71 protein-coding genes, 1 rRNA gene and 1 other annotated feature (1 of these 73 cut by a window edge) are annotated in these 56,065 nt (G+C 43.9%); of the genes, 70 read left to right on the forward strand and 2 right to left on the reverse strand.

The genetic code is table 11. The features are described from left to right. The first annotated feature begins 34 nt into the window (after positions 1-34). The 8 genes from rrf to pssA all read left to right on the forward strand — a co-directional run bounded on the left by rrf (position 35) and on the right by pssA (position 8,925). Positions 35-151 (forward strand): 5S ribosomal RNA (rrf, locus tag AC1DLM_RS23400). 640 nt (positions 152-791) lie between these two features. Next, positions 792-1,253 carry a CtsR family transcriptional regulator gene (locus tag AC1DLM_RS23405; RefSeq protein ID WP_056618373.1) on the forward strand — a complete coding sequence of 154 codons (462 nt, stop codon included), beginning with the start codon at positions 792-794 and terminating at the stop codon, positions 1,251-1,253. A 13-nt stretch (positions 1,254-1,266) separates the two neighbouring features. Beyond that, entirely contained in the window at positions 1,267-1,773 is a 507-nt protein-coding gene (locus tag AC1DLM_RS23410) for a UvrB/UvrC motif-containing protein (protein ID WP_056618372.1), read from the forward strand. A gap of 23 nt (positions 1,774-1,796) precedes the next feature. After that, a complete protein-coding gene (locus AC1DLM_RS23415) occupies positions 1,797-2,858 on the forward strand; it encodes a protein arginine kinase (RefSeq protein ID WP_171632703.1) in 1,062 nt (353 codons plus the stop codon). Positions 2,859-2,933: 75 nt separating this feature from the next. Then, entirely contained in the window at positions 2,934-5,378 is a 2,445-nt protein-coding gene (gene clpC, locus AC1DLM_RS23420) for an ATP-dependent protease ATP-binding subunit ClpC (protein WP_056618369.1), read from the forward strand. A gap of 216 nt (positions 5,379-5,594) precedes the next feature. Continuing rightward, positions 5,595-6,962: a DNA repair protein RadA gene (radA, locus tag AC1DLM_RS23425; RefSeq protein ID WP_441991609.1), complete on the forward strand. Its 1,368-nt coding sequence runs from the start codon at positions 5,595-5,597 to the stop codon at positions 6,960-6,962. A 39-nt stretch (positions 6,963-7,001) separates the two neighbouring features. Then, positions 7,002-8,081, forward strand: a complete 1,080-nt coding sequence (gene disA / locus AC1DLM_RS23430) for a DNA integrity scanning diadenylate cyclase DisA (protein WP_082595602.1) — start codon at positions 7,002-7,004, stop codon at positions 8,079-8,081. Positions 8,082-8,166: 85 nt separating this feature from the next. Next, on the forward strand, positions 8,167-8,925 hold the full coding sequence (pssA, locus tag AC1DLM_RS23435) for a CDP-diacylglycerol--serine O-phosphatidyltransferase (RefSeq protein WP_056618353.1): 759 nt from the start codon (positions 8,167-8,169) through the stop codon (positions 8,923-8,925). An 80-nt stretch (positions 8,926-9,005) separates the two neighbouring features. Here the strand turns inward: pssA and AC1DLM_RS23440 are convergent, their stop codons facing one another. Then, on the reverse strand, positions 9,006-9,401 hold the full coding sequence (locus tag AC1DLM_RS23440; RefSeq protein ID WP_056618352.1) for a hypothetical protein: 396 nt from the start codon (positions 9,399-9,401) through the stop codon (positions 9,006-9,008). Between the two features lie 246 nt (positions 9,402-9,647). Between AC1DLM_RS23440 and AC1DLM_RS23445 the strand changes: the two genes are divergently transcribed. The 62 genes from AC1DLM_RS23445 to AC1DLM_RS23750 all read left to right on the forward strand — a co-directional run bounded on the left by AC1DLM_RS23445 (position 9,648) and on the right by AC1DLM_RS23750 (position 55,929). Next, positions 9,648-10,715 carry a PIN/TRAM domain-containing protein gene (locus AC1DLM_RS23445; RefSeq protein ID WP_441991608.1) on the forward strand — a complete coding sequence of 356 codons (1,068 nt, stop codon included), beginning with the start codon at positions 9,648-9,650 and terminating at the stop codon, positions 10,713-10,715. A 100-nt stretch (positions 10,716-10,815) separates the two neighbouring features. Continuing rightward, a complete protein-coding gene (gene ispD, locus AC1DLM_RS23450; RefSeq protein WP_477571346.1) occupies positions 10,816-11,517 on the forward strand; it encodes a 2-C-methyl-D-erythritol 4-phosphate cytidylyltransferase in 702 nt (233 codons plus the stop codon). Positions 11,518-11,519: 2 nt separating this feature from the next. Beyond that, a complete protein-coding gene (gene ispF, locus AC1DLM_RS23455; RefSeq protein ID WP_441991606.1) occupies positions 11,520-12,005 on the forward strand; it encodes a 2-C-methyl-D-erythritol 2,4-cyclodiphosphate synthase in 486 nt (161 codons plus the stop codon). A 39-nt stretch (positions 12,006-12,044) separates the two neighbouring features. Further along, a complete protein-coding gene (gltX, locus tag AC1DLM_RS23460; RefSeq protein WP_477571347.1) occupies positions 12,045-13,502 on the forward strand; it encodes a glutamate--tRNA ligase in 1,458 nt (485 codons plus the stop codon). Positions 13,503-13,845: 343 nt separating this feature from the next. Further along, positions 13,846-14,502, forward strand: coding sequence for a serine O-acetyltransferase (gene cysE, locus AC1DLM_RS23465; RefSeq protein ID WP_056618342.1), 657 nt, complete (start codon positions 13,846-13,848; stop codon positions 14,500-14,502). Beyond that, complete coding sequence (gene cysS, locus AC1DLM_RS23470; RefSeq protein WP_477571348.1) at positions 14,499-15,899, forward strand: cysteine--tRNA ligase; 1,401 nt, start codon at positions 14,499-14,501, stop codon at positions 15,897-15,899. Before cysE ends, cysS begins: the two co-directional genes overlap by 4 nt. Continuing rightward, a complete protein-coding gene (locus AC1DLM_RS23475) occupies positions 15,896-16,330 on the forward strand; it encodes a Mini-ribonuclease 3 (RefSeq protein WP_477571349.1) in 435 nt (144 codons plus the stop codon). Before cysS ends, AC1DLM_RS23475 begins: the two co-directional genes overlap by 4 nt. A gap of 35 nt (positions 16,331-16,365) precedes the next feature. Beyond that, positions 16,366-17,106: a 23S rRNA (guanosine(2251)-2'-O)-methyltransferase RlmB gene (rlmB, locus tag AC1DLM_RS23480; RefSeq protein WP_056618335.1), complete on the forward strand. Its 741-nt coding sequence runs from the start codon at positions 16,366-16,368 to the stop codon at positions 17,104-17,106. A gap of 5 nt (positions 17,107-17,111) precedes the next feature. After that, positions 17,112-17,624, forward strand: a complete 513-nt coding sequence (locus AC1DLM_RS23485) for an NYN domain-containing protein (protein WP_477571350.1) — start codon at positions 17,112-17,114, stop codon at positions 17,622-17,624. A 119-nt stretch (positions 17,625-17,743) separates the two neighbouring features. Continuing rightward, positions 17,744-18,388, forward strand: coding sequence for an RNA polymerase sporulation sigma factor SigH (sigH, locus tag AC1DLM_RS23490; RefSeq protein ID WP_028557511.1), 645 nt, complete (start codon positions 17,744-17,746; stop codon positions 18,386-18,388). Positions 18,389-18,611: 223 nt separating this feature from the next. After that, positions 18,612-18,761, forward strand: a complete 150-nt coding sequence (rpmG, locus tag AC1DLM_RS23495) for a 50S ribosomal protein L33 (protein ID WP_079418041.1) — start codon at positions 18,612-18,614, stop codon at positions 18,759-18,761. Between the two features lie 19 nt (positions 18,762-18,780). Then, the gene (secE, locus tag AC1DLM_RS23500; RefSeq protein ID WP_047683213.1) at positions 18,781-18,993 is read left to right on the forward strand and encodes a preprotein translocase subunit SecE; all 213 of its coding nucleotides are present in this window, start codon (positions 18,781-18,783) and stop codon (positions 18,991-18,993) included. Positions 18,994-19,017: 24 nt separating this feature from the next. After that, a complete protein-coding gene (gene nusG / locus AC1DLM_RS23505) occupies positions 19,018-19,551 on the forward strand; it encodes a transcription termination/antitermination protein NusG (protein WP_028557509.1) in 534 nt (177 codons plus the stop codon). Between the two features lie 135 nt (positions 19,552-19,686). Next, positions 19,687-20,112, forward strand: coding sequence for a 50S ribosomal protein L11 (rplK, locus tag AC1DLM_RS23510; RefSeq protein ID WP_029196472.1), 426 nt, complete (start codon positions 19,687-19,689; stop codon positions 20,110-20,112). A 116-nt stretch (positions 20,113-20,228) separates the two neighbouring features. Then, complete coding sequence (rplA, locus tag AC1DLM_RS23515; protein WP_028557507.1) at positions 20,229-20,921, forward strand: 50S ribosomal protein L1; 693 nt, start codon at positions 20,229-20,231, stop codon at positions 20,919-20,921. Between the two features lie 54 nt (positions 20,922-20,975). Beyond that, positions 20,976-21,129: a sequence feature (ribosomal protein L10 leader region), on the forward strand. 68 nt (positions 21,130-21,197) lie between these two features. Continuing rightward, positions 21,198-21,707, forward strand: a complete 510-nt coding sequence (gene rplJ, locus AC1DLM_RS23520) for a 50S ribosomal protein L10 (RefSeq protein ID WP_068661872.1) — start codon at positions 21,198-21,200, stop codon at positions 21,705-21,707. Between the two features lie 65 nt (positions 21,708-21,772). Then, positions 21,773-22,138: a 50S ribosomal protein L7/L12 gene (rplL, locus tag AC1DLM_RS23525; protein WP_057313458.1), complete on the forward strand. Its 366-nt coding sequence runs from the start codon at positions 21,773-21,775 to the stop codon at positions 22,136-22,138. Positions 22,139-22,327: 189 nt separating this feature from the next. Continuing rightward, positions 22,328-22,924, forward strand: a complete 597-nt coding sequence (locus AC1DLM_RS23530; protein WP_477571351.1) for a class I SAM-dependent methyltransferase — start codon at positions 22,328-22,330, stop codon at positions 22,922-22,924. A gap of 355 nt (positions 22,925-23,279) precedes the next feature. Next, a complete protein-coding gene (gene rpoB / locus AC1DLM_RS23535; protein ID WP_477571352.1) occupies positions 23,280-26,819 on the forward strand; it encodes a DNA-directed RNA polymerase subunit beta in 3,540 nt (1,179 codons plus the stop codon). A 69-nt stretch (positions 26,820-26,888) separates the two neighbouring features. Continuing rightward, positions 26,889-30,509: a DNA-directed RNA polymerase subunit beta' gene (gene rpoC, locus AC1DLM_RS23540; RefSeq protein ID WP_056618310.1), complete on the forward strand. Its 3,621-nt coding sequence runs from the start codon at positions 26,889-26,891 to the stop codon at positions 30,507-30,509. Positions 30,510-30,690: 181 nt separating this feature from the next. Next, positions 30,691-30,942 carry a ribosomal L7Ae/L30e/S12e/Gadd45 family protein gene (locus AC1DLM_RS23545; protein WP_056618306.1) on the forward strand — a complete coding sequence of 84 codons (252 nt, stop codon included), beginning with the start codon at positions 30,691-30,693 and terminating at the stop codon, positions 30,940-30,942. 162 nt (positions 30,943-31,104) lie between these two features. After that, entirely contained in the window at positions 31,105-31,524 is a 420-nt protein-coding gene (gene rpsL, locus AC1DLM_RS23550) for a 30S ribosomal protein S12 (RefSeq protein WP_477571353.1), read from the forward strand. Between the two features lie 44 nt (positions 31,525-31,568). Beyond that, positions 31,569-32,039 (forward strand): 30S ribosomal protein S7, encoded by a 471-nt coding sequence (rpsG, locus tag AC1DLM_RS23555; protein WP_028557499.1) that lies wholly within the window; start codon positions 31,569-31,571, stop codon positions 32,037-32,039. A 39-nt stretch (positions 32,040-32,078) separates the two neighbouring features. Then, positions 32,079-34,154: an elongation factor G gene (gene fusA / locus AC1DLM_RS23560; RefSeq protein ID WP_441991597.1), complete on the forward strand. Its 2,076-nt coding sequence runs from the start codon at positions 32,079-32,081 to the stop codon at positions 34,152-34,154. Between the two features lie 39 nt (positions 34,155-34,193). Further along, a complete protein-coding gene (gene tuf, locus AC1DLM_RS23565; protein ID WP_028557497.1) occupies positions 34,194-35,384 on the forward strand; it encodes an elongation factor Tu in 1,191 nt (396 codons plus the stop codon). Between the two features lie 403 nt (positions 35,385-35,787). Continuing rightward, positions 35,788-36,096, forward strand: coding sequence for a 30S ribosomal protein S10 (gene rpsJ, locus AC1DLM_RS23570; protein ID WP_028557496.1), 309 nt, complete (start codon positions 35,788-35,790; stop codon positions 36,094-36,096). 43 nt (positions 36,097-36,139) lie between these two features. Beyond that, complete coding sequence (gene rplC / locus AC1DLM_RS23575) at positions 36,140-36,763, forward strand: 50S ribosomal protein L3 (RefSeq protein ID WP_056618299.1); 624 nt, start codon at positions 36,140-36,142, stop codon at positions 36,761-36,763. 16 nt (positions 36,764-36,779) lie between these two features. Beyond that, positions 36,780-37,406, forward strand: coding sequence for a 50S ribosomal protein L4 (gene rplD / locus AC1DLM_RS23580; protein WP_056618294.1), 627 nt, complete (start codon positions 36,780-36,782; stop codon positions 37,404-37,406). Next, the gene (gene rplW, locus AC1DLM_RS23585) at positions 37,403-37,693 is read left to right on the forward strand and encodes a 50S ribosomal protein L23 (RefSeq protein WP_056618288.1); all 291 of its coding nucleotides are present in this window, start codon (positions 37,403-37,405) and stop codon (positions 37,691-37,693) included. The genes rplD and rplW overlap by 4 nt, the downstream gene beginning before the upstream one ends. A gap of 29 nt (positions 37,694-37,722) precedes the next feature. Then, positions 37,723-38,553, forward strand: a complete 831-nt coding sequence (rplB, locus tag AC1DLM_RS23590; protein ID WP_056618285.1) for a 50S ribosomal protein L2 — start codon at positions 37,723-37,725, stop codon at positions 38,551-38,553. Positions 38,554-38,637: 84 nt separating this feature from the next. Next, entirely contained in the window at positions 38,638-38,916 is a 279-nt protein-coding gene (gene rpsS / locus AC1DLM_RS23595; protein WP_028557491.1) for a 30S ribosomal protein S19, read from the forward strand. Between the two features lie 29 nt (positions 38,917-38,945). Then, positions 38,946-39,278: a 50S ribosomal protein L22 gene (gene rplV / locus AC1DLM_RS23600; protein WP_028557490.1), complete on the forward strand. Its 333-nt coding sequence runs from the start codon at positions 38,946-38,948 to the stop codon at positions 39,276-39,278. A gap of 13 nt (positions 39,279-39,291) precedes the next feature. Then, positions 39,292-39,954: a 30S ribosomal protein S3 gene (gene rpsC, locus AC1DLM_RS23605; protein WP_028557489.1), complete on the forward strand. Its 663-nt coding sequence runs from the start codon at positions 39,292-39,294 to the stop codon at positions 39,952-39,954. Between the two features lie 3 nt (positions 39,955-39,957). Beyond that, positions 39,958-40,392: a 50S ribosomal protein L16 gene (gene rplP / locus AC1DLM_RS23610; protein ID WP_028557488.1), complete on the forward strand. Its 435-nt coding sequence runs from the start codon at positions 39,958-39,960 to the stop codon at positions 40,390-40,392. After that, a complete protein-coding gene (rpmC, locus tag AC1DLM_RS23615; RefSeq protein ID WP_028557487.1) occupies positions 40,382-40,579 on the forward strand; it encodes a 50S ribosomal protein L29 in 198 nt (65 codons plus the stop codon). The genes rplP and rpmC overlap by 11 nt, the downstream gene beginning before the upstream one ends. Before the next feature lie 27 nt (positions 40,580-40,606). After that, on the forward strand, positions 40,607-40,870 hold the full coding sequence (gene rpsQ / locus AC1DLM_RS23620) for a 30S ribosomal protein S17 (protein ID WP_028557486.1): 264 nt from the start codon (positions 40,607-40,609) through the stop codon (positions 40,868-40,870). Between the two features lie 35 nt (positions 40,871-40,905). Next, positions 40,906-41,274: a 50S ribosomal protein L14 gene (rplN, locus tag AC1DLM_RS23625; RefSeq protein ID WP_028557485.1), complete on the forward strand. Its 369-nt coding sequence runs from the start codon at positions 40,906-40,908 to the stop codon at positions 41,272-41,274. A 55-nt stretch (positions 41,275-41,329) separates the two neighbouring features. Then, on the forward strand, positions 41,330-41,683 hold the full coding sequence (rplX, locus tag AC1DLM_RS23630; protein WP_081787661.1) for a 50S ribosomal protein L24: 354 nt from the start codon (positions 41,330-41,332) through the stop codon (positions 41,681-41,683). Between the two features lie 33 nt (positions 41,684-41,716). Next, a complete protein-coding gene (gene rplE / locus AC1DLM_RS23635) occupies positions 41,717-42,259 on the forward strand; it encodes a 50S ribosomal protein L5 (RefSeq protein WP_056618284.1) in 543 nt (180 codons plus the stop codon). A 36-nt stretch (positions 42,260-42,295) separates the two neighbouring features. Continuing rightward, positions 42,296-42,481 (forward strand): type Z 30S ribosomal protein S14, encoded by a 186-nt coding sequence (locus AC1DLM_RS23640; protein ID WP_028557482.1) that lies wholly within the window; start codon positions 42,296-42,298, stop codon positions 42,479-42,481. A gap of 33 nt (positions 42,482-42,514) precedes the next feature. Beyond that, positions 42,515-42,913 carry a 30S ribosomal protein S8 gene (gene rpsH, locus AC1DLM_RS23645; protein ID WP_028557481.1) on the forward strand — a complete coding sequence of 133 codons (399 nt, stop codon included), beginning with the start codon at positions 42,515-42,517 and terminating at the stop codon, positions 42,911-42,913. 29 nt (positions 42,914-42,942) lie between these two features. Continuing rightward, positions 42,943-43,485, forward strand: a complete 543-nt coding sequence (gene rplF, locus AC1DLM_RS23650; RefSeq protein WP_028557480.1) for a 50S ribosomal protein L6 — start codon at positions 42,943-42,945, stop codon at positions 43,483-43,485. A 101-nt stretch (positions 43,486-43,586) separates the two neighbouring features. Continuing rightward, on the forward strand, positions 43,587-43,955 hold the full coding sequence (gene rplR, locus AC1DLM_RS23655) for a 50S ribosomal protein L18 (protein ID WP_056618280.1): 369 nt from the start codon (positions 43,587-43,589) through the stop codon (positions 43,953-43,955). A gap of 27 nt (positions 43,956-43,982) precedes the next feature. Next, entirely contained in the window at positions 43,983-44,480 is a 498-nt protein-coding gene (rpsE, locus tag AC1DLM_RS23660) for a 30S ribosomal protein S5 (RefSeq protein ID WP_056618277.1), read from the forward strand. Positions 44,481-44,491: 11 nt separating this feature from the next. Further along, complete coding sequence (rpmD, locus tag AC1DLM_RS23665; RefSeq protein ID WP_056618272.1) at positions 44,492-44,680, forward strand: 50S ribosomal protein L30; 189 nt, start codon at positions 44,492-44,494, stop codon at positions 44,678-44,680. A gap of 36 nt (positions 44,681-44,716) precedes the next feature. Continuing rightward, positions 44,717-45,157 carry a 50S ribosomal protein L15 gene (rplO, locus tag AC1DLM_RS23670; RefSeq protein WP_441991594.1) on the forward strand — a complete coding sequence of 147 codons (441 nt, stop codon included), beginning with the start codon at positions 44,717-44,719 and terminating at the stop codon, positions 45,155-45,157. Continuing rightward, complete coding sequence (gene secY / locus AC1DLM_RS23675; protein ID WP_171632727.1) at positions 45,157-46,461, forward strand: preprotein translocase subunit SecY; 1,305 nt, start codon at positions 45,157-45,159, stop codon at positions 46,459-46,461. Before rplO ends, secY begins: the two co-directional genes overlap by 1 nt. Positions 46,462-46,547: 86 nt before the next feature. Beyond that, a complete protein-coding gene (locus AC1DLM_RS23680) occupies positions 46,548-47,198 on the forward strand; it encodes an adenylate kinase (RefSeq protein ID WP_068661885.1) in 651 nt (216 codons plus the stop codon). After that, entirely contained in the window at positions 47,198-47,950 is a 753-nt protein-coding gene (gene map / locus AC1DLM_RS23685) for a type I methionyl aminopeptidase (protein ID WP_436239088.1), read from the forward strand. Before AC1DLM_RS23680 ends, map begins: the two co-directional genes overlap by 1 nt. A gap of 9 nt (positions 47,951-47,959) precedes the next feature. Then, positions 47,960-48,265 carry a KOW motif-containing protein gene (locus AC1DLM_RS23690; protein ID WP_477571354.1) on the forward strand — a complete coding sequence of 102 codons (306 nt, stop codon included), beginning with the start codon at positions 47,960-47,962 and terminating at the stop codon, positions 48,263-48,265. 2 nt (positions 48,266-48,267) lie between these two features. After that, positions 48,268-48,486 carry a translation initiation factor IF-1 gene (infA, locus tag AC1DLM_RS23695; protein WP_009676800.1) on the forward strand — a complete coding sequence of 73 codons (219 nt, stop codon included), beginning with the start codon at positions 48,268-48,270 and terminating at the stop codon, positions 48,484-48,486. 103 nt (positions 48,487-48,589) lie between these two features. Further along, positions 48,590-48,703 carry a 50S ribosomal protein L36 gene (gene rpmJ / locus AC1DLM_RS23700; RefSeq protein WP_003333770.1) on the forward strand — a complete coding sequence of 38 codons (114 nt, stop codon included), beginning with the start codon at positions 48,590-48,592 and terminating at the stop codon, positions 48,701-48,703. 19 nt (positions 48,704-48,722) lie between these two features. Then, the gene (rpsM, locus tag AC1DLM_RS23705) at positions 48,723-49,091 is read left to right on the forward strand and encodes a 30S ribosomal protein S13 (protein ID WP_028557471.1); all 369 of its coding nucleotides are present in this window, start codon (positions 48,723-48,725) and stop codon (positions 49,089-49,091) included. Between the two features lie 18 nt (positions 49,092-49,109). Beyond that, positions 49,110-49,505, forward strand: a complete 396-nt coding sequence (rpsK, locus tag AC1DLM_RS23710) for a 30S ribosomal protein S11 (protein ID WP_028557470.1) — start codon at positions 49,110-49,112, stop codon at positions 49,503-49,505. Positions 49,506-49,630: 125 nt separating this feature from the next. Continuing rightward, complete coding sequence (locus AC1DLM_RS23715; protein WP_477571355.1) at positions 49,631-50,575, forward strand: DNA-directed RNA polymerase subunit alpha; 945 nt, start codon at positions 49,631-49,633, stop codon at positions 50,573-50,575. 24 nt (positions 50,576-50,599) lie between these two features. Continuing rightward, positions 50,600-50,965: a 50S ribosomal protein L17 gene (gene rplQ, locus AC1DLM_RS23720; RefSeq protein ID WP_441991591.1), complete on the forward strand. Its 366-nt coding sequence runs from the start codon at positions 50,600-50,602 to the stop codon at positions 50,963-50,965. A gap of 139 nt (positions 50,966-51,104) precedes the next feature. Next, the gene (gene truA / locus AC1DLM_RS23725; protein ID WP_477571356.1) at positions 51,105-51,866 is read left to right on the forward strand and encodes a tRNA pseudouridine(38-40) synthase TruA; all 762 of its coding nucleotides are present in this window, start codon (positions 51,105-51,107) and stop codon (positions 51,864-51,866) included. A 174-nt stretch (positions 51,867-52,040) separates the two neighbouring features. Beyond that, positions 52,041-52,478 (forward strand): 50S ribosomal protein L13, encoded by a 438-nt coding sequence (rplM, locus tag AC1DLM_RS23730; RefSeq protein ID WP_029196440.1) that lies wholly within the window; start codon positions 52,041-52,043, stop codon positions 52,476-52,478. An 18-nt stretch (positions 52,479-52,496) separates the two neighbouring features. After that, positions 52,497-52,889, forward strand: a complete 393-nt coding sequence (rpsI, locus tag AC1DLM_RS23735; RefSeq protein ID WP_028557465.1) for a 30S ribosomal protein S9 — start codon at positions 52,497-52,499, stop codon at positions 52,887-52,889. Positions 52,890-53,100: 211 nt separating this feature from the next. Further along, complete coding sequence (locus AC1DLM_RS23740) at positions 53,101-53,793, forward strand: phosphoadenylyl-sulfate reductase (RefSeq protein WP_056618250.1); 693 nt, start codon at positions 53,101-53,103, stop codon at positions 53,791-53,793. A 231-nt stretch (positions 53,794-54,024) separates the two neighbouring features. Then, positions 54,025-54,786, forward strand: a complete 762-nt coding sequence (cwlD, locus tag AC1DLM_RS23745) for an N-acetylmuramoyl-L-alanine amidase CwlD (protein ID WP_441991589.1) — start codon at positions 54,025-54,027, stop codon at positions 54,784-54,786. Between the two features lie 54 nt (positions 54,787-54,840). Further along, positions 54,841-55,929 (forward strand): Mrp/NBP35 family ATP-binding protein, encoded by a 1,089-nt coding sequence (locus AC1DLM_RS23750; protein WP_477571357.1) that lies wholly within the window; start codon positions 54,841-54,843, stop codon positions 55,927-55,929. A gap of 50 nt (positions 55,930-55,979) precedes the next feature. On the opposite strand, the gene gerD is transcribed toward AC1DLM_RS23750, so the two are convergent. Further along, positions 55,980-56,065, reverse strand: partial view of a spore germination lipoprotein GerD gene (gerD, locus tag AC1DLM_RS23755; RefSeq protein WP_441991587.1) — the 3' end only. 688 nt of this gene lie beyond the right edge of the window; 86 of the gene's 774 nt are visible here — the last part of the coding sequence; the start codon falls outside the window, past its right edge; its stop codon occupies positions 55,980-55,982.

A 56,065-nucleotide genomic window follows, 5' to 3' on the forward strand; every position in this document is an offset into this window, starting at 1 on the left:
CTMGTTTTCAAGGCGCAAACAAACGCTTTGACTGTTTGGTGATGATGGCGGAAGGGATCCACGCGTTCCCATCTCGAACACGACCGTTAAGCCTTCCAGCGTCGATGGTACTTGAACCGCAGGGTTCTGGGAGAGTAGAACGTTGCCAAACAACTGAAAGAGCCTTACCTTGGATAACTCCAGGTAAGGCTCTTTTTTGCATTTAGCCTATACTACGCCTCGTTACTAAATCATTAGCTGTATTTTCTACAGCTAATTGCTTGAATTTGCCTTGGAAAATTGAATTAAATGGAAAACATCCATCTATTGACATGGGAATTCCCCATTTTCAGCTAGTTCAACCAACATTAACGACATAAAATCCATTAATTTTGATGAAAGTGACCAAAACAGCGAAATTAACTGTACATAATCCATTAAATTGTCCAATCTCATGATTTGTAACTCGAGTTATGATGCTTTAGTTTGACTCGATTCGTGAAGTTGAGAAAGCAGATTGTGTATTGAGTTGAATAGAGGAGTGGAGCGTAGTAAGATCGTGGCGGAGATGCTCAATCGCATTGCCCTCCTTTTTATGTAAATCGCGCCGTATCAACAGCTTTTATTAAAATACTCTCGAATAAATCCCTAGGTAAGGTCAACAATAGTAAGGTTCACATAAGGCTATCGGATTTGTAGGGAGAGACATTTTAGAGCAGGACTTGTCAAAAAGAAAGGAAATGATTATAATTTAGTTAAGGTCAAAGAAAGTCAAAGTCAATTTACTTCTAGAAATCTGGGAGGCCGAATTGATGCGCAATGTATCAGAAATTATTGAACAGTATTTAAAGCATGTCCTGCAGCAGAGTACGGAGGGCGCTATCGAGATTCAACGGAACGATTTGGCTGACCAGTTTCAATGCGTGCCTTCTCAAATCAATTATGTCATTAGTACAAGGTTCACCTTGGAAAAAGGCTATGTGGTGGAGAGCAAACGCGGAGGTGGCGGTTATATTCGGATTCAGAAGATCGAGCTCAAGAGTCATGGATCTATTCTAGATCACATTTTCCGTACGATTCATACCCACATTGATCAAGTCACCTCAGAGGGGCTCATTTATCAATTGCAAGAGGGGCATTATATTTCCACCAGAGAAGCTAACCTGATTCGGGCAGCGATTTCCAGAGATGTATTGACCTTTAAACTCCCGCTGCGCGATGAAATTCGGGCTAAGATTCTTAAAGCAATGCTGATATCCTTGCTTAGCAGATAAGGAGGCAGATGGAATGGTTTGTCAGGAATGCGGGAAACGACCGGCGACTCTTCACTTCACGAAGATTGTGAATGGAGATAAGAACGAGTTCCACATTTGTGAGAATTGTGCCCGCGAGAAGGGCGAGATGATTCCTGGAACATCGAACGGTTTTTCGATTCACAATTTACTTTCAGGTTTACTTGATTTTGAACCATTGTCCGCGGCGAAGTCCCAGGCCATCCGCTGTGATAACTGCGGTCTTACTTACTCGCAATTCAGTAAATTAGGTCGGTTTGGTTGTGGGTCCTGTTATCAAAGCTTTTCGGTCAAACTTGATCCTCTTTTCAAGCGAGTTCATGGGAATATCGTGCATGTAGGGAAAGTTCCCAAGCGCAGTGGTGGTATCATTCAAAGCAAGCGTGAAATCGATCTTTTGAAGAAAGATATGATGACCTGTATCGAGAGCGAAGAGTTCGAGCAGGCTGCCCAGATACGTGACCAGATTCGTGAGATTGAGAAGAAGATTGCGGGTATGTAAGTTTGTAAGGGAGTGTGAATCCAGTGACATTACAGCGGTTTACAGGAGATGCTTTGAGTGAATGGATGAAGGGTGAAGGGCCAGAGTCGGATATTGTCATAAGCAGTCGAATCCGCATTGCTCGTAACCTGAGAGATTATCCATATCCCATGCTCGCGACCAATCAACAATCACAGGAAGTGCTGGAACAGTTATCTGGTGTTCTTGAGAATGAAGAGTTGGAGACGATAAGCAACTTCTCGCTCATTCCACTCGCGGAGCTGAATGAGCTCGAGCGAATGGTGCTAGTGGAGAAACATTTAATTAGTCCTAATTTAGCTAACGAATCCAGGAATGGGGCCGTTATTTTAAGCGATAATGAATCGATCAGTATCATGATCAATGAAGAGGATCATCTTCGCATACAATGTTTATGTCCTGGTTTCCAGATTAAAGAGGTTTGGGATTTGGCGAACCAGATTGATGATATTTTTGAAACACAGATGGATTACGGATACGATGAAAAAAGAGGCTACCTAACGAGCTGCCCGACCAATGTCGGCACAGGAATTCGCGCTTCGGTTATGATGCACCTTCCTGCGCTAGTGCTTAGTCAGCAAATTAATCGTATTTTATCCGCAGTTACACAAGTTGGGTTGACGGTTAGAGGATTATATGGGGAAGGTAGCGAAGCTTTAGGTAATCTATTCCAAATATCTAATCAAATTACGTTAGGTCAATCGGAAGAAGAGATCATTGATAATTTATATAGTGTGGCCAGGCAAATTATAGAGCATGAACGGGCCGCGAGACATAAGCTATTACAAGAGTCTAGAATGCGCATCATTGATCGTGTGAATCGATCCCTTGGCATTCTATCCTATGCGGGGATTATGGACTCTAAGGAAGCGGCACAGCGACTGTCAGATGTACGTCTGGGTATCGATCTAGGTATCATCAACAATGTATCGTCCCATGTGCTTAATGAACTCTTGGTCATGACGCAACCTGGTTTTCTTCAGCAATATGCGGGGGAGAAGCTAAATCCGGAAGAACGAGATATGAGGCGGGCGGAACTGATTCGCGAGAAATTTGGCAGGGTATAAATAAAGTAGTAAGAAGTACGTTAAGATTCATCCTTTAGGAATTCCATAGATATACTACTTTTGGAGGTGTTCGCTATGATGTTTGGCAGATTTACGGAACGTGCGCAGAAGGTGCTTTCTCTTGCTCAAGAGGAGGCTGTTCGATTAGGACATAACAATATTGGAACAGAGCACATTTTACTAGGACTTATTCGTGAAGGTGAAGGCATTGCTGCTAAAGCACTCGTTGCGCTCGGCCTAGGTCTTGAGAAAATTCAAGATGAAGTCGAATCTCTAATTGGCAGAGGGCAAGAACAGCCGACCAACATCGCGTATACACCTAGAGCTAAGAAAGTAATCGAACTTTCGATGGATGAAGCGAGAAAATTAGGTCACACGTATGTGGGGACTGAACATATCCTGCTCGGACTTATCCGTGAGGGTGAGGGCGTAGCTGCAAGAGTTCTTAATAATCTGGGGGTTTCCTTGAATAAGGCACGTCAGCAAGTTCTTCAGCTGCTAGGCAGCAGCGAAACCGTGTCGCCTAGTCATGGTACCAATCCGAATGTGAACACGCCTACATTGGATGGTCTGGCAAGAGATTTGACTGCGTACGCCAAAGAAGGTCATTTGGACCCCGTTATCGGCCGTAGCAAAGAGATTGAGCGTGTGATTCAAGTATTGAGTCGCAGAACCAAAAACAATCCTGTACTCATCGGTGAACCAGGGGTTGGTAAAACAGCGATTGCTGAAGGCCTTGCACAAAAAATCATCAACAATGAAATTCCGGAAACGTTGAAAGATAAACGCGTTATGACGCTGGATATGGGTTCTGTTGTTGCAGGAACGAAGTATCGCGGTGAATTCGAAGATCGTCTCAAAAAAATCATGGATGAAATTCGTCAAGCTGGCAATATCGTCTTGTTCATTGATGAGCTTCACACCTTGATTGGCGCGGGCGGAGCGGAAGGCGCAATTGATGCTTCTAACATCCTGAAGCCGGCACTTGCTAGAGGAGAGCTTCAATGTATTGGTGCTACAACCCTAGATGAGTACCGCAAATACATTGAGAAAGATGCTGCACTTGAGCGTCGTTTCCAACCGATTACGGTAGATCAACCATCACCTGAAGAAGCTGTTCAAATTCTGTATGGCTTGCGTGATCGCTATGAAGCGCATCACCGTGTGAAAATTACAGATGCTGCGATTCAAGAGGCTGTAAAGCTGTCGGATCGTTACATCACGGATCGTTTCTTACCGGATAAAGCGATCGACTTGATCGATGAAGCGAGTTCCAAAGTAAGATTGCGTTCTTACACGACACCACCTTCCTTGAAGCAGCTTGAAAGTAAGTTGGAAAACATCCGTAAAGAGAAGGATGCTGCCGTTCAAAGCCAAGAGTTCGAGAAAGCAGCAGGTCTTCGTGATACGGAGCAAAAGCTTCGCGAAGAGCTAGATTCGACGAAGAACGAGTGGAAAGAAAAACAAGGTCGTCTGGATACAGAAGTAACTCCAGATGACATTGCACAAATTGTAGCGAGCTGGACGGGAATTCCGGTCAGCAAGCTTGCTGAGGAAGAAACCGATCGTTTGCTCAAAATGGAAGATATCCTTCATGAGCGCGTCATTGGACAAGAAGAAGCAGTTAAAGCTGTGAGTCGTGCGATCCGCCGCGCAAGAGCAGGTCTGAAAGATCCGAAGCGTCCGATGGGCTCCTTCATTTTCTTAGGACCAACGGGTGTTGGAAAAACCGAGCTTGCACGTGCACTAGCAGAATCCCTCTTCGGAGATGACAACGCCGTTGTTCGTATCGATATGTCCGAGTACATGGAGAAGCATTCAACTTCCCGTTTGGTAGGAGCGCCTCCAGGGTATGTGGGTTATGAAGAAGGCGGTCAGCTAACTGAGAAAGTTCGCCGCAAACCATACTCCGTTGTCCTGCTCGATGAAATCGAGAAAGCACATCCGGAAGTGTTCAACATCCTGTTGCAAGTGCTAGAGGATGGTCGTTTAACGGATTCCAAAGGTCGTACCGTTGATTTCCGTAATACGCTAATCATTATGACTTCCAATGTAGGCGCGGACATGATTAAGAAAAACTCCTCGCTTGGCTTCACAGCTGCACTTGATGCTGGAAGAGACTATACGAATATGAAAGACAAAGTTATGGGCGAGTTGAAGAAAAGCTTCCGTCCTGAGTTCCTTAACCGAATCGATGAAATCATCGTATTCCACTCTTTGGATGAAGCACACATTGCACAAATCGTTAGCTTAATGGCTGATGATCTGCGCAAGCGTCTGAAAGAGCAAGAGGTTGATTTCTTGTTAACGGATAAAGCGAAGATGTTCTTGGCCAAGGAAGGATTTGATCCAACCTACGGTGCGCGTCCATTACGCAGAGCGATTCAGAAGCATATCGAAGATCGCTTATCGGAAGAATTGCTGAGAGGTAATATTTCCAAAGGTGATTCACTCACGATTGATGAGAATGAAGGCGAACTAGTTGTTCTTAAGGGCGAAGGCGTCTCATTAACGAAATAAGAGAAAGTGAAGAAGCATTTCACTTCATCCGATGAGGGTGGGGTGAGATGCTTTTTATTTAAGTCTGCAGTATTTCTAGATAAACGCTCTCGTTCTAACTGGACGATGTAGTCGTTTATTTTGTTTCAGCACTTTCATGAGATACATAAAAATGGTAAACTTTATTGGTAAGGATAGCCAAAAAGGATATCCCCATGTTAAGGAGCAACTTCTTCTATGAGTAAACAAAAAACCAAATTTAGCTGTCAAGAATGCGGCTATGATTCACCGAAATGGATGGGGAAATGTCCAGGTTGTCAGTCATGGAATACGATGGTGGAAGAAGTTGAAACAGTCGTTCGTACGCAAGGTATGACATCTTCGATCCCCAAAACGAAAGAAAAAGCGATCCCCATCATACATATAGAAAGCAGCTCTGAACCGAGAGTTGTCACAAGCAACAAAGAATTAAACAGGGTCCTGGGTGGAGGTATAGTCCCTGGGTCACTTATCCTCGTTGGTGGAGATCCCGGTATCGGGAAATCAACCTTGCTTCTGCAAACGTCCTTCGAACTCACACAAGCCCAGCAAAAAGTCCTTTATATATCAGGAGAAGAATCCATTAAGCAGACCAAACTTCGTGCCGATCGCTTAAATGCGTCATCTCCGCTGCTATACGTATTATGTGAGACGAACCTTGAATTGATCGAGGAAGCTATACAAGAAACGAATCCTGACTTTCTCGTCATTGACTCGATCCAAACGGTATTTCACCCGGCGATTACTTCGGCGCCTGGAACCGTATCGCAAGTTCGAGAATGCACAGGCCATTTTATGAGAATAGCTAAGGGTAAGGGAATTGCAACGGTCCTTGTCGGGCATGTGACGAAGGAAGGGGCAATAGCGGGGCCTAGAATGCTAGAGCATATGGTCGATTGTGTTCTCTACTTTGAAGGGGAGCGGCACCATTCCTATCGTGTGTTAAGAGCGGTAAAGAACCGTTTTGGCTCAACAAATGAAATTGGTATCTTTGAAATGCAAGAGGTTGGTCTCGTAGAAGTTAACAACCCATCGGAGTTGTTTCTATCGGAAAGGCCACTTGGTGTGGCTGGTTCTGCTGTTGTTGCTAGTATGGAGGGGACACGTCCCGTCTTGGTGGAGATTCAAGCACTCGTCTCCTCAACGAATTTCCCTTCTCCGAGAAGGATGGCGACAGGTGTAGATCACAATCGTCTTTCCTTAATCATCGCAGTATTAGAGAAACGCATGGGCATGTTCTTGCAAAATCAAGATGCTTATCTCAACGTGGCAGGTGGGATCAAGCTGGATGAACCAGCGGTGGATCTGGCGATCGCCATTAGTATCGCATCCAGTTTCCGAGATCAACCGACACAGCCATTTGATGTTGTGTTCGGTGAAATCGGTTTAACAGGAGAAGTCCGCGGCGTATCTCGGATTGATCAACGTGTGAAGGAAGCAGAGAAGCTTGGTTTCCGTAGAGTGATTATGCCAGAGAAAAGTTTGAAGGGGTGGACACATCCGAAAGGCATGGAGATTATTGGGGTAAACACGGTGGCTGAGGCATTGAAAGCGGCGCTGGGTTAGCGTGAGTTCTGCAAGCTATAAGCCTTCAGGAGGAAAATGATGAGTAAAGAAGAGATGAAACGCGATGTGATGAGCCAATTGCTCCAACTGGTAGCACCTGGTACACCATTTCGTGATGGTTTGGAGAATGTCTTACGCGCCAAAACAGGCGGACTGATCGTTGTAGGCTTCAGTTCCGAGGTAACAGAAATCGTGGATGGTGGATTCTCCATCAATTGCGACTTCTCGCCTAACTATTTGTATGAGCTTGCCAAAATGGATGGTGCGATTATCCTCAGCGAGGACATCAAGCGCATCCTTTATGCGAACACCCAATTGATTCCGGATTCTTCTATTTCCTCATCTGAGACGGGGATTAGACACCGAACAGCGGAGCGTGTGGCGAAGCAAACGAATAAATTAGTTGTTTCCATTTCACAGCGGCGGAATGTCATTACGCTATATCAAGGTAATTTAAGATATGCACTGAAGGATATCGGAGTCATCTTGACCAAAGCGAATCAAGCGATTCAAACATTGGAGCGATATAAGGTTGTATTGGATCAATCCCTTACGAATCTGAGTGCATCGGAGTTTGAGGAACTAGTTACCTTGCATGATATTACCAATGTCATTGCCAGATTTGAGATGGTGTTACGCATCAAAGCTGAAATTAATCGTTATATTAACGAACTTGGCAATGAAGGACGATTAATTAGCATGCAATTAGAAGAACTTGTTGGGAATGCGGAACTTGAAGCGCGTTTGCTCGTAAAAGATTATGTAAGAGAATTATCAGAAGAAAGAGTCAAGGAGATGCAGGCTGGTTTGAAGCGTCTGTCATCTGATGAGCTGCTAGAGCCCCAGCAAATTATTCGCTTGCTAGGGTATTCTCATACCAATTCGATTGCTGAAGAGCCAGTCTCCCCACGTGGCTTCCGCATTTTAGGCAAAATTCCGCGGTTACCATCTATCATTATTGGTAATCTAGTGGAGAAATTTGGCTACTTGCCACACATGATGATGGCGACGATAGAGGAATTGGATGAAGTTGACGGAATCGGAGAAGTGAGAGCCCGCGCCATTAAGGAAGGTCTCAAAAGAATTCAGGAACAAGTGTTCATTGACAGACATATTTAAAGTGGATACAATCATAAAGTATCATTGTTAAGGTTTTATGTAGTCAAGTTTAGGGTATAGTAAATCCAGAGGTGGACAAAAACATATGTTAACAAAATCAATTCCCAGTCTCTTTACAGTAGGGAACTTATTCCTAGGCGTACTATCGATTATCCTAGCCTTCAGTGGAGAACATGGCATCGCTGCCGTTCTTGTCATTGTCGCTATGCTATTGGATGGACTCGATGGACGTGTTGCGAGAGCGTTGAACGCTCAAAGTGAGTTCGGTAAAGAATTAGACTCCTTATCCGATGTGATCTCTTTCGGTGTCGCTCCTGCTTTCATCATGTATGTAGTTGCATTTAACGATCCTACCGTCATTAGCCCAGCTTTTGCTTGGATTGTCACAGCGATCTTCCCGATCTGTGGAGCGTTGCGGTTAGCTAGATTCAATGTTGTTGCCGGTACGCCTGGCTATTTCATCGGTTTGCCGATTCCAGCAGCAGGCGGTGTTCTTTGTACGTTAGCTCTTTTCGTGAACGATATTAACGTATATGTGCTTCTCGTAAGTACAGTTTTGTTGTCATACTTAATGGTCAGCACAGTGAAATATCCGAACTTCAAAAAGGCGGGTATTCCTAAAGCAGCGATTTGGATTACGCCAATTATCGTTGCAGCAGCGATTTTGATTGCAATCAAATGGCCTGAGTCCATTTCCAAAATGATTTTCGTACCGCTTTTGATGTACGCGCTTTACGGCCTAAAAAAAAACGTTGATGGATACTTCATTCGTCTCCGTAATCTTCGCAGAAAGAACAAAAGACGTGGCGTAGATGACACGAATTCAGTGAAATCTGACGTGTAAGCACATTGTTCGAAAATAAAAAGCATTTATTTTCTCCTGATCTTCAGGAAGAAAATAAATGCTTTTTTTTGTTTTCATCATCATGACATGTTGAATAGGCCCAGTGTTGTACATTTCTTTGATTCATTCTCAACGACTTGCTCCAAATTAATATCAAGAATGTTACTTAGCGCAGACATGTAGAAGAGATTTCTGCCTAATTCGCTACTAACAACCTCAATGCATTGCTCACATAAGTGACCAGATACATGGGTGCCTAGAACATCCTTAGCCTCATCCAAGGTCATCTCTGGATGATACTCTTGCTTAGCTGCATGAACCTGGATACATCCACATTCAGTAATGGATTTCACCACGGAACGATTGGCAGCTGCGCCTGACTGTTGAAATTTGGATAAGACATCAAGCAGACTGCGGTGACGGAGTAACAATTCAGACACTTGATCTTGAAACTGCTTTAATGTCAAGGAGCTCATTCCATCCACCTCTGGTAGGTTGGTAACTTCCATTTCATTATAATGGATGCCCTCTAATATTTCAATTTTCCGACGAAAGAAGTGATTAACGTTGCATAAATTGGAACATAATTGTAATAAGGCTTACAATAAACGGTTACACCGTCCTCTAAGGACGAGTGCGTTTATCCAAAAATTTAAGCCGAAGTATATGTGACACATATACGGTCTACAATTTCAAAAAAAGTTGATGCAGGAGGTGAATCTGTGATGAAGAAATGGGTACAAATCATTTTAGCCATCATGGGTGGCAGTTTAGGTTATAGGTGGAGCGATTCGTTCCTACAAACGACGGATGTGACAAGTCAAGCAGGACAAGTATTTTGGATTAATAGTTTATGTGCAGTAGGGATGTTTTTGATTTCAGCGTGGGTAGCTAACGTCGGCATGAACTTGCTGATGAGAGGTGAACGCAATGTCACGGATATTCCCGTGTCGGATTTGCTATCTGGTACGCTAGGACTCGTGATTGGGCTATTGGTTTCAGTCATGTTATTTCCTGTGCTGGAACAGGCCAAATGGGCAGGGCCATTCTTACCTTTCCTTGTATCGGCTGTATTAGGCGTTATGGGCTTCCGTATCGGTTACAGCAAGCGGGAAGAACTTGTACAGGTCATTGCGAAGAGCAGATCTGGCGGTCCTGAGAAGCAGACGCATCGCCCGTACGAGGAACATAAGATTTTGGATACGAGCGTCATCATAGATGGCCGGATCGCAGATATTTGCAAGACCGGATTTATCGAGGGAACCCTGGTAATTCCGGAGTTCGTATTGGAAGAGTTGCAGCATATTGCAGACTCATCAGATTTACTGAAGCGAAACCGTGGGCGTCGCGGACTGGACATTTTGAACAAAATCCAAAAAGAACTTGAAGTGAAGGTCCTCATTTATGAAGGGGATTTCGAAGAAATCGCCGAAGTGGACAGTAAACTGGTGCGCTTAGCCAAAGTGCTTCAAGGGAAAGTAATTACGAACGATTTTAACCTTAATAAAGTATGTGAACTTCAAGGTGTATCGGTGCTCAATATCAACGATCTTGCGAATGCGGTGAAGCCAGTTGTCCTACCGGGAGAAGAAATTATTGTTCAAGTCATTAAAGACGGCAAGGAACATGGACAAGGTGTAGCTTATCTCGATGATGGTACGATGATCGTTGTCGAAGGCGGTCGTGATTTCATCGGAATGACGCTGGAAGTGATGGTAACGAGTGTGCTTCAGACGTCGGCGGGTCGAATGATTTTTGCGAAACCAAAACTATTGGAAAAAGCACAGTAAAACCAGTATGATAAGGAGATGTAACATAGCTCTTTCAAGTTGACTTGGGCCTATGATTACGAAGAAAGCTTTCGTTTGGAAGCGCCAAGTTGGAGGACTTATGGGGAAGCTAGGAGTTATCATCGTAGCAGCGGGCAAAGGTTCGCGCATGGGTACAGCAGAAAGCAAACAATACCTGCAACTGGGACAGAAGCCAATTCTGGTACATACCTTGCAATTATTTCAAAACATACATGAAGTGGATGAAATTATTCTCGTTGTGGGTGCTGATGATGTGAATCGCTGTAACGGCTATGTCACGAACTATGCACTTACGAAGGTAACATGTGTGCTGGCGGGTGGCGCAGAGCGGCAAGATTCCGTTAGACAGGGTCTCCAGGCCTTGCAACAGGGCACGCAATGGGTGCTTGTGCATGACGGTGTTCGCCCTTTCGTGAAAAAAGAACATATGTTCGAGTGTCTGGCAAAGGCGCAAGAAATAGGAGCAGCGGTCTTAGCCGTTCCCGTCAAAGATACAATTAAAGTTGTGGATGCTGCAGATAAGCGCATTCAATCGACACCGGATAGACGAAGCTTGTGGGCCATCCAAACGCCGCAGGCTTTTCGTCTTTCTCTCCTACAGGAGGCGCATGAGAAGGCAGAGCAGGATCGGTTCATGGGGACGGATGACGCGAGTTTAGTGGAGCGTTTAGGCGCAGCCGTATACGTAGTAGAAGGGGACTATTATAATATCAAAATAACGACCCCCGAAGATTTACCTTGGGCAGAATGGATTTTACATAACGTGAGGGGAGAGGCTTAGGTATGATTAGAATAGGAAATGGATTCGATGTTCATCAATTGGTAGAAGGACGTAAGTGCATTATTGGAGGGGTAACGATTCCTTATGAAAAAGGGTTGCTGGGACACTCCGACGCGGACGTACTATTGCACGCGATTAGTGACGCGATCCTAGGCGCACTTGGTCTTGGCGATATCGGGAAGCATTTCCCGGATACAGCTGCCGAGTACAAAGATGCGGATAGCTTAGTCTTGTTGAAGCGGGTATGGCAATTGGCGAAGGAGAAGGGCTACAAATTAGGGAATGCAGATTCCACGATTATTGCTCAGAAACCAAAGATGCTGCCGTATATCCCACAAATGGTTGAAATCATTGCTGCCGCACTAGAAGCAGAGACAGATCAAGTGAACGTGAAAGCGACAACGACAGAACAGCTAGGATTTACTGGCCGTGGCGAGGGAATCGCGGCACAATCGGTTGTTTGTTTAATTCGTGATGTGATAAAATAGCAGGTATTCATGCATGGAAGATGAAAAGGGGATACAACGATGAGTCAGCCTTTACGCGTGCGTTATGCACCTAGTCCGACTGGACATTTACATATTGGCGGTGCCCGTACGGCACTGTTTGATTATCTATTAGCTCGTAAGGACGGCGGCGCATTTGTTGTGCGCTTTGAAGATACGGATCAAACGCGTCATAAGGAGTCTGGAATCGAAGACCAGTTGAATGGTCTGAGATGGCTTGGCTTAGAATGGGATGAAAGTGTGGATATCGGAGGCCCTTACGGTCCTTACCGTCAGATGGAGAGACTGGATATCTACAAGATCTATCTAGATAAACTATTACAGAGCGGTCACGCTTATGGTTGCTATTGCTCGGAAGCCGATCTAGAACAAGAGCGCGCAGAGCAAGAGGCAAGCGGGGAAATGGGCGGCTATTCCGGCAAGTGCCGTAACCTGACGCCAGAGCAAATCGCTGCTTACCAATCGGAAGGCCGTGTGCCTTCAACGCGTTTTCGTGTGCCAGCGGATCGTATCATTGCGATCGAAGACAAGGTTCGCGAGCATGTGGAATTCGATTCCAATGGGATTGGCGATTTCATTATTGCGCGTCCAGATGGGATCCCGACTTACAACTTTGCCGTCATTGTGGATGATCATTTGATGAAAATCAACTTGGTTATTCGTGGGGAAGAACATCTATCCAATACACCAAGACAAGTTCTGATGTACGAAGCGCTGGATATGCCGATTCCCGAGTTCGCGCATTTATCTTTGATTTTGAATACGGATCGCAAGAAGATGAGCAAACGGGATGAGTCGATCATCCAGTTTATCGAGCAATACAAAGAGCTTGGTTACTTGCCAGAAGCCGTGCTGAACTTTATTGCCTTGCTAGGTTGGTCACCAGGTGGGGAAGAAGAGATGTTCACGAAGGAAGAATTGATCGCGCAGTTTGATCTGGATCGTGTATCCAAGAGCCCGGCTGTATTTGATATGGATAAATTGAATTGGATGAACAATGCGTATCTGAAAAAAGCTCCGCTATCCCGCATCGTTGATCTGTGCTTACCGCATTTGCGCAAAGCCGGTTACCTTGAACAAGGTGATTTGGATGCTGCTACTGGGGCATGGGTGGAGGCGCTCGTTAGCCTCAATCAAGAAAGAATGCGCTACGCGGCTGAAATCGTGGAATTGTCTGCGATCTTCTTCAAAGAGGAGCTGGTCATCGATGATGAAGCGGCTGCTGTATTGAAAGAAGAGCATGTCCCTGTTGTGCTGACTAGTTTCTTAGCTCAAGTCGAGCAAGCGGAAGCTTTCACGGTTGAAGCAATGCCGGCGCTGCTTAAAGCAGTACAGAAGGAAACAGGCTTCAAAGGGAAGCAGCTGTTCATGTCTGTTCGCTCCGCGTTGACAGGTCAAGTCCATGGACCGGATCTGAATGTGTCCCTTTTCCTACTTGGGAAAGAAAAAGTCGTTTCACGTCTTCAGAGCTTATTGTAAAGCGAGGTTCTTTTCGCTATACTTAACTCAATGGAATACGAAATGCGATGATCAGGAGAGTATGGTTAAGTGAGGATTTGTCAGAGAGGATAATCAAGGCCGTGAGGCTTTGGCTGTGAGTTATCCAATCCTTGTAATCAGAAATGCACCTGGGAGCAGCCGCGCCGAATACTCACCGAGTAGGGTAGGCGCAGCCGGAACACCCACGTTACGGGTTTGAGTTGGGAGACTTCCGAGTCACCAAGCAGAGTGGAACCGCGATAACCACGCCTCTGCAGCCTTAGGGCTGCAGGGGCTTTTTTTATTTTCATACCAACATCATTCTAGGCAAGAAGGTGAGCATATGTGGTCAACGATCAAATCTGATATATCCGCCGTATTCGATAACGACCCTGCAGCGCGCAGTTGGTTTGAGGTTGTTTTTACGTATTCGGGACTTCATGCGATATGGTCGCATCGGATTGGACATTGGTTTTATACAAGAAGGATGTTTACCCTGGCTCGTATCGTTTCTCAAATAAGTCGATTCATGACAGGCATCGAAATCCATCCGGGAGCAACAATTGGCAGAAGGTTGTTTATTGACCACGGGATGGGTGTTGTCATCGGGGAAACCTGCGAGATCGGAGATGATGTGATCTTGTACCAAGGTGTAACTTTAGGCGGAACGGGGAAAGAGAAAGGTAAGAGACATCCAACAATTGGCAATAATGTAGTTATTGGTTCTGGTGCCAAAATTCTCGGATCCTTCCTTGTAGGTGAGAACTCTCGTATTGGCTCTAATGCAGTAGTGATTCAGGAGGTTCCATCCAATAGCACGGTCGTCACGATACCGGCCAAACTTGTGAAGCGAGACGGTGTCCGTGTGAATAGATTAGACCATGGCAATTTGCCCGATCCGATCGTCGATATTTTCCAAGAATTACAGAATCAAATTAATGAGTTGAAATTCCAACTGGAAGAAGAACGGAAGCAGAATGGAGAATTGAGGAGAACATGACACTCAAAGTATATAATACCTTAACGCGCAAGAAGGAAGAGTTTGTTCCGATTGAGCCAGGCAAAGTAAAGATGTACGTATGTGGTCCAACCGTATATAACTATATTCATATTGGCAACGGACGTCCTGTCATATTTTTCGACGTGGTTCGCCGTTATTTGGAATCGCAGCAATATGAAGTAAATTACATTACGAACTTTACCGATGTGGATGATAAAATGATTCGCAAAGCCGAGGAGATGGCGGTTTCTGTACCAGAACTTGCCGAAACGTTCATCGCGGCTTTCTTAGAAGATATCCAATCACTAGGGGTTCATGAAGCGACGATGAATCCACGTGTAACAGAGAATATTCAAGAAATTATCGACTTCATCGCTGCGCTTGTGGAGAAGGATTTTGCATACGAAGCGCGCGGTGATGTGTATTATAGAACGTCGAAATTCGCAGATTACGGCAAGCTCTCTAAGCAAAATTTGGAGGAACTTAAGCACGGTATTCGTGTTGAGGTGGATGAGCGTAAAGAGAATCCTCAGGACTTTGTCCTATGGAAAGCGGCGAAGCCTGGTGAGATTTATTGGGATAGCCCTTGGGGCCAAGGTCGCCCAGGCTGGCATATTGAGTGCTCCGCCATGGTGCGCAAATATTTGGGTGAAACGATTGATATTCACGGAGGCGGGCAAGATTTAACGTTCCCTCACCATGAATGTGAGATTGCTCAAACCGAGGCGGTAACTGGTCATCCCATGGCCAATTATTGGTTGCACAATGCTTTTCTAAATATCGATAATGAAAAAATGTCGAAATCACTCGGAAATGGTATTTTAATTCGAGATCTAGTTAAGCAAATTAAACCTGAAGTGTTCCGTTTCTTCATGTTATCCGCTCATTATCGGAACCCACTTAATTTCAGTGATGAGAGTTTGAAACAAGCGGCGAATGCGTTGGAACGGATTCAGAATGCTTACGATAATATGAAGCATCGTCTTGCTACAGCATCTGCTACTGGCGAAGTTGAAGCGGGAATTACAGATACACTGCAGGCCATTTCGAAACAATTTGTAGATAAAATGAATGATGATTTTAATACGCCAGATGCCATTACCGCGGTATTCGATCTCGTTGCAGAAGCGAACTTATACTTGCAACAGGAGCGGGTACATGCTGGCGCAGTGAAACTATTCATGGAACAGCTAGAAGCATTCGATGCAACGCTGGGCATCCTTTCACAACAAGGGGATGAATTGCTGGATGAGGAGATCGAGCAGTTGATCGTTGAACGCACGGAGTCACGGAAATCGAAGAATTGGGCACGCGCCGATGAAATTCGTGATTTGCTGACGGAGAAAGGGATATTCCTTGAGGACACACCACAAGGCATACGCTGGCGCCGCAAATGAATGAAATAAATCTGGATGCTGCTAACTTGTTTTCCTTCCCGCCATCGAAAAGTCCGCATTTATTAAATCCGCTAGTGCTGGCGTATATTGGGGATGCGGTGTATGAAGTCTATATCCGACAATATGTCATCTCAGGGGCGAATCATCGCCCTAATCATTTGCATAAAGCTTCAACAGGTTTTGTGTCTGCCAAAGCCCAGTCCAAATTATTGACGGCCTTGATGCCCACACTATCGGAAGAAGAAGTAGACATCGTGAAGCGAGGGCGTAATGCCAAATCAGGAACGACAGCCAAAAACGCGGATGTGCTGGAATACCGTCACAGCACCGCGTTTGAGTGCTTAATCGGATACTTATACTACAAGCAATCCTTTGAGCGATTGAAAGAGATATTAGATTTCGCAATCACGTTTAATCATACGCAGAAATAGAGAAGCATTCGCACGTACTTTTAGGAGGAATTAGGATGGATGAAGACATTATCGGCGGGAAGCACTCCGTATTGGAGGCGCTTCGTGCTGGACGGACAATTAATAAAATATGGATTGCCGAAGGTGCTCAGAAGCAATTCGCTGGACCGATTGTGGCAGAAGCGAAAAATCTAGGCATTATTGTCCAATTTACGGACAAGCGTAAGTTGGATCAAATGGCAGAGGGACTCCAACATCAAGGTGTCGTTGCACAAGTTGCAGCGTATGCCTACGTGGAAGTTGAGGATATCTTAGCCAAGGCGAAAGCGCTCGGGCAAGAACCGTTCATTTTGATACTCGATGAAATTGAAGATCCGCATAACCTAGGATCCATTCTACGTACAGCAGATTGTACGGGGGTTCACGGTGTGATTATACCGAAACGACGTTCCGTAGGGTTAACGGCAACAGTTTCCAAAACATCTGCGGGCGCAGTTGAGTATGTTCCGGTCGCACGTGTGACGAATATTTCGCAAACGATTGAGCAATTAAAGGAACAAGGTGTTTGGGTTGCAGGTACGGATGTTACTGCTGCTCAAGATGTCTATAAAGCCAACTTTACGATTCCGATTGCCCTAGTTATTGGAAATGAGGGTAAAGGTGTGGGTCGACTTATTAAAGAAAGATGCGACTTCTTAGTCAAGCTGCCAATGGCCGGACATGTTAATTCATTGAATGCCTCCGTTGCCGCGGGTGTATTGATGTATGAAGTGGTAAGACAGCGCAATAAGAGCTAAATGGGATGGAACAGATCCTAATTGTAGATGGTTACAACATTATCGGCGCCTGGCCTGAGTTAAGTAAATTAAAGGATACTGATCTGGAAGGTGCACGTGACGGTCTGATCCATATGCTTGCAGAATTTCAATCCTTTTCAGGTATGAAGGTCTATCTCGTTTTTGATGCCTACATGGTACCTGGACTGGGTAAGAAATATGTGCAGAATAAACTGGCTGTGCTTTATACCAAGGAGAAGGAAACCGCAGATGAGCGAATCGAGCGATTGGTTACGAATCTGATGGGAAGGCGTAAGGAAATATTCGTAGCAACGTCGGATATGATTGAGCAGCATGTCATATTTGGCAAGGGAGCGCTCCGCATGCCCGCGAAAGAATTGCTAGTGAAAATTAAACAGAATCGTAAAGAGGTTCGTGAACGCATTGTACCGGAGACGACAACCAAACGAAATCCGTTCGGAGCCAAGCTGAGTGACGAGATGAAAGCGAAGTTAGAACGATGGCGAAGAGGGGAGTAAATCCTCCAAATGCTAGAAATGGTGGGGTTCCCCGTTGACGGTGTGAGATTTCATCATGTATACTTAACCTAACTTTTATAGTGAAATCTGGGTAGTCTTGCAGGCCGGAGGGATTGTTGGTGAGTGTCGACCTCAAAGAACTGAGAATGTATGATTATGACCTCAAGCCAGATGAAGACATTGTCGAAGCAGTCCGTGAAGGCAGTAGCGAAGCTTTGGAATATCTTATCAACAAGTATAAGAATTTTGTTCGTGCCAAAGCACGCTCTTATTTTTTGATAGGTGCAGACCGAGAAGATATTGTGCAGGAAGGCATGATAGGTTTATATAAATCTATCCGCGACTTCCGAGGAGACAAGCTTGCTTCATTCAAAGCCTTTGCTGAACTGTGTATCACGCGGCAGATCATCACGGCAATTAAGACAGCAACTCGTCAAAAGCATATACCTCTTAATTCCTACGTATCACTGGATAAGCCCATCTATGATGAAGATTCTGATCGTACACTGCTCGATGTTATTAGCGGCTCCCGGGTAACAGATCCCGAGGAATTGGTTATTAATCAAGAAGAGTTTACGGGACTTGAAGATAAAATGGGAGAGATTCTAAGTGACTTAGAGCGTAGAGTGCTTATGCTCTATCTCGATGGCAGATCCTATCAAGAAATTGCTGTGGATCTCGATCGCCATGTGAAGTCAATTGACAATGCTCTCCAACGTGTTAAGCGCAAGCTTGAGCGGTATTTGGAAGTCAGAGATTTGTAGAAACGCCCGTGCCGCATGAGCTGTACGGGTGTTTTTCTTTCTTAGTATGTTTAGTTCCCCTCGGGAGAGCCTATACTGGTGATACTCTTGCATTTGTGAGACTTCTACCTTGACACTCGGGGGACAGTTGTGATAAAGTGTTTCAGGTAGCCCTAAAAGTCGCTTTCTTTTTGATGCGCTTAGAAGGGCTTTAATTAGAAAGTGTCTGTAGGAGGTGTACATCATGCGGGTCATCATCACATTAGCGTGCACAAATTGCAAACAAAGAAACTATGCATCCACTAAAAATAAGCGCAACAATCCCGACCGTATTGAGTTGAAGAAATATTGCAAATTTTGCAATGAACATACTGCTCATCGCGAGACTAGGTAGTTCTTTGGAGGTGTAGTTTGTGGCGTTCTTGGCTAGAATGAGACAAAGCTTCGGATCCACTTTTTCCTTCTTCACCGACAGTTGGTCAGAACTCAAAAAGGTCAAGTGGCCAAGTCGCAAAGAGATGACTACTTATACGCTTGTCGTTATAGGTACAGTAACTTTTGTTGCTATTTATTTTTTTGTGCTGGATCTAGGAATTTCTGAGTTGCTGCGCCTTGTTTTTAAATAAACAGGACTATAGGTGAATTTATTCATGGAAAAAAGATGGTACGTCGTACATACCTATTCAGGGTATGAGAACAAAGTGAAAGCCAACTTAGAGAAGCGCGTTGAGTCTATGGAAATGACGGACAAGATCTTCCGTGTGCTTGTGCCTATGGAAGAAGAACTGGTAAACAAAGACGGCAAGAAAAAAGTCGTTATGCGTAAAGTTTATCCAGGGTATGTTCTCGTGGAAATGATTCAAACGGACGACTCTTGGTACGTAGTACGTAATACGCCAGGAGTGACTGGATTTGTAGGTTCTACAGGATCCGGCTCTAAACCAACTGCATTGTTACCTGAGGAAGTTGAATCGATTCTGAAGCATATGGGAATGGAAGAACCGAAGGAAGTAATTGACTTCGAACTGAAAGAAACCGTACGCGTCAAGGTGGGTCCATTTGCAAACTTTGTTGGCTCTGTCGAAGAGATTATTGCCGATAAGGGCAAACTGAAGGTACATGTCAACATGTTCGGAAGAGAAACACCGCTTGAGCTCGATTTCGACCAAGTGGAAAAGCTCTAAGAGCATGACAACCAAAAGGCTCTACCAGGTCTATTCCTTGGGATAGACCTACGTTAGTGGGAACGCATTAGTTTCCTGAATAGCGAGGCTTTGATTCGTCGAAGACTCCTATATTACTGCAAGGAGGTGTCTATCATGGCAAAAAAGGTTATTAAAATCGTGAAGCTTCAAGTTCAAGCTGCGAAAGCAAATCCAGCACCACCGATCGGTCCAGCATTGGGTCAAGCAGGTGTGAACATCATGGCTTTCTGTAAAGAGTTTAACGCTCGTACTGCTGATCAAGTTGGTCTAATCATTCCAGTTGAAATCACAGTTTTCGAAGACCGTTCCTTTACATTCATCACTAAAACGCCTCCGGCTGCAGTTCTTCTTCGCGTCGTTGCTGGTATCGAAAAAGGATCAGGTGAACCGAACAAGAAGAAAGTTGCAACTGTGAAACGCGCTAAAGTTCGCGAAATCGCTGAACAAAAAATGCCTGACCTAAATGCTGCATCCGTTGAGGCTGCAATGCGTATGGTTGAAGGTACTGCTCGCAGCATGGGAATCACTATCGAAGATTAATTCCGCAAGGAATGCGACTGTGCAAGCTCGAAGCCTGCAGAAGTGTTTTCTACGAAAACATGGAGGTCGCTCGGTGGGAGGATTATCCGCTAATACCACTAAGGAGGATAAATATTATGCCTAAACACGGTAAAAAATACCGCGAAGTAGCTCAGCTTGTTAATGCTGAAACTTTGTATGATCCGTCAGAAGCAATCGAGCTTGTTAAGAAAACAGCTCCTGCTAAATTCGATGAAACTGTAGATGTTGCAGTTCGTCTGGGTGTAGACCCAAGAAAACAAGATCAGGCTGTTCGTGGTGTTGTTGTACTTCCACACGGTACTGGTAAAACAAAACGCGTTCTCGTATTTGCAAAAGGCGAGAAAGCAAAAGAGGCTGAAGCAGCTGGTGCAGATTTTGTTGGTGATGCAGACATGATCAACAAAATTCAACAAGGTTGGTTCGAATTCGATGTTTGCGTAGCTACTCCGGACATGATGAGCGAAGTTGGTAAACTGGGTCGTATCCTCGGGGGTAAAGGTTTAATGCCAAACCCTAAAGCAGGAACAGTTACTTTCGACGTTACCAAAGCTGTTCAAGAGATCAAAGCTGGTAAAATCGAATACCGTCTTGATAAAGCAGGCCAAATTCATGCTCCACTTGGTAAAGTATCTTTCGATGCAGACAAGTTGAACGAAAACTTCAAAGCATTGGTTGATGCACTAGTTCGTGCGAAACCAGCAGCGGCTAAAGGTGTTTACCTTAAGAACATTGCTGTATCCTCGACAATGGGTCCAAGCGTACGTGTGAACCTGTCATCCTTCAGATAAGTAAAAGCTACCAGTTGACTTCGGTTGCTGGGCGTGATACTCTATCAAAGGTCCTAAAAATGAATATGCAAACCGTAGACAGTAGGTGCTGAAGAGCTTAATTTCCTACCGAGGTGTTATGATATATATAACGATTTCTTTGTACATCAGGGAAAAAGTGAACACATCATGCCTTCGTAGCGTCTACGAAGGCATTTCTTATTCATAGATAAGAAATGCTAATGCTCCTACTGTTTGCGATCTTGAAAGATAAATGCATAAGAAGTGAGGTGTACTATGGCAAACGCGAAAATTCTTGCAGAGAAAGAACAAGCAGTAGCTGAAGTAACTGAGAAGTTTAAAGCTAGCGCTTCTACAATCATAGCGGACTACCGCGGTTTGAACGTAGCTCAAGTAACACAGCTACGCAAAAGCTTGCGCGAAGCTGGTATTGAATTCGTAGTTCTCAAGAACTCGTTGGCTAGACGCGCATCGGCGAATGCTGAACTAAGCGCATTGGATGAGTACCTAACAGGTCCAACTGCTATTGCTTTCAGCAAAGACGATCTAGTTGCTCCAGCGAAAATTTTGACTGAATTTGCGAAAAAGAATGATAAATTGAGCGTAAAAGGTGGCGTGGTCGAAGGCCGCGTAGTTGGATACGATCAAATCAAAGCACTTGCAGAACTTCCATCCAGAGATGGTCTTCTCTCCATGTTGCTTAGCGTTCTTCAAGCTCCAGTTCGTAACTTTGCTCTTGCTGTTAAAGCAGTTGCAGAGAAAAAAGAAGCTGAAGGTCAAGCTTAATTTTAATGCACTACCTGTTTTACAAACAAAAAAACTAATTTATTAATGATAATGGAGGTTTAACCATGAGCACAAATGCAACGATCCTAGAAGCAATCAAAGGCATGACAATCTTGGAATTGAACGACCTGGTTAAAGCAATTGAAGAAGAGTTTGGCGTAACAGCAGCAGCTCCAGTAGCAGCAGGCGGCGGCGCAGCAGTAGCAGTTGAAGAAGCTCAAACTGAGTTTGACGTTATCTTGACAAGCGCTGGCGCTTCCAAAATCAACGTAATTAAAGTAGTTCGTGAAATCACTGGTCTTGGCTTGAAAGAAGCTAAAGACTTGGTTGACGGAGCTCCAAAAGCAGTTAAAGAAAAAGTTAGCCAAGAAGAAGCAGACGCTGTTAAAGCTAAGCTTACTGAAGCTGGCGCTTCCGTAGAAGTTAAGTAATTTCTTTTTCTTAGGAAACCTCTTGAAGCTTGACTTCAAGAGGTTTTTTTCAACATTTAAGCGATATGGTTTCACAGGATATGAGCGGCGTTGCCGTTTATTGTGCCTAAGTTTTTACCCTTAGGAAAGCCTTAGGAACGCACGTGGTTATTGGATTTTCCTATAGGTAGAAAAGGAGGGAATTCAAACGTGTCAGAGCATTACTACACACAAAAGCCGACCGTAAAGAGCGATGTCCATACAACGCAGGAAATTCTTCGTGGTAAGACATATACGTTTTTGACAGATGCGGGTGTGTTTTCTAAAAAAGGTGTCGATTATGGAAGTAAGCATTTAATAGAAACAATGGTACTATCGGAAGATGCTAGTGTTCTCGATGTGGGCTGTGGCTACGGGCCGATGGGGCTGAGTGCAGCAATCATGTGTCCGAAAGGACAGGTGACAATGGTCGACATCAATGAAAGAGCGGTTGAACTTTCGGTAGAAAATGCGCGGCGAAATGGTATTACCAATGTCACCATTCTACAGAGTGATCTGTTGGAAAAGGTGAAGGATAAGAAGTTTGACGCTGTTCTGACCAATCCGCCAATTCGTGCGGGGAAAGAAACGGTTCATAAGATTTTTGTGGATGCTTACGATTGCTTGAAAGATGGGGGCTCACTGTGGGTTGTCATCCAGAAGAAGCAAGGGGCGCCATCGGCAGTGAAGAAGCTGGAAACCATGTATAATGAAGTGGTAGAGGTTTCGAAGGACAAAGGCTACCGCATTCTGAAAGCCACGAAGTAAGTCTCTTGTAAATATACGTGGGAATTTGTTTGACTTGACATTTCAAATGTGATATTATTAAAAAATGTCAGTATTAAGATGGGACACATGTCTTTAGTTAGTAAAAATGTCAAGTCTTTTTTTCAGCCTTTATGCATAGAATTTGAACCTACAACGTATAATGTTTGAATTTTGGGAAATTCTAACAGGATGGGAAGAAAATCTTGAAAAAGTTATTGAATACAGAAAAAACCTTCATCCATACAGTCGCTTAATTCGGACGGGCTCCACTAACGGAGGCGTCCTGAGTGTACGTCGGTCGAAGTTTTTCTTCTTTCTTTTTATTTATTGAGTAGAGTTGAGGGGTGAATGAAAGTTGGCGGGACATCTTGTTCAATTTGGACGACGTAAACGCAGGACTTATGCACGAATTAATGAGGTTCTGGGCATTCCAAACCTGATTGAAATCCAGCAAAAATCCTATGAGTGGTTTTTGGAAGAGGGACTTCGTGAGATGTTTCAGGATATCTCCCCGATTCAGGATTTTACAGGGAACCTAGTACTGGAGTTCATTGACTATAGCTTAGGCGATCCTAAGTATTCCGTTGATGAGTCCAAAGAACGCGACGTAACGTATGCGGCGCCGTTAAGAGTCAAAGTCCGTTTGATTAATAAGGAAACCGGTGAGGTCAAGGAACAAGAAGTGTTCATGGGGGATTTCCCTATTATGACTGATACGGGAACGTTCATTATTAACGGTGCGGAGCGTGTAATCGTCTCCCAGCTCGTTCGTTCTCCCAGTGTTTATTATAGCACGAAAGTGGATAAAAACGGCAAAAAAACTTACACAGCTACAGTGATTCCTAACCGTGGGGCATGGCTGGAACTTGAGACAGATGCGAAAGATATCATCTACGTTCGTATTGATCGCACGCGTAAAATTCCAGTTACCGTATTGCTTCGTTCATTAGGATTTGGTACGGATGCTGAGATTCTAGATTTACTTGGCGATAACGAATATATTCGTAACACGCTAGATAAAGATAACACGGATTCTACGGAAAAAGCGTTAATCGAAATCTATGAGCGTCTTCGTCCAGGTGAGCCGCCTACGCTTGATAATGCAAGAAGCTTGATCGTTGCTCGTTTCTTTGATCCGAAGCGTTATGATTTGGCTAACGTAGGTCGCTACAAAATCAATAAAAAATTACACATCAAAAACCGCTTATTCAATCAACGTTTGGCTGAAACTTTGGTAGATTCCGAAACGGGAGAAATCATTGCTGAAGCTGGTCAGTTATTGGATCGTCGTGTGTTAGATGAAATCCTACCTTTTATTGAAAAAGGTGCAGGATATAAAGAGTTTACAATTCCTAAAGGTGTAACTGGCGCGGATACAATTCCTGTCCAGTGCATTAATGTTTACTCACCAACAGAAGAAGGCAAGGTAGTTAAGGTTATTTCTAACGGTGTTATTGATAAAGCTGTCAAAAACATCACGCCTGCCGATATCATCTCTTCCATTAACTACTTTATTAACTTACTTCATGGTATTGGAAATACAGATGATATTGACCATCTTGGTAACCGTAGACTTCGTTCTGTAGGTGAATTGCTTCAAAACCAATTCCGTATCGGTCTTTCCCGTATGGAACGTGTTGTTCGTGAGCGTATGTCGATTCAAGACGCTAACGTGATCACGCCGCAAGCGTTGATCAATATTCGTCCTGTTATCGCGTCGATTAAAGAGTTCTTTGGTAGTTCCCAGCTTTCTCAGTTTATGGACCAAACGAACCCACTTGCTGAATTGACGCATAAGAGACGTCTGTCTGCACTCGGACCCGGCGGTTTGACGAGAGAGCGCGCAGGGATGGAAGTTCGTGACGTGCATCACTCTCACTATGGCCGTATGTGTCCAATTGAGACGCCTGAGGGACCGAACATTGGTTTGATCAACTCCTTGTCTACATTTGCTCGCATTAATGAGTATGGCTTCATTGAAGCTCCATACCGTTGGGTAGATCCGAAGACTGGTTTGGTTACGGATCAAATCGCTTACCTGACAGCAGATGAAGAAGATAACTACGTTATCGCGCAAGCGAATGCGAAATTGACGGAAGAAAACAAATTCGTCGAAGATGCGATTATCGTTCGTTACAAAGATGACAACTTAACACTTCCGGTTGAACGTGTCGACTACATGGACGTTTCTCCGAAACAGGTTGTTTCTGTCGCAACAGCGTTAATTCCGTTCCTTGAAAACGATGACTCCAACCGTGCGTTAATGGGTTCCAACATGCAGCGTCAAGCTGTTMCGCTTCTTATCCCTAAAGCTCCGCTTGTAGGTACAGGAATGGAGCACAAGGTTGCTAAGGACTCTGGAGTATGTATTGTCTCCAAATTTGATGGAATTATTGAGAAAGCTGCTGCGAATGAAATTTGGTTGCGTCGCCAAGAAATGGTTGATGGCAAGCTAGTTAGTGGCAACATCGTGAAATATAAGCTTCACAAATTTATGCGTTCTAACCAAGGTACTTGCATTAATCAACGTCCGATTGTTAAAAAAGGTCAATTGATTAAAGCCGGCGATATTCTTGCTGATGGACCATCTACTGAACAAGGCGAATTGGCACTTGGACGTAACGTAGTCGTAGCTTTCATGACTTGGGAAGGTTACAACTATGAGGATGCGATTTTGCTTAGCCAAAAGCTTGTTAAGGAAGATGTGTATACCTCCATTCATATTGAGGAATACGAGTCTGAAGCTCGTGATACGAAGCTTGGACCTGAAGAAATTACTCGCGACATCCCGAACGTAGGGGAAGACGCACTTAAGAATCTTGATGAGCGCGGAATCATCCGTGTCGGTGCTGAAATTGGCGCTGGCGATATCCTCGTTGGTAAAGTAACACCGAAGGGTGTAACTGAGTTGACGGCGGAAGAAAGATTGCTGCACGCGATCTTCGGTGAGAAGGCTCGTGAGGTTCGTGACACGTCCCTACGCGTACCGCATGGTACAGATGGTATTGTTGTTGATGTGAAAGTATTTACGCGTGAGAATGGCGATGAGCTGCCTCCAGGTGTAAACCAACTCGTTCGTGTCTATATCGCTCAAAAACGGAAAATTTCCGAAGGCGACAAAATGGCGGGACGTCATGGTAACAAAGGGGTAGTAGCACGTATTCTCCCTGAAGAAGATATGCCATTCCTTCCAGATGGTACGCCGGTTGAAGTCGTTCTGAATCCACTAGGGGTTCCTTCCCGGATGAACATCGGTCAAGTACTTGAAGTTCACTTAGGTATGGCTTCCAAGTATTTGGGTATTCACGCTGCAACGCCGGTATTTGATGGAGCGCGTGAGTATGACGTATTCGATGCCATGGAAGAAGCAGGTATGCAACGTAGCGGTAAAACGATTCTGTACGATGGTCGTACAGGGGAGTCCTTTGAACGTGAAGTAACCGTTGGCGTTATGTACATGATCAAACTGGCACACATGGTTGACGATAAAATCCATGCCCGTTCCACTGGTCCTTACTCCCTTGTTACTCAGCAGCCGCTGGGTGGTAAAGCGCAGTTCGGTGGACAACGTTTCGGGGAGATGGAGGTATGGGCACTCGAGGCTTATGGAGCTGCTTATACATTGCAAGAAATTCTTACCGTTAAGTCAGATGACGTTGTGGGCCGTGTGAAAACGTACGAATCCATTGTCAAAGGCGAGAACGTTCCAGAACCAGGCGTTCCGGAATCCTTCAAAGTTTTGATCAAAGAGCTTCAAAGTTTGGGTATGGATGTTAAGATCCTATCTGGCGACGAAGAAGAGATCGAAATGCGCGAAGCTGATGATGACGACGAAGTGACGAGCGATAAATTAAACCTAAACATTGAGGGCTCCGAGCTTGGGGTCAACGAATAGTAACACCACATTAGAACGAGAACGATTCACTGTAAAGTGGGTTTAAATTTCTTAAAGGAGGGTTGCTCCTTGATGGACGTTAACAACTTCGAGTTTATGAAAATCGGCTTGGCATCACCCGATAAAATTCGCTCTTGGTCCCGTGGGGAAGTAAAGAAGCCGGAAACGATTAACTACAGAACCTTAAAACCTGAGAAAGAAGGTCTTTTCTGTGAAAAGATCTTCGGACCTACGAAAGATTGGGAATGTCATTGCGGTAAGTACAAACGCGTTCGTTATAAAGGCGTCGTTTGTGACCGCTGTGGCGTTGAAGTAACCCGTCAAAAAGTACGTCGTGAACGCATGGGTCACATTGAACTTGCTGCTCCTGTTTCACATATTTGGTATTTCAAAGGGATTCCTAGCCGTATGGGTCTTGCACTAGATATGTCTCCAAGATCTTTGGAAGAAATCATCTACTTCGCATCCTACGTAGTAACGGATCCAGGTGATACGCCACTTGAGAAGAAGCAACTATTGTCTGAGAAAGAATACCGTAGCTATCGTGAGAAATACGGCTATGCTTTCCAAGCAGGCATGGGTGCGGAAGCTGTCAAAAAGCTTCTTATCGATATTGATATCGAACGCGAAGTAGACACGCTCAAAGAAGAACTCAAAACTGCACAAGGTCAACGTCGTAACCGTGCGATTAAGCGTTTGGAAGTTATGGAAGCATTCCGTAACTCGAAAAACTTGCCTGGTTGGATGGTACTGGATGTACTGCCAGTTATCCCTCCTGAGCTTCGCCCGATGGTACAGCTTGATGGTGGTCGTTTTGCGACATCCGATTTGAATGATCTCTATCGTCGTGTTATCAACCGTAACAACCGTCTAAAGAGATTGCTCGACCTAGGCGCACCGGATATCATTGTTCAAAATGAGAAACGGATGCTTCAAGAAGCGGTTGATGCATTGATCGATAACGGTCGTCGCGGCCGTCCAGTAACAGGTCCGGGTAACCGTCCTTTGAAATCCCTCAGCCATATGCTGAAAGGTAAACAAGGTCGTTTCCGTCAGAACTTGCTCGGTAAACGTGTTGACTACTCTGGTCGTTCCGTTATCGTAGTAGGACCTAACCTGAAGATGTACCAATGTGGTCTTCCGAAGGAAATGGCGCTTGAATTGTTCAAGCCTTTCGTTATGAAAGAGCTTGTGAATAAAGGTTTGGCTCATAACATCAAGAGTGCGAAGCGTAAAGTTGAGCGCGTAAGTCCAGATGTTTGGGATGTTCTTGAAGAAGTCATTAAGGAGCACCCGGTTCTTCTGAACCGTGCACCAACGTTGCATAGATTGGGTATTCAAGCTTTTGAACCGATTCTGGTTGAAGGCCGCGCTATTAAACTTCACCCGCTTGTATGTACAGCTTACAACGCTGACTTCGACGGTGACCAAATGGCCGTTCACGTTCCTTTGTCCTCAGAAGCACAAGCTGAAGCTCGCTTGCTCATGTTAGCATCGGGTAACATTTTGAATCCGAAGGACGGTAAGCCGGTTGTTACACCTTCACAGGATATGGTTCTGGGAAGTTTCTACTTAACGACGGATAACAAATTCGCTAAAGGTGCTGGTTCGATCATTAGAACCGTTCATGAAGCAGTTTCTTCCTACCAATCGGGTAAAATGGCACTGCACGCACGTGTAGCTATCCCTGCGAAAGCATTGAACAAAACAAGTTTCACAGAGAAACAACAAAACGCTATGTTGATCACAACGATCGGTAAAATCATTATGAATGAAATCTATCCAGCTGATTTCCCATTCATCAATGAGCCGACCAAAACGAACCTCTTGAATGGTATTCCAGATGCGCATTTCGTATTTGAAAAAGGTGCAGATCTGAAAGCTATCATGTTGGAACGTGATGAGAACAAAGCGGTAGGTAAAGAATATTTAGGATCGATTATTGCTGAGTGTTTCCGTAAGTATCACACAACGCAAACATCGATGATTCTTGATAAAATTAAAGAGCTTGGATTCACGTATTCAACAAAAGCCGGTATTACCGTAGCTGTCTCTGATGTTGTAGTTCCAACTGAAAAAGTAGCAATCCTTAAGGAATGTGAAGAGAAAGTACGCGTAGTTACGAACCAATACCGTCGTGGTTTGATTACGGATGAAGAGCGTTACGACCGCGTTATTGCGATCTGGAGTAAGGCGAAGGATGAAATCACTGAGATTTTGATGAAATCCCTAGATAAATACAACTCTATTTCCATGATGGTTGAATCCAAGGCACGGGGTAACAAATCACAGATTACACAGCTTGGCGGTATGCGTGGTTTGATGGCGAATCCATCCGGTAAAATTATGGAGTTGCCGATTAAATCGAACTTCCGTGAAGGTCTGACAATCTTAGAATACTTTATTTCCACGCACGGAGCGCGTAAAGGTCTTGCCGATACAGCACTTCGTACAGCGGATTCCGGTTACTTGACTCGTCGTCTCGTTGACGTAGCACAAGATGTTATCGTTCGTGAAGATGATTGTGGAACAGATAAAGGCTTTATGGTTAGCAAAATTCAAGATGGTAAAGAGGTTATTGAGGATCTTTACGATCGTATTGAAGGTCGCTATGCTTATGAAACGCTTCGTCATCCACAAACAGGTGAAGTGATCGTTCAACGTAACGAGCTTATTGAATCTGGTATTGCAGATCGTATTATTGAAGCAGGTATCGAGAAACTTCAAATTCGTTCTGTACTTAGCTGCCGCACCAATCATGGTGTTTGTAAGAAATGTTATGGTCGTAACTTGGCTACTGGTCAATTCGTTGAGGTTGGTGAGGCAGTTGGTATTATTGCCGCGCAATCCATTGGTGAGCCAGGAACACAGTTGACGATGCGTACGTTCCATACCGGTGGTGTTGCCGGAGACGATATTACACAAGGTTTGCCGCGTATTCAAGAGCTCTTTGAAGCACGTAATCCGAAAGGTCAAGCGATCATTTCCGAAATCGACGGTGTCGTTAAGGAGATTCGTGAAGCTAAGGATCGTCGTGAAATCGAAGTTCAAGGTGAAGCGGAATCCAAAGTATATGCAGTTCCTTACGGATCTCGTGTACGTGTTTCATTGAATCAACAAGTTGAAGCTGGTGACGAGCTTACGGACGGATCTATCGATCCGAAAGAAATGCTTCGCATCAAAGGTATTCGCGGCGTTCAGAACTATATTCTTCAAGAAGTACAACGTGTATATCGTAACCAAGGGGTAGAAATTAACGATAAACATATTGAGGTTATGGTTCGTCAAATGTTACGTAAAATCCGCATCGTAGACGCGGGTGATACAACGCTTCTACCTGGTTCCTTCGTTGATATTCATGAGTATGAAGCAGCTAATAAAGTTGCTTTGTTCGCTGGCACAGAGCCTGCGGTTGCTCGTCCAATCTTGCTTGGTATTACCAAAGCGTCCCTTGAGACGGATTCCTTCTTATCAGCGGCGTCTTTCCAAGAGACTACACGTGTCTTGACAGATGCAGCGATTAAGGGGAAAGTCGACCAATTGTTAGGTTTGAAAGAGAATGTTATCATCGGTAAACTGATCCCTGCGGGAACAGGTATGCCAAGATACCGTAATATTCGAATCACGAACCCGAACGAGGTTGTCGTTTTAGATGAAGATTTGGAAAAAGAAACAGTTGCTGTTGAGTAACTAAATATAAAGAAAGAGGTAGCCACTTGATTAGGGGTGCGCTATCTCTTTTTATTTATACGAAAAGGGATCGGCTTAGTAGAATTACTTAAACTAACCCTTGACACTACTCAATCAAAATGATAATATATCGAAGTGTGCCTAAGTCGATATTCTTTCCTTTCTTTGAAGGGGGTGCCTAATGTCTTATGAAATAGTCAAACAGGCCAAGAATAGATGTGTAGGCACGAAGAAGGTTACAAAAACAGTCGAGCAAGGTAAGGCGATAGAAGTTTTTGTTTCTAAAGATGCAGATCCGCGATTGACGATAAATCTGGTAGCTCTCTGTACGCAGATGGGTGTGCCTGTAACCTACGTAGATTCTATGAAGATGCTAGGTAAAGCATGTGGAATTGAAGTTGGAGCTGCGGTAGCAGCTGTTGTAAATGAATAAGTGCTAAAGGTGTTTTTGTTAGTGGAAGAAGTTTGTGTAAGTTTTCGTGACTTTGACAGCTCTCCATAACAAAGACTTTCTCTTTGCTCATTTATGACTCGCCTGGATCTGTGGGCTTGCAAGAAGCACATCATGTTATGAATGTAGGGAGGAGGTGGCGATATGCCAACAATTAACCAACTAGTACGTAAAKGTCGTCAAGCGAAGGTGGATAAGTCCAAATCACCAGCTTTACAAAAAGGTTTTAACGCTTTGAAAAGAGAAGCAACGGATTTGAGCGCTCCTCAAAAACGTGGTGTCTGCACGCGTGTAGGTACTATGACTCCTAAGAAGCCTAACTCCGCACTTCGTAAATACGCACGTGTTCGTTTAACGAACCGCGTAGAGGTGACAGCTTATATCCCAGGTATCGGTCACAACCTGCAAGAACACAGTGTTGTATTGATCCGTGGTGGTAGAATTAAAGATCTTCCAKGGGTACGTTATCACATCGTGCGTGGAGCTCTAGATACTTCCGGTGTTAACAACCGTAAGCAATCCCGTTCCAAATACGGTACGAAACGTCCGAAAGTTAAAAAATAAGAGATAATAATCAGGAATGATTCTTATAAGAAAGGGGGATAACTATGCCTCGTAAAGGTCCAGTTACTCGCAGAGACGTATTGCCAGATCCTATTTATAATAGCAAACTAGTTACTCGTCTTATCAACCGTATTATGGTTGATGGAAAAAGAGGGGTAGCACAAACGATTCTATACAACGCTTTTAACCTCGTGAAAGATCGTACAGGTAAAGAGCCGATGGAAGTGTTTGAAGCTGCTATCAAAAACATTATGCCAGTACTAGAAGTTAAAGCTCGCCGTGTTGGTGGAGCAAACTATCAAGTGCCTATCGAAGTTAGACCTGACCGTCGTTCGACATTAGGTTTGCGTTGGTTGGTTAACTATTCCCGTCTTCGCGGTGAGAAGACGATGGAAGAAAGATTGGCTTATGAAATTATCGATGCTAGCAATAGCACTGGTTCTTCCGTTAAGAAACGTGAAGATACACACAAAATGGCTGAAGCTAACAAAGCTTTCGCTCACTACCGTTGGTAGAATTCTAAAACAATTACTAGAAAGGAGGCATAACGACCTATGGCTAGAGAGTACTCCTTGAATAATACACGTAATATCGGGATCATGGCTCATATCGATGCTGGTAAAACAACTACTACTGAGCGTATCTTGTTCTATACAGGCCGTGTTCATAAAATCGGTGAAGTCCACGAAGGTGGAGCGACGATGGACTGGATGGAACAAGAGCAAGAGCGCGGAATCACAATTACTTCCGCCGCTACGACTGCTCACTGGGAAGGACACCGTATCAACGTCATCGATACCCCGGGACACGTTGACTTTACCGTTGAGGTAGAGCGTTCCCTCCGTGTGTTAGATGGAGCAGTTGGTGTATTTAGTGCGAAAGAGGGCGTTGAGCCTCAATCGGAAACAGTTTGGAGACAAGCTGATAAATACAATGTTCCTCGTATTGCTTACGTAAACAAAATGGATATCATCGGTGCAGACTTCTTGCAAGTTGTTGAATCCATGCGTTTGAAACTGGGTGCAAATGCGGTTGCTATTCAACTTCCAATCGGTGCTGAGAATGAATTCAAAGGCATCATCGATTTAGTTGAAGAAGTTGCGTATATGTACAAAGACGATCTTGGTAAGGATATCGAGAAAATCGAAATCCCTGCTGAGTACAAAGATAAAGTCGCAGAATTAAGATTGGAACTGATCGAGAAAGTTGCTGAGCTTGATGAAGAGCTAACAATGAAATATCTCGAAGGTGAAGAGCTTACTGTTGATGAAATCAAAGGAGCTTTGCGTAAAGGTGTCTGCGAAGTGAAAATCTTCCCAGTTATCTGCGGATCTTCTTATAGAAACAAAGGTGTTCAATTGATGTTGGATGCAGTTATTAACTACTTGCCATCCCCACTTGATGTGCCTGATATTAAAGGTGTTCTTGACGATGGTACTGAAGTGGTTCGTAAGTCTGCTGATGATCAACCTTTCTCAGCGCTTGCATTCAAAATCATGACAGATCCTTTCGTTGGTCGTCTTACCTTCTTCCGCGTTTACTCTGGTACCTTGAACTCCGGATCCTATGTTGTTAACGCAACTAAAGGCAAACGTGAGCGTGTGGGTCGTATTCTGCAAATGCATGCGAACGCACGTCAAGAAATCAGTATTGTATACTCTGGTGATATTGCCGCTGCTGTTGGATTGAAAGATACAACGACAGGTGATACACTTTGTGATGAGAAGAACCCAGTTATTCTTGAGAGAATGGTCTTCCCTGAACCGGTTATCCAGCTTGCTGTTGAGCCGAAAACGAAAGCCGACCAAGATAAAATGGGTATCGCATTGCAAAAACTTGCTGAAGAAGATCCTACTTTCCGTGCTTCCACAGACGAAGAAACTGGACAAACGATCATCGCAGGTATGGGTGAGCTTCACCTTGAGATCCTAGTTGACCGTATGCTTCGTGAGTTCAAAGTAGAAACCAATGTTGGTAAACCACAAGTTGCTTACCGTGAAACATTCCGTGCGGCAGCTAAGGTTGAAGGTAAATTCGTTCGTCAATCCGGTGGTCGTGGTCAATACGGACATTGTTGGGTTGAGTTCGAACCGCAAGAAGCTGGCGTAGGTTTTGTCTTCGAAAACAAAGTTGTGGGTGGAGCTATTCCTAGAGAGTACATTGCACCTATTCAAGCTGGTATCGAAGAGTCCATGAAGAACGGTGTAATCGCAGGATTCCCGCTTGTGGATATCAAAGCTACAGTTGTTGATGGATCTTACCATGATGTTGACTCCAATGAAATGGCGTTCAAAATCGCAGGTTCCATGGCACTTAAAGCAGCGAAAGATAAATGTAAACCGGTTCTTCTTGAGCCAATCATGAAGGTAGAAGTTACTGTACCTGAAGAGTACATGGGCGATGTTATGGGTGACCTTAACTCCCGTCGTGGACGTATCGAAGGTATGGATAGCCGTCATGGAGCACAAGTCATTCGTGCTAAGGTGCCTTTGTCCGAAATGTTTGGATATTCCACAACACTTCGTTCAAGAACACAAGGCCGTGGCGTTTACTCTATGGAACTTTCGCATTATGAAGAAGTACCTAAGTCCATTGCAGAAGAAATTATTGCAAAAGGCAAAGGCGCTTAATATAAAAATATTAGTTACTCTAAGGAGGAATCGTTTAAAATGGCAAAGGCTAAATTTGAACGTAACAAACCGCATGTTAACATCGGAACTATTGGTCACGTCGATCATGGTAAAACAACTTTGACAGCTGCTATCACAACAGTATTGTCCAAAAGATACGGTGGAGCTGCAGTAGCATTCGACCAAATCGATAAAGCACCAGAAGAGCGCGAGCGCGGTATCACAATCTCCACAGCTCACGTTGAGTACGAAACTCCTAACCGTCACTACGCACACGTAGACTGCCCAGGACATGCTGACTATGTTAAAAACATGATCACTGGTGCTGCTCAAATGGACGGCGCTATCCTAGTTGTTTCCGCAGCTGATGGCCCTATGCCACAAACGCGTGAGCACATTCTTCTTTCCCGTCAAGTAGGCGTACCATACATCGTGGTATTCCTTAACAAATGTGACATGGTTGAAGACGAAGAGTTGCTTGAATTGGTTGAGATGGAAGTTCGCGACCTTCTTAACGAATATGAGTTCCCAGGCGATGATACTCCAATCATCCGTGGAGCAGCTCGTGAAGCTCTTCAAAACCCAGATGGTCCTTGGGCTGACAAAATCATCGAGTTGTTCGAGCAAGTTGATACTTACATCCCAACTCCTGAGCGTCAAACAGACAAACCTTTCCTTATGCCAGTTGAGGATGTATTCTCAATCACTGGTCGTGGAACAGTTGCAACTGGTCGTGTTGAGCGTGGTACTGTTAAAGTACAAGAAGAAGTTGAAATCGTTGGTATCGCTGAAGAAACTCGTAAATGCATCGTAACTGGTGTAGAGATGTTCCGTAAATTGCTTGATTCCGCTCAAGCTGGTGACAACATTGGAGCATTGCTTCGTGGTGTTGATCGTAAAGATATCGAGCGTGGACAAGTTCTTGCGAAACCGGGTTCAGTTAAACCACACACGAACTTCACAGCACAAATCTACGTTCTAACTAAAGAAGAGGGTGGCCGTCATAAGCCTTTCTTCACTGGTTACCGTCCTCAGTTCTACTTCCGTACAACTGACGTAACGGGTATCATCTCCCTTCCAGAAGGTACTGAGATGGTTATGCCAGGTGATAACATCACAGTTACTGTAGAACTAATCAACCCAATCGCAATCGAAGAAGGAACACGCTTCGCGATTCGTGAAGGCGGACGTACAGTTGGTGCGGGCGCGGTTGCTACAATTCAAAAATAATCTCTCTTTGAGAGATCGAAACATCCATCGATTAATCGATGGATGTTTTTTTATATTATCTGCCGCKGGAATCATCATATTTACTTTTAGAGCGGTATTGGAAACAGAATGCAGTAGTTAATATGTTTTACTTCTATTATAATAAAGAAACTGTTTGAGTAACGCGCAACGGACGTTGAATTTAGAAGCTAAATACACGTTGAAATAAATATGTGTGTTTGCCTAAAATTTCACTTGCTTTTCGTTTTATAATTTTATATAATATTAAACGTTGGTCTGTGACGTTGCGATGATGCGAAAGGTTGCCGACACACCAGGCCCCTTTGCCATGGGGATGGTTGTTGGAGAATTTTCGCGGAGTATGTCCGATAATAAATTGGGCGATAGAAGGAGGGACTTTTAAATGGCAAAGCAAAAAATTCGTATCCGTTTGAAGGCTTATGATCACAGAATTATTGATCAATCAGCTGAGAAAATCGTGGAAACTGCCAAGCGTTCCGGTGCAGGTGTATCCGGTCCGATTCCGCTTCCGACAGAGAAGCAAATCATCACGATTCTTCGTGCGGTGCACAAGTACAAGGATTCGCGTGAGCAATTCGAGATGCGTACGCATAAGCGTCTAATCGATATTGTGAATCCAACACCACAAACAGTTGATGCTTTGATGCGTCTGGACTTACCGTCCGGCGTTGACATCGAGATAAAACTGTAAAACAACTATAGAGTTAATACTGGAAGGAAAAGAGGTGTCAACGATGAAAGGTATCTTAGGAAAAAAACTTGGGATGACACAATTGTTTACTCCGGAGGGTAATGTTGTTCCGGTAACTGTCATTCAAGCGGGACCATGTGTGGTACTGCAAAAGAAAGATGTGGATAACGATGGTTATGAGTCGATCCAAATCGGTTTTGATGATGTAAAAGCTAGCCGTATCATTAAACCAGAGCTTGGCCATGCGAAAAAAGCAGGGGCAACGCCTAAGCGCTACGTTAAAGAAATTCGTGGCATTCAGTTGGGTGACTATGAAGTTGGTCAAGAGCTGAAAGCAGATCTGTTCGCAGAGGGCGAATTCGTTGATGTAACGGGTACTTCCAAAGGTAAAGGTTTCCAAGGTAATATCAAAAGACATAACCAATCCACTGGGCCAATGGCACACGGATCACGTTATCACCGCGGACCAGGTTCGATGGGTTCCATTCAAGCAAACCGCGTTCCTAAAGGTAAGAAACTGCCAGGACATATGGGTAACGAAACGGTAACATTGCAAAATCTTCAAATCATTAAAGTAGATGCTGAGCGTAATGTATTGCTAGTTAAAGGTTCCATTCCGGGCCCTAAAAACAGCTACGTTAGCGTGAAGTCTGCTGTTAAAAAGTAAGAAAGGAGGAAGACAGATGCCAAAAGTAGCTTTATATAATGTAACAGGTGCTCAGGTAGGAGAAATTGAACTGTCTGACGTTGTTTTCGGAATTGAGCCTCACGTTCATGCGATTCACGAAGCTGTTCTTTTGCAACAAGCAGCTGTTCGTCAAGGAACTCACAAAACAAAAGGTCGTTCAGAAGTTCGCGGCGGTGGTCGTAAACCTTGGAAACAAAAAGGTACAGGTCGTGCGCGTCAAGGTAGTATTCGTGCTCCACAGTGGAAAGGCGGCGGTACCGTATTCGGACCAACTCCTCGTAGCTATGGTTTCAAATTGCCAAGAAAAGTTCGTCGCTTAGCGATCAAATCCGCTTTGTCCTCGAAACTTATCGATAACAACTTGATCGTTCTGGATCAACTTCAATTGAATGCTCCGAAAACGAAAGAATTCGTTGCTATTTTGAACAACCTGAAAGTAGATACAAAAGTACTAGTTGTAGGCGTTCCTAACGACTCCAATGTAGCTTTATCTGCTCGTAATATCCCAGGTGTGAAATTTGTTGCTGCTGATGGAGTTAACGTTCTTGATGTCATGCTTTATGACAAATTGATCTTAACACAAGAGGCTGTACAGAAAGTTGAGGAGGTGCTTGCACAATGAAAAATCCACGCGACATTATCAAGCGCCCGATCATCACTGAGCGTACAAGCGACCTAATGGCTAACAAAAAGTATGTTTTCGAAGTGGATCTTCGCGCTAACAAAACAGAAATTAAACAAGCTATCGAAGCAATCTTCAAAGTGAAAGTTACAAATGTAAACACACTCAGAATGCCAGCTAAGCCTAAACGTTATGGCAAACACTCTGGTTACACTTCCATCTGGAAGAAAGCTATCGTGTCCCTAAGCGCTGAGAGCAAAGAATTGGAATTCTTCGAAACGGTATAACCCATTTCTTGAAGTAAGGAGGAAACAGAGTGCCAATTAAAAAATACAAACCAACCTCACCAGCTCGTCGTGCGATGTCGGTTTCTACATTTGAAGAAATCACAACATCAACACCCGAGAAATCATTGCTTGCTCCTTTGTTCAAGCATGCTGGTCGTAACAACCAAGGTAAAATTACGGTTCGTCACCACGGTGGTGGACATAAGCGTAAATACCGTATTATCGATTTCAAACGTACTAAAGATGGAATACCAGGACGCGTTGCTACAGTTGAGTACGATCCAAACCGTTCCGCGAACATCGCATTGATTCATTATGCTGATGGCGAGAAAAAATACATCATCGCTCCTAAAGGTCTTAAAGTGGATGATCGTATCGTTTCTGGACCACAAGCAGATATCAAAGTAGGTAACGCTCTTCCATTGGAAAACATTCCAGTTGGTACAGTTATCCATAACATTGAGTTGAAACCTGGTAAAGGTGCACAACTAGTGCGCGCAGCTGGTACTGAAGCTCAATTGCTTGGTAAAGAAGAATCATACGTTACAATTCGCCTTTCATCCGGTGAAGTTCGTAAAGTATTAAAAGTTTGCCGCGCAACAATCGGTTCTGTTGGTAACGAAGATCACGAACTCGTGAAAATCGGTAAAGCAGGACGTAATCGTTGGAAAGGCAATCGTCCTCAAGTTCGTGGGGTTGTTATGAACCCGAATGATCACCCACACGGTGGTGGTGAAGGGCGCGCACCAATCGGACGTAAATCACCTATGTCTCCATGGGGTAAACCGACGCTTGGATTCAAAACTCGTAAAAAAGGTAAAGCATCCGATAAATACATTGTACGTCGTCGTACGAAGTAATCACGATAAAATGAATCGAATAAATGTTTCAATTTATCACGGATATAGACATTCTCTTGAGGTTCAAGGAAGGGAGGAACACCCATGGGTCGCAGCTTAAAGAAGGGTCCATTTATCGATGGTCACTTACTGAAAAAAGTAGAAGACTTAAACACTTCTGGCAAGAAATTAGTTGTCAAAACGTGGTCCCGTCGTTCTACAATTTACCCGCAATTCGTTGGTCACACTTTCGGAGTATATGACGGAAGAAAACACGTGCCAGTATATGTAACGGAAGATATGGTTGGGCATAAGCTTGGTGAATTTGCTCCAACACGTACGTATAAAGGTCACGATGACGATAAGAAAACCGGAAAACGTTAATTCATTTTTAACCGAGAGGAGGTACTACCATGCAAGCTAAAGCAATATTGAACCACGCTCGGATTGCTCCTCGTAAAGCAAAGCTAGTTGTTGACTTGATTCGGGGAAAAGCGGTAGGTGAAGCGATCGCAATTTTGCGTCATACACCAAAAGCAGCTTCTCCAATTCTGGAGAAACTATTGAATTCCGCAATTGCCAATGCAGAGCATAACTATTCATTAGATCCAAATAAACTTGTTGTTTCCGAGACTTTCGTAAATCAAGGGCCAACAATGAAAAGATTCCAACAACGTGCAATGGGCCGCGCTAGCGCGATCAAAAAACGTACCAGCCACATCACAATCGTGGTATCTGAAAAATAAGGAGGGGTAACGTGTGGGTCAGAAAGTACACCCGATAGGTTTTAGAATTGGTGTCATTCGTGATTGGGAGTCCAAATGGTTCGCAGAAAAAGATTTCGGAACTCTGCTGCTTGAAGACGTCAAAATCCGCGAATACTTAAAGAATAAACTTAAAGATTCTGCAGTTTCCCATATCGATATCGAGCGCGCGGCTAACCGTGTTAACGTAACGATTCATACTGCTAAACCAGGAATGGTTATTGGTAAAGGCGGAGCTGAAGTTGAAGTTATTCGTAACTACATCGCAGCTATGTCGAACAAAAAAGTTCATATCAACATTTCTGAAATCAAACACCCTGATCTTGATGCTATCCTAGTAGCTGAAGCAGTTGCACTTCAATTAGAGCGTCGCGTATCTTTCCGTCGTGCTATGAAGCAAGCAATGCAAAGAACTATGAGATCCGGAGCAAAAGGTATCAAAGTTGCAACTAGCGGACGTCTTGGCGGTGCTGAGATTGCTCGTACGGAAGGATATAGCGAAGGAACTGTTCCACTTCATACACTTCGTGCGGATATCGACTATGGTACGGCTGAAGCAGCCACTACTTATGGACGTATTGGTGTAAAAGTATGGATTTATCGTGGAGAAGTGCTTCCGACAGCTAAGAAAAAGGCTCAGCCGGAAGGAGGAAATTAAATCATGTTAGTACCTAAACGTGTAAAACACCGTAAAGAACACCGCGGTAACATGAAAGGTCGCGCTAAAGGCGGTACGGAAGTTGCTTTTGGCGAATATGGTCTGCAAGCGGTAGAACCGGCTTGGGTTTCCAACCGTCAAATCGAAGCAGCACGTATTGCCATGACACGTTACATCAAACGTGGCGGTAAAGTATGGATTAAAATTTTCCCAGCTAAACCAGTTACACAAAAGCCGCTTGAAGTTCGTATGGGTAGTGGTAAAGGTAGCGTGGAAAAATGGGTTGCTGTAGTAAAACCGGGCAAAATTTTGTTTGAACTAGCTGGTGTAAGTGAAGAGGTTGCTCGCGAAGCAATGCGTCTTGCAGCTCACAAGCTTCCAATCAAAACGAAGTTCGTGAAAAGAGAAGAAGTAGGCGGTGAAGCAAATGAAGGGTAGTGAATTCCGGAACTTAACCACTGCTGAAATCGAGCAAAAAGTTAATGGTTTTAAAGAAGAACTCTTTAACCTCCGTTTTCAACTAGCTACTGGTCAATTGGACAACCCGACTCAGATTCGTGATTTGCGTAAAGAGATCGCTCGTGCCAAGACTATTTTGCGTGAAAGAGAACTGGGTATTGGGTAACCAAATCTAGAAGGGAGTGTTCCTTAGATGACTGAACGTAACGATCGTAAAGTTCTGATCGGTAAGGTTGTCAGTGATAAAATGGATAAAACCATTGTTGTTGCTGTTGAAACTTACAAAAAACATGAACTCTACCACAAAAGAATTAAATCTACAAAAAAATTCAAAGCACATGATGAAAACAACCAAGCTAAGATTGGTGACACTGTGAAAATCAGTGAAACTAGACCGTTGTCCAAAGATAAAAGCTGGAGACTGGTTGAAATTCTTGAAGTGGCAGTTGTTATCTAATATTCTAGATATGAACCCCGAAAGGAGGGAATACGATGATTCAACCATTTACTCGTTTGGCTGTCGCTGACAACTCAGGTGCGAAACAATTAATGTGTATCCGCGTTTTGGGTGGTACTGGTCGTCGCGTTGGTCACATTGGTGATTTGATCGTATGTTCAGTAAAAGAAGCAACACCAGGTGGCGTTGTCAAAAAAGGTGACGTTGTTAAAGCAGTTATCGTTCGTACGAAGAGCGGTGCTCGCCGTAAAGACGGTTCATATATCTCATTTGATGAGAATGCAGCTGTTATCGTGAAAGAAGATAAGAGCCCACGTGGTACTCGTATCTTCGGACCAGTTGCTCGCGAACTTCGCGATAGAGACTTCATGAAGATCGTATCCTTGGCTCCAGAAGTTATCTAAGACGTGTTACGATGTTGTTTTCCATTGTGGAGAACCCCAGGAGGTGTAGAAGCTAATGCCAAGACTTAAAAAGAGACTAGAATCTCATAACAATAAATTGCACGTGAAAAAAGACGATACTGTTTTCGTTATCACTGGCAAAGACAAAGGTAAGAAAGGCCGCGTTATCGCTGCTTATCCTCGTCAAAATCGTGTTCTTGTTGAAGGTGTAAACATGGTTAAGAAACATGCGAAACCATCCCAACTTAACCCACAAGGCGGTATCTTGAATCAAGAAGCTGCGATCCACGTTTCTAACGTGATGCTAATTGATCCTAAGAGCGGCAAACCTACTCGCGTAGGATACAAAGTATTAGATAACGGAACGAAAGTTCGTATCGCGAAAAAATCCGGCGAAGTTATCGACTAATACACACATGTATGGAAAGGAGGAAACTAAGTCATGGCAGTAAGATTGAAAGATCGTTACTTGAACGAGATTACACCAGCATTAATTCAAAAGTTCAACTACACTACAGTTATGCAAGTACCGAAAATTGAGAAAGTTGTTATCAACATGGGTGTTGGTGAAGCTGTTTCAAACTCCAAAGTGCTTGACACTGCAGTAGAAGATCTTCAAAAGATCTCCGGTCAAAAACCAGTTGTAACTAAATCCAAAAAAGCAATCGCGGGTTTCAAACTTCGTGAAAACATGCCGATCGGTGCGAAAGTAACTCTTCGTGGCGAGCGTATGTACCACTTCTTGGATAAATTATTTAACGTATCACTTCCACGTGTACGTGACTTCCGTGGTATTTCCAACAAAGCATTTGATGGTCGCGGTAACTACACACTTGGTTTGAAAGAACAACTCATTTTCCCTGAAATTGAGTATGATAAAATCGATAAAGTTCGTGGTATGGATATTGTTATCGTAACGACGGCTAAGTCCGACGAGGAAGCTCGCGAGCTTTTAACACAACTCGGAGCGCCTTTCGTAAAATAGGTTACCAGTCGTACCTATCAGGAGGTGTTATATTAAGTGGCAAAAACTTCGATGAAAGTCAAACAGCAACGTACCCCGAAGTTTAAAGTGCAAGCATACACACGTTGTGAGCGCTGCGGACGTCCGCATTCAGTGCTTCGCAAGTTCAAAATTTGTCGGATTTGTTTCCGCGAATTAGCACACTTGGGTCAGATTCCAGGCGTGAAAAAAGCAAGCTGGTAATCACCCTATTTTCGGGAAGGAGGTTTACACAAAATGGTCATGTCAGATCCAATTGCAGATATGCTAACACGCATTCGTAATGCGAACATCGTACGTCATGAGACAGTTGAAATCCCAGCTTCAAAAGTGAAGAGGGAAATCGCTGAAATCCTTAAAAAAGAAGGATTTATCCGTGATGCTGAGTACGTTCAAGATAGCAAACAAGGTATCATTCGTTTGTTCCTGAAATATGGTTCAAACAATGAGCGTGTTATCTCTGGTTTGAAAAGAATTTCGAAACCAGGTCTACGCGTTTATACAAAATCACAAGAAGTCCCTCGTGTTCTGGGCGGATTAGGGATTGCCATCATCTCCACGTCTCAAGGAGTTATGACGGATAAAGATGCTCGTCAATCCAAAGCTGGCGGAGAGGTTATCTGCTACGTTTGGTAATACAATTGTAATTGAATGGAGGTGCAAACATGTCTCGTATTGGTCGTAAGCCAATCACCATTCCAAGTGGTGTAAATGTAACACTAGACAATACTCAAATCACGGTTAGTGGACCTAAAGGTTCCTTGTCCCGTGTACTTCATACGGATATGAAAGTTAATGTTCTAGAAAACGAGATTTCCGTTGAGCGTCCTTCCGATAACAAACTCCACCGTTCCCTGCATGGTACAACACGTAGTGTTGTTGCCAACATGGTAAGTGGTGTTACGGAAGGTTTCACGAAATCTTTGGATCTAGTAGGCGTTGGTTACCGTGCAAACAAAAGCGGTGACAAATTGGTTCTTAACGTTGGGTACTCCCATCCAGTTGAAATCAACCCTGAAAACGGCATTGAGTTCGATGTTCCAACGAACACGAAAATCATCGTTAAAGGTATTGATAAAGAGCTAGTTGGCGCTATGGCAGCAAAAGTTCGTTCCGTACGTGAACCAGAACCGTATAAAGGTAAAGGTATCAAGTATGAAGGCGAACGCATTCTTCGTAAAGAAGGTAAAGCTGGTAAGAAGAAATAAGATCGAAAGATCGCGGGTAATAGCTAAGAGTTTTCTGATGAAAACTTGCTACGTAAGCATAAGCCTCGCATCATAAGATGATGAAAGGAGTGTAAGTATAGATGATTACTAAAAGCGATAAAAATAAAGCTCGTCTGAAAAGACACCTTCGTGTTCGTAAGAAAATTGAAGGAACAACTCTTCGCCCACGTTTGAACATCTTCCGTTCATCCAAACATATGTATGCTCAATTAATCGATGATACAACTGGTGTAACAATCGTTGCAGCTTCGACTCAAGATAAAGAGCTTAAAAGTGAAATTGGTAACGGTGGTAACGTTGAAGCTGCTCGTAAAGTTGGCGCATTAATCGCAGCACGTGCGAAAGAAAAAGGATTAGACAAAGTGGTTTTTGACCGCGGTGGATACCTTTATCATGGACGTGTTCAAGCATTGGCTGACGCAGCTCGTGAAGCTGGTCTTGAATTCTAGAAATACATTAATAAGGAGGTAAAAGACTTGCGTGTAGATCCTAATACTTTAGAGCTAACAGAAAAAGTCGTAAATATTAATCGCGTAGCTAAAGTAGTAAAAGGCGGACGTCGTTTCAGCTTCAGCGCACTTGTTGTCGTTGGCGATGGCAATGGCTGGGTTGGTGCAGGAATCGGTAAAGCTTCCGAAGTTCCAGATGCAATCCGTAAAGGTATTGAAGATGCGAAAAAGAACTTGATTCATGTTCCTATCGTAGGCACTTCGATTCCTCACCTTGTTACTGGTAAATTTGGCGCGGGACGCGTTCTATTGAAACCAGCATCCCAAGGTACAGGAGTTATCGCAGGCGGACCAGTTCGTGCAGTACTTGAACTTGCTGGTGTAGGCGATATCTTGACAAAATCCCTAGGTTCATCGAACTCCATGAACATGGTTAACGCAACGCTTGAAGGCTTAAGCCGCTTGAAAAAAGCGGAAGAAGTTGCAAAGCTTCGCGGTAAAACTGTTCAAGAGCTATTAGGTTAGGAGGGGTATACATGGCTAAACAATTACAAGTTACCCTAAAACGCAGCTTGATCGGCCGCCCTGAAACGCAACGCATTACTGTGAAAACACTTGGTCTTCGTAAGATTAACCAAACTGTTCTTCACCAAGATAATGCTGCAATCAGAGGAATGGTTAACCAAGTAAGCCATTTGGTAGAAGTTAAAGAAATCGAAGCATAGAATTACGAATTTAAGATCTAGAGGAGGTGTGCAACGATGAAGTTACATGAGCTAAGTTCTGCTACTGGCGCTCGTAAATCACCTAAGCGTGTTGGACGTGGAACAAGTAGTGGTATGGGTAAAACATCAACTCGCGGACATAAAGGTCAAAACGCACGTTCCGGTGGRGGCGTTCGTCCTGGATTTGAGGGTGGACAAAACCCATTGTACCGTCGTTTACCTAAGCGTGGATTTACGAACCGTTTCCGTACGGAGTACGCGATCGTTAATCTTGAAGACTTGAACAATTTCGCAGCTGGTACTGAAGTTACTCCAGAAGTATTAATGGAGACTGGTATTGTTAAAGCTCCTAAAGACGGCATTAAGATTTTAGGAAACGGTGAAATCACAGTAAAATTAACCGTTAAAGCGAATAAGTTCTCTCAATCAGCGATTGAGAAAATCCAAGCTGCCGGCGGTATTACCGAGGTGATTTAATGTTCAATACCATAGCCAACATCTTCAAAGTAGAAGATTTACGCAGAAGGATTCTCTTCACGCTTATCTTGCTAATCGTCTACCGTTTGGGTGCCTTTATTCCGGTTCCAAACATTAATACAGATGTTCTGAAACTTCAAGATCAAGCGAATCAGAGCGATGTCTTTGGTTTGCTTAACACGTTCTCCGGCGGTGCGCTCTTCCAATTCTCCATCTTCGCGATGGGAATTATGCCTTATATCACGGCTTCGATCATTGTTCAACTTTTGTCCATGGATGTTATCCCGCGCTTTGCGCAGTGGGCAAAAGAGGGTGATGTCGGAAGAAAGAAAATGACGCAGGTGACTCGTTACGGTACGATTGTTCTAGGGTTGATTCAAGCTTTCGGACTATCAATTGGCTTTAACCGCCTATACAGTGGTTTAGTTATTGATGCTGGGTTTACAACCTTTGCTTTGATCGCTATCGTGTTGACAGCTGGTACAGCTTTCTTGATGTGGCTAGGTGAGCAAATCACGGAATACGGGATTGGTAACGGTATCTCCATTATCATCTTTGCTGGTATCGTTTCTGCGATTCCAACAAGCATTCAACAAATCTACAAATCACTCTTTGCAACCGAAGGAGCCCTGTTCCTGAACATTGTGAAACTGATCATTATTGCTTTAGTTGTTATCCTGATTATTGCTGGCGTTATATTCGTACAACAAGGTGTTCGTAAGATACCTGTACAATATGCTAAGCGAGTAGTTGGTCGTAAAATGTATGGTGGGCAAACAACACACATTCCACTTAAAGTGAATGCTGCTGGTGTTATCCCTGTAATCTTCGCATTATCACTTTTGATGTTTCCTCCAACCATTGCAAGTTACTGGAGAGGGAATGTAGTCGCAGAATGGATTATCAACAACTTGAGTATTAACCAAACTGCACCATTAGCGATTGTACTGTATGTACTGCTGATTATCGGTTTCACCTACTTCTACACCTTCGTACAAATTAATCCAGTTCAAATGGCTGATCAGATGAAGAAGAACGGCGGATACATACCAGGTATCAGACCAGGTAAAACGACTTCGACTTATCTGACACGCGTAATGACTAGAATTACTCTTTCTGGAGCTTTGTTCCTTTCAGCTATCTCTATTCTTCCAATGTTATTTGGAGGACTTGCTGGATTGCCTAGTTCGGTTAAAATAGGTGGTACATCTTTGCTTATCGTAGTAGGCGTTGGTCTTGAGACAATGAAGCAAATCGAGAGCCAATTGATTAAGCGTCATTACAAAGGGTTCATCAATAAATAGCTAATAGGTACTGATGGGGCAAGTTCTGCGACATCGGCACCTATTGTGCTGTTCGTAATGCCGAGTGCGATGGGGAGGTTTTAATTGTGAACGTAATATTTATGGGGCCTCCTGGTGCAGGCAAAGGTACGCAAGCAGAGAAAATCGTTTCTGAGTTTCAAATTCCTCATATTTCAACTGGCGATGCATTTCGCGCAGCAATGAGCCAAGGTACTCCAATGGGTATCGAAGCTAAAGGATATGTAGATAAGGGGCTTCTTGTTCCTGATGAAATTACGAACGGTATTGTGAGAGAGCGTCTTGCCCAGCCGGATTGCGATAAAGGATTTTTGCTAGATGGGTTTCCTAGAACGGTAGCTCAAGCTGATGCATTGTCTGACATCGTTGATTCACTTGGTAAGAAGATTGAGGTCGTAATCAATCTAGCTGTTGATCGCAGTTATCTGTTAGCACGACTAACTGGCCGAAGAATTTGTAAATCCTGTGGTTCTACGTATCATGTCATCTTCAACCCACCTCAGCAAGAAGGCGTATGCGATAAATGTTCCGGTGAGTTGTACCAACGATCTGATGATACGGAAGAGAAAGTCGGAACACGTTTGGATGAATACATCAACAAAACGGCTCCGCTTCTGGATTACTACCAAAAGAGGGAATTATTGCGTGAGGTTAACGGGGAACAAGACATTCATGCGGTAACCGAACAAATTAGCTCACTGCTACGAGGTCTAGCGTAATGATCATTTGTAAGTCCGAGGTTGAACTAGACCTAATGCGAGAAGCTGGTCGTATCGTAGCCGAAACGCACCGCTTATTGGCAAGGGCGATTCGTCCGAACATTACAACGAAAGAACTTGATCAGATCGCAGAGGAATTCATTCGCAGTCAGGGAGCAATTCCATCTTTCAAAGGTTACAATGGTTTTCCTGGGAGCATTTGTGCTTCAGTCAACGAAGAATTAGTTCATGGTATTCCTGGTCCAAGAAAGCTAGTTGAGGGCGACATTATCAGTATTGATATTGGTGCTCAATATAAAGGTTATCATGGAGATTCTGCTTGGACATATCCTGTCGGTGAAATTTCTGAGACAGCTCAGCGTTTGTTGACTGTGACAGAAGAGTCACTCTATCGAGGCATTGCAGAAGCTAAACCGGATGCTAGACTCTACACGTTGTCGCATGCAATCCAAACTTGTATTGAAGACGCAGGCTTCTCCGTGGTTATAGAGTATGTCGGTCATGGTATTGGAACGGATCTTCACGAAGAGCCACAAATTCCGAACTATGGTATTCCTGACAAAGGTCCTCGACTCAAACCAGGCATGGTCCTAGCCATTGAACCCATGGTGGTTGTTGGCGAAAGATTTGTCCAAACACTCGAAGACGATTGGACTGTAGTCACTTCAGATCGAACCCTATGTGCTCATTTCGAACATACGGTTGCTATTACGGCAGCTGGTTATGAAATATTAACTTTGCCTAGATCGTAGGTGAACTGAGTGGATAGCAAGATTCCGCAAGTGGGTCAAATCGTAAAGGTGCTTCGCGGTAGAGATCCCGGAGAATATGCGGTCGTGATTCGGATTGAAGAGCATCGTTTTGTCTGGCTTGCCGACGGCGATCATCGTAAATTCGATCAACCGAAGAAGAAGAACCTGAATCATCTTCATTTACAAGAAACGATTAGCAGTGAAGTAGCGTCAAGCATTAGGGAGACAGGTCGTGTGACTAATKGGAAATTGCGCTTTGCAATCGCCAAATTCGTTGAACTTATGCAAGATGAAGCACAAGAGAAAGGAGAATGACTGTGGCCAAAGAAGATGTAATTGAAGTAGAAGGTACAGTGATTGAACCTCTTCCGAATGCAATGTTTAAAGTTGAATTGGAAAATGGTCATAAAATCCTAGCCCATGTTTCAGGAAAGATCAGAATGCATTTTATTCGCATTTTGCCTGGAGATAAGGTTACCGTAGAATTATCGCCTTATGATTTGACGAGAGGCCGTATAACCTACCGTTTCAAATAAATGTTCGGCTTAGAAGTAATACTCTCTCAAGGCGTATGCTTACGAAGCAAGTTTTCTCACGAAAACGCAACATGGTTGCTTACGATAAAAAGGAGGGCTTAAAATGAAAGTAAGACCGTCAGTAAAACCGATTTGTGAAAAATGTAAAGTCATTCGCCGTAAAGGCAATGTAATGGTAATTTGCGAAAATCCTAAGCACAAACAAAAACAAGGTTAAAAGGAGGTGCATTCTGTAGATGGCACGTTTAGCTGGAGTTGACTTACCTCGTGACAAACGAGTTGTAATCGCGTTGACTTACATTTTCGGTATCGGCACTACAACTGCTCAGAAAATCATTGCTTCCACAGGTATCGATGCGAGTACTCGCGTTCGTGACTTGACTGAAGATGAAGTGAGCAAAATCCGTGATGTAATTGACAAAACCCTTAAAGTAGAAGGCGATCTTCGCCGTGAAATTTCCCTAAACATCAAACGTCTAATCGAAATCGGATCCTACCGTGGTCTTCGTCACCGCCGTGGTCTTCCTGTTCGTGGTCAACGTACTAAAACAAATGCTCGTACACGTAAAGGTCCTCGTCGTACAGTAGCTAATAAGAAGAAATAATAAAGGGGGTTAGAGCTAATGGCAAAACCTAAAAAAGTCGTCCGTACGAAACGTCGTGACCGGAAAAATATTGAGAGCGGTGTAGCACACATCCGTTCAACATTTAACAACACGATCGTAACGATCACGGATCCGCATGGTAACGCAATTTCTTGGGCAAGTTCAGGAAACCTTGGATTCAAAGGTTCCCGTAAAAGCACTCCTTTCGCAGCACAAATGGCAGCTGAAAAAGCGGCTAAAGCAGCAATGGAGCACGGCTTGAAAACTGTTGAAGTTATGGTTAAAGGTCCAGGCGCTGGCCGCGAAGCAGCAATCCGCTCTTTGCAAGCAGCAGGTCTTGAAGTAAACCTGATTAAAGACGTGACGCCGGTTCCTCATAATGGCTGCCGTCCTCCAAAACGTCGTCGCGTATAATTCAGGATCACTTTGTAGTATAATTATTCCAAAATCGTGAATAATGGTTTGAAGGATAGGCATACTATGAAATTTTCAACGAAGTATCCAGAGGGAACCGACGTATTGAATGGAGGGTACATTTCATGATCGAAATTGAAAAGCCAAAAATAGAAACTGTAGCATTAAGTGAAGATGGCGCTTATGGTAGATTTATCATTGAACCGTTGGAGCGTGGCTACGGTACAACCTTAGGAAACTCACTACGTCGTATCTTACTGTCCTCCTTACCGGKGGCAGCAGTAACCTCTGTCCAAATCGATGGCGTTTTGCACGAATTTTCAACGATTCCTGGCGTGCTTGAGGATGTTACGGAAATTATCCTCAATCTGAAAGGTTTGTCGTTGAAGATTCACTCCGATGAGGAGAAAGTGCTGGAAATTGATGCAGAAGGAGAAGGTAACATTACAGCGGCTGATATCCGCGGTGATAGTGATGTTGAAATCCTTAACCCGGATTTACACATCGCTACCTTGTCTCCAGATGCACGTCTTCATATGAGGATTCATGCGGGCAGAGGGCGCGGTTACGTCCAATCAGACAAAAATAAGCATGAAGAGCAACCAATTGGTGTAATCCCAATTGATTCGATCTACACGCCTATTACTCGGGTAAACTACGCTATTGAGAATACTCGCGTCGGCCAAGTGACTAACTATGATAAGTTGACCCTCGAAGTGTGGACCGATGGAAGTATTCGTCCAGAAGAAGCAGTTAGCTTGGGCGCTAAAATCTTAACTGAACATTTGCTCTTGTTCGTTGGTTTGACGGATGAAGCAAAAGACGCTGAGATCATGGTTGAAAAAGAAGAAGATAAGAAAGAAAAAGTTCTTGAGATGACGATCGAAGAACTAGACCTTTCCGTTCGCTCTTACAACTGTCTCAAACGTGCAKGGATTAATACCGTACAAGAGCTGATTACCAAAACAGAAGAAGACATGATGAAAGTTCGGAACTTAGGTCGCAAATCCCTTGAAGAAGTTCAAGAGAAGCTCGAAGAGCTGGGTCTAGGTCTACGTACCGAGGAATAATCTTGTCAGAAGGAGGTTAACTCAATGAACTACAGAAAATTGAACCGCGATTCCAGTAATCGTAAAGCATTATTTCGTGATCTGGTAACGGATCTGTTCATACATGAGCGTATTCAAACAACAGAAGCAAAAGCTAAAGAAATTCGTTCAATCGCTGAGAAGTTAATTACTCTTGCGAAACGCGGAGATCTTCACGCACGTCGTCAGGTTGCTGCTTTTGTTCGTAGAGAAGCTGCTAACGAAAATCAAGATGCGATTCAAAAACTATTCGCTGAATTGGCACCACGTTATTCCGAGCGTCCAGGTGGATACACGCGTATCCTTAAACTGGGACCACGCCGCGGTGACGCAGCACCAATGGTTTACCTAGAGCTAGTAGATCGCGCATAGAAGACGGATGGGAAAGGGTGGACGGAATCACTAGATTCTGGTGAAGCCCTTTTTTTGCAGTCTTGGACGCATTCTAGTGTAATGAGCTGCTTAAGCAACTCAGGCTAGGTAGAAAGGATGACTCATGGAGGAACAAGCCTTGAGAAATCTACGTTTTACCATAAGCTATGATGGTACATCTTATTCTGGCTTCCAGATACAGCCTAGATCTGATACGGTGCAATATCGTTTAGAGCAGGCAGTGTTCTTACTGACAGGTGAGACAGTGAAAGTCATATCATCAGGGCGTACAGATGCCGGGGTTCATGCGAAAGCGCAAGTTATTAATTTTACAACGAGTTCTAAGATTCCAGTAGAACGTTGGTGTTTAGCTCTAAATGCTAGACTACCCAGGGACATCGTCGCACATACCGCAGAAGAAGTTCTCCMTACTTTTCACTCTCGCAAAGCCGCGAAACGTAAAACCTATTGTTATACGATTCGTTCGGCGCGCTTCCCTGATGTCTTTCACCGCAACTTCGAGTATCATCACCCCACGCATTTAAATGTGGAAGCCATGAGAGAGGCGCTCCCTTGTTTGCTAGGTGAGCATGATTTTACTTCGTTTTGCACAGTGAGAACGGATAAGGAAATCAAAGTGAGAACCTTATATGAGGTACGTATGGAGACGGAATCAGATGAAGTGTTGGCGACAGGTAAAGTAGAACGTATCCGGTTAATCATAACGGGGAATGGTTTTCTTTATAACATGGTGAGGATCATCGTAGGGACGTTAATACAGATCGGTGAGGGTAAGAGACCATCTAGCGATATGCAACGTGTTCTCGAGGCCAGAGATCGCTCTCAAGCGGGTCCTACAGCTGAAGCCATGGGATTAACCTTGTGGAAAGTCGACTATTAAAAAGTTGTCATCACTACTTGATTATTAAGAAGTTATCGTGTAAAATATAACTTGGCGTTTCGTGATCGGCTACCCCACAGCCCCTGATCACAAATGACCATAACTATCCATCGCTTATGAATAAATGACAACTATAACTTATGTATTTCAGATATATTTTTAGGAGGATTAAGCATGCGCACCACATATATGGCTAAGCCAAATGAAGTAGAGCGTAAATGGTACATTGTTGACGCTGCAGGCCAAACACTTGGCCGTCTTGCAAGTGAAGTTGCTAGCATTATCCGCGGTAAGCACAAACCGGAGTTCACTCCACACGTAGATACTGGTGATTTCGTTGTTGTTATCAATGCTTCCCAAATTAAGCTTACTGGTAAAAAAATGCAAAACAAAATGTACTACCGTCACTCTTTGTACCAAGGTGGTTTGAAAGTGACTTCCGCTCAAGACTTGCTTAACAGCAAGCCTGATCGTATGATCGAATTCGCAGTTCATGGTATGCTTCCTAAGAACCGTCTAGGCGACAGCTTGAAAACTAAGCTTAAAGTCTACGGTGGAGCAGAGCATCCGCACCAAGCACAACTACCAGAAGTCTGGAATCTTCGCGGTTAATATAAGGAGGAACGTTTCGTGGCACAAGTTCAATATTATGGAACGGGTCGTCGTAAACATTCGGTAGCGCGTGTTCGCTTAATACCGGGTGAAGGACGCATCATCATCAATAAACGTGATCTAGATGAGTATTTCGGTCTAGAAACATTGAAGCTAATCGTTAAACAACCACTTGCTCTAACTGAAACTATCGGTCAATACGATGTTCTAGTTCTTGCAAATGGCGGCGGAATCAGCGGACAAGCTGGCGCAATTCGTCACGGTATTTCCCGTGCATTGTTGAAAGCTGATCCGGAATACCGTGGATCCTTGAAAAAAGCTGGATTCCTAACACGTGATTCCCGTATGAAAGAGCGTAAAAAATACGGATTGAAAGCAGCACGTCGTGCTCCTCAATTCTCCAAACGTTAAGATATTGTGCCTTTGGCACGCAAGAAGAACCTTTTCGGCTTATGGCTGGAAAGGTTCTTTTTTATGTTCATCATGATCCAACTTTAGCCCAATTGAATAAGTTAATACCAAAATGATAAAAAGTAATTGACACTCTGCAGAAGTCAGATATAATTAAATTATAAATCATAMAATATCAGTCGGGATTGTCGACTATTGGAGGAATCGGAAGATGAATCTATTTGAAAAAGAAGCATTTGTAACGAAAGCTGCGGAAGAATTCGAAAATCAATCGCCTGAAGCCATATTGAAATTAGCTGTAGATACATTTCAAAGATTGACGCTTGCTTGTAGTTTTGGCGCAGAAGATGTGGTGTTGGTCGACATGCTGCAAAAGATTAACCCGAACGTGGATATCTTCTACTTAGATACAAATGTGCACTTTGATGAGACTTATGAAACCAAAGATCGTCTTGAAAAACACTACGGTACGAAATTCGTTCAAGTCTTGCCTAAATTAACACTGGATGAGCAAGCGGAGAAATTCGGGGATGAGCTTTGGAAAAGCGACGCGAACCAATGCTGCAACATACGTAAAGTTGATCCACTTACAGATATCCTTAGAAACTATGATGCTTGGATCACAGGTATTCGCCGCGATCAAGCACCTACTCGAGCAAATGCTAAAAAAGTGGAATATGACGTGAAGTTTGGTCTTATCAAATTCAACCCACTCGCTGGTTGGACTTCAGAAGACGTATGGCAGTATATTCGCGACAATGATGTGATATATAACCCACTTCATGATCGTAACTATCCTAGTATCGGTTGCACACACTGCACGCGGCAAGTCGCTGAAGGTGAAGATCCGCGCGCTGGACGTTGGGCAAGTATTGAGAAAACGGAATGCGGTCTCCATAAGTAAGTTGATCTCGGCTCTGAATATGTATACAAGGCATCGTGAAGCGATTCTACATGCAATGCACGTAGGAACTAATAGTTGTTCGAATTTCATCGTTTGACGCGATTACGCGGACGTAGATGGAAGGTTGACAGTTGAAGAGACCATGAATATCGAGTAGAAGTCTGGTATATTTGTCCACCCTGTCCCATATAGATGTTACAGAGTCTATAGGGGAACAGAGGTGGATTTTTTATGCGTAAAAGGAAGAAGAGGTTGGTGGTATGGCTGACCTTTCACAGTAGTCTGAAGCTATTGCTTTCGGCCATGCTGGTTGCCTTGGTTGTCTTTATTTATGCGTACGAGCTCCCTACAACGAAGACCTGGTCGGATTGGACGCTCCCTTTATCGGGGAAGACAATAGCGCTAGACGCCGGTCATGGGGGACCAGATGGTGGGGCTGAGAGCAAGGATGGTATCATTGAGAAAGATATCAATCTAGCTATAACCTTGTGGCTACGCGACTACTTGCAACAAGCCGGTGCGATCGTGGTTTTAACAAGAGAAACGGATACTGATCTAGCGGAATCGGGCACCAAAGGCTATAGCAAACGGAAGACGCAGGATCTCCACAACCGGGCGGACCTGATTCAGAACAATAATGCCGATATGTTTTTGAGTATCCATTTGAACAGTATTCCATCTGATAAATGGAGAGGCGCACAAACGTTCTATTATTTGAATAATCCTGACAATCCCAACCTAGCGGCACTCATTCAGTCCGAACTTAGACGTAATCTAGAAAATACAGATCGTGTGGCGAAGATGGCTGATAAGACTGTGTATCTGTTGAAAACTTTAAAGATTCCAAGCGCACTCGTTGAGGTAGGTTTTCTTTCAAATCCAGAAGAGGCTAAGTTATTAGCGGATGAGAACTATCAGAAGATGTTGGCAGCTTCGGTATATCAAGGGATTTTGAGATATTATGCAGGTGAAAAAGTGGGTTCTGCCTCATAATGTGTTATAATAAAAGCCGCGAATACAATGTCCCAATAAAGGTGTGATGTGGCTATGGTACATAAAGATCAAATTCTAGAAGCGTTGAATAAGCTAATAGACCCCCAGTTTAATAAAAGTGTAGTGGAATTAAATTTGATTCGTGATGTAATGGTGAAGGAAGATGCGGTATCATTAAGCTTGCTCGTAGTAACCGAGGATGAAGGATATAAGGAGCAAGCCAAAGCATTCATTCAACAATCTTTAGCAAATATAGGAGTATCCCAAGTTCATATCCGGTTTAGGTTGATGACGGACCATGAGCGGAGTCGTTTGGAAGGAACTTCACAACAGTCGAATACTACTCCTCAGACCCCTGTACAACCTCCAATTCAGCAGCCGATTCTTGGACAATCCTCTACAGTTGAGTTTATCGCCGTTGCGAGTGGCAAAGGTGGCGTTGGTAAATCAACAGTAACAGTTAATCTGGCAGTCGCGCTGGCTCGTAAAGGGAAAAAGGTTGGGATCATTGATGCGGATATTTATGGATTTAGTATTCCGGATATGATGGGGATTGAAGAACAGCCGCAGTTAGTAGAAAACGTGATCATTCCCGTTGAGAAATTTGGGGTAAAAGTGATATCGATGGGGTTCTTTGTCCAAGACAATGCACCTGTTGTATGGCGTGGGCCGATGTTAGGCAAAATGCTACGCAACTTCTTCAACGAAGTAAATTGGGGAGATGTGGAGTACATCCTCTTAGACCTTCCTCCGGGTACTGGCGATGTCGCACTAGATGTGCATCAGCTCATACCGCAAAGTAAAGAGATCATTGTTACGACGCCACATGCTACAGCAGCATTTGTAGCTGCTAGGGCTGGTGCGATGGCCATTCAAACGAACCATGAAATTTTGGGTATCGTTGAGAACATGTCTTACTATGAAAGTAGGGATGGCAGCATTGATCATATTTTTGGTAAAGGTGGAGGTGCTAAACTTGCTGAAGATCTTCACAGTGAGCTATTAGCGCAAATTCCGTTAGGAGCGCCTGATAATCATATATCTGAAAAGGATTACTCGCCTTCCGTATATAAAGCGGAATCCAAAGCGGGGCAAATCTATTTGGAAATAGCGGATCGGTTGATTGCGAAGCTAGATAAATAGTGAAAAAAAGGAAGAGGAAGCAGAGGGAATCTGCCAACTCTTCCTTTTTTTTAAGAATTAGAACCTCCATCTTTCTTCTCATCACCTTGTTTTTGGGAGTCTCCCGAAGAATCATCCTTTTGTTTTTCATCCCCGC

It is taken from the genome of Paenibacillus sp. 01T442, from assembly GCF_056398345.1.

Bases quoted from the DNA above. Each gene is read 5' to 3' on its own strand.
- AC1DLM_RS23405 (WP_056618373.1), top strand. From the start codon at position 792: ATGCGCAATGTATCAGAAATTATTGAACAGTATTTAAAGCATGTCCTG.
- AC1DLM_RS23410 (WP_056618372.1), top strand. From the start codon at position 1,267: ATGGTTTGTCAGGAATGCGGGAAACGACCGGCGACTCTTCACTTCACG.
- clpC (WP_056618369.1), top strand. From the start codon at position 2,934: ATGATGTTTGGCAGATTTACGGAACGTGCGCAGAAGGTGCTTTCTCTT.
- radA (WP_441991609.1), top strand. From the start codon at position 5,595: ATGAGTAAACAAAAAACCAAATTTAGCTGTCAAGAATGCGGCTATGAT.
- disA (WP_082595602.1), top strand. From the start codon at position 7,002: ATGAGTAAAGAAGAGATGAAACGCGATGTGATGAGCCAATTGCTCCAA.
- pssA (WP_056618353.1), top strand. From the start codon at position 8,167: ATGTTAACAAAATCAATTCCCAGTCTCTTTACAGTAGGGAACTTATTC.
- AC1DLM_RS23440 (WP_056618352.1), bottom strand. From the start codon at position 9,401: ATGAGCTCCTTGACATTAAAGCAGTTTCAAGATCAAGTGTCTGAATTG.
- ispD (WP_477571346.1), top strand. From the start codon at position 10,816: ATGGGGAAGCTAGGAGTTATCATCGTAGCAGCGGGCAAAGGTTCGCGC.
- ispF (WP_441991606.1), top strand. From the start codon at position 11,520: ATGATTAGAATAGGAAATGGATTCGATGTTCATCAATTGGTAGAAGGA.
- gltX (WP_477571347.1), top strand. From the start codon at position 12,045: ATGAGTCAGCCTTTACGCGTGCGTTATGCACCTAGTCCGACTGGACAT.
- cysE (WP_056618342.1), top strand. From the start codon at position 13,846: ATGTGGTCAACGATCAAATCTGATATATCCGCCGTATTCGATAACGAC.
- cysS (WP_477571348.1), top strand. From the start codon at position 14,499: ATGACACTCAAAGTATATAATACCTTAACGCGCAAGAAGGAAGAGTTT.
- AC1DLM_RS23475 (WP_477571349.1), top strand. From the start codon at position 15,896: ATGAATGAAATAAATCTGGATGCTGCTAACTTGTTTTCCTTCCCGCCA.
- rlmB (WP_056618335.1), top strand. From the start codon at position 16,366: ATGGATGAAGACATTATCGGCGGGAAGCACTCCGTATTGGAGGCGCTT.
- AC1DLM_RS23485 (WP_477571350.1), top strand. From the start codon at position 17,112: ATGGAACAGATCCTAATTGTAGATGGTTACAACATTATCGGCGCCTGG.
- rpmG (WP_079418041.1), top strand. From the start codon at position 18,612: ATGCGGGTCATCATCACATTAGCGTGCACAAATTGCAAACAAAGAAAC.
- nusG (WP_028557509.1), top strand. From the start codon at position 19,018: ATGGAAAAAAGATGGTACGTCGTACATACCTATTCAGGGTATGAGAAC.
- rplK (WP_029196472.1), top strand. From the start codon at position 19,687: ATGGCAAAAAAGGTTATTAAAATCGTGAAGCTTCAAGTTCAAGCTGCG.
- rplA (WP_028557507.1), top strand. From the start codon at position 20,229: ATGCCTAAACACGGTAAAAAATACCGCGAAGTAGCTCAGCTTGTTAAT.
- rplJ (WP_068661872.1), top strand. From the start codon at position 21,198: ATGGCAAACGCGAAAATTCTTGCAGAGAAAGAACAAGCAGTAGCTGAA.
- rplL (WP_057313458.1), top strand. From the start codon at position 21,773: ATGAGCACAAATGCAACGATCCTAGAAGCAATCAAAGGCATGACAATC.
- AC1DLM_RS23545 (WP_056618306.1), top strand. From the start codon at position 30,691: ATGTCTTATGAAATAGTCAAACAGGCCAAGAATAGATGTGTAGGCACG.
- rpsG (WP_028557499.1), top strand. From the start codon at position 31,569: ATGCCTCGTAAAGGTCCAGTTACTCGCAGAGACGTATTGCCAGATCCT.
- fusA (WP_441991597.1), top strand. From the start codon at position 32,079: ATGGCTAGAGAGTACTCCTTGAATAATACACGTAATATCGGGATCATG.
- tuf (WP_028557497.1), top strand. From the start codon at position 34,194: ATGGCAAAGGCTAAATTTGAACGTAACAAACCGCATGTTAACATCGGA.
- rpsJ (WP_028557496.1), top strand. From the start codon at position 35,788: ATGGCAAAGCAAAAAATTCGTATCCGTTTGAAGGCTTATGATCACAGA.
- rplC (WP_056618299.1), top strand. From the start codon at position 36,140: ATGAAAGGTATCTTAGGAAAAAAACTTGGGATGACACAATTGTTTACT.
- rplD (WP_056618294.1), top strand. From the start codon at position 36,780: ATGCCAAAAGTAGCTTTATATAATGTAACAGGTGCTCAGGTAGGAGAA.
- rplW (WP_056618288.1), top strand. From the start codon at position 37,403: ATGAAAAATCCACGCGACATTATCAAGCGCCCGATCATCACTGAGCGT.
- rpsS (WP_028557491.1), top strand. From the start codon at position 38,638: ATGGGTCGCAGCTTAAAGAAGGGTCCATTTATCGATGGTCACTTACTG.
- rplV (WP_028557490.1), top strand. From the start codon at position 38,946: ATGCAAGCTAAAGCAATATTGAACCACGCTCGGATTGCTCCTCGTAAA.
- rplP (WP_028557488.1), top strand. From the start codon at position 39,958: ATGTTAGTACCTAAACGTGTAAAACACCGTAAAGAACACCGCGGTAAC.
- rpmC (WP_028557487.1), top strand. From the start codon at position 40,382: ATGAAGGGTAGTGAATTCCGGAACTTAACCACTGCTGAAATCGAGCAA.
- rpsQ (WP_028557486.1), top strand. From the start codon at position 40,607: ATGACTGAACGTAACGATCGTAAAGTTCTGATCGGTAAGGTTGTCAGT.
- rplN (WP_028557485.1), top strand. From the start codon at position 40,906: ATGATTCAACCATTTACTCGTTTGGCTGTCGCTGACAACTCAGGTGCG.
- rplX (WP_081787661.1), top strand. From the start codon at position 41,330: ATGCCAAGACTTAAAAAGAGACTAGAATCTCATAACAATAAATTGCAC.
- rplE (WP_056618284.1), top strand. From the start codon at position 41,717: ATGGCAGTAAGATTGAAAGATCGTTACTTGAACGAGATTACACCAGCA.
- rpsH (WP_028557481.1), top strand. From the start codon at position 42,515: ATGGTCATGTCAGATCCAATTGCAGATATGCTAACACGCATTCGTAAT.
- rplF (WP_028557480.1), top strand. From the start codon at position 42,943: ATGTCTCGTATTGGTCGTAAGCCAATCACCATTCCAAGTGGTGTAAAT.
- rplR (WP_056618280.1), top strand. From the start codon at position 43,587: ATGATTACTAAAAGCGATAAAAATAAAGCTCGTCTGAAAAGACACCTT.
- rpmD (WP_056618272.1), top strand. From the start codon at position 44,492: ATGGCTAAACAATTACAAGTTACCCTAAAACGCAGCTTGATCGGCCGC.
- secY (WP_171632727.1), top strand. From the start codon at position 45,157: ATGTTCAATACCATAGCCAACATCTTCAAAGTAGAAGATTTACGCAGA.
- map (WP_436239088.1), top strand. From the start codon at position 47,198: ATGATCATTTGTAAGTCCGAGGTTGAACTAGACCTAATGCGAGAAGCT.
- rpmJ (WP_003333770.1), top strand. From the start codon at position 48,590: ATGAAAGTAAGACCGTCAGTAAAACCGATTTGTGAAAAATGTAAAGTC.
- rpsM (WP_028557471.1), top strand. From the start codon at position 48,723: ATGGCACGTTTAGCTGGAGTTGACTTACCTCGTGACAAACGAGTTGTA.
- rpsK (WP_028557470.1), top strand. From the start codon at position 49,110: ATGGCAAAACCTAAAAAAGTCGTCCGTACGAAACGTCGTGACCGGAAA.
- rplQ (WP_441991591.1), top strand. From the start codon at position 50,600: ATGAACTACAGAAAATTGAACCGCGATTCCAGTAATCGTAAAGCATTA.
- rplM (WP_029196440.1), top strand. From the start codon at position 52,041: ATGCGCACCACATATATGGCTAAGCCAAATGAAGTAGAGCGTAAATGG.
- AC1DLM_RS23740 (WP_056618250.1), top strand. From the start codon at position 53,101: ATGAATCTATTTGAAAAAGAAGCATTTGTAACGAAAGCTGCGGAAGAA.
- cwlD (WP_441991589.1), top strand. From the start codon at position 54,025: ATGCGTAAAAGGAAGAAGAGGTTGGTGGTATGGCTGACCTTTCACAGT.
- AC1DLM_RS23750 (WP_477571357.1), top strand. From the start codon at position 54,841: ATGGTACATAAAGATCAAATTCTAGAAGCGTTGAATAAGCTAATAGAC.